General features: G+C 53.2%; 57 protein-coding genes and 3 riboswitches (2 of these 60 cut by a window edge). Of the genes, 6 read left to right on the top strand and 51 right to left on the bottom strand.

Going from position 1 to position 56,513, the window contains the following annotated elements:
- The 23 genes in view from BLW33_RS03590 to BLW33_RS03480 are tightly spaced (at most 52 nt apart) and all read right to left on the bottom strand, a layout consistent with a single transcriptional unit that may run on beyond the window.
- Positions 1 to 292: the 5' portion of an SEC-C metal-binding domain-containing protein gene (locus BLW33_RS03590; protein ID WP_090305178.1), read on the bottom strand. 215 nt of this gene lie to the left of the window's left edge; the window shows 292 of its 507 coding nt (coding positions 1–292); the start codon lies at positions 290 to 292; the stop codon falls past the left edge of the window.
- 24 nt (positions 293 to 316) lie between these two features.
- On the bottom strand, positions 317 to 877 hold the full coding sequence (gene cobU, locus BLW33_RS03585) for a bifunctional adenosylcobinamide kinase/adenosylcobinamide-phosphate guanylyltransferase (protein ID WP_090305175.1): 561 nt from the start codon (positions 875 to 877) through the stop codon (positions 317 to 319).
- Positions 878 to 879: 2 nt separating this feature from the next.
- The gene (locus BLW33_RS03580) at positions 880 to 1,932 is read right to left on the bottom strand and encodes a pyridoxal phosphate-dependent aminotransferase (RefSeq protein WP_090305172.1); all 1,053 of its coding nucleotides are present in this window, start codon (positions 1,930 to 1,932) and stop codon (positions 880 to 882) included.
- Between the two features lie 19 nt (positions 1,933 to 1,951).
- Positions 1,952 to 2,944 (bottom strand): adenosylcobinamide-phosphate synthase CbiB, encoded by a 993-nt coding sequence (gene cbiB / locus BLW33_RS03575; protein WP_242911586.1) that lies wholly within the window; start codon positions 2,942 to 2,944, stop codon positions 1,952 to 1,954.
- Positions 2,945 to 2,959: 15 nt separating this feature from the next.
- On the bottom strand, positions 2,960 to 4,450 hold the full coding sequence (locus tag BLW33_RS03570; RefSeq protein ID WP_090305165.1) for a cobyric acid synthase: 1,491 nt from the start codon (positions 4,448 to 4,450) through the stop codon (positions 2,960 to 2,962).
- On the bottom strand, positions 4,450 to 5,220 hold the full coding sequence (gene cobK / locus BLW33_RS03565; protein ID WP_090305162.1) for a precorrin-6A reductase: 771 nt from the start codon (positions 5,218 to 5,220) through the stop codon (positions 4,450 to 4,452). The genes BLW33_RS03570 and cobK overlap by 1 nt, the downstream gene beginning before the upstream one ends.
- Positions 5,217 to 5,957, bottom strand: a complete 741-nt coding sequence (gene cobJ, locus BLW33_RS03560; protein WP_090305159.1) for a precorrin-3B C(17)-methyltransferase — start codon at positions 5,955 to 5,957, stop codon at positions 5,217 to 5,219. Before cobJ ends, cobK begins: the two co-directional genes overlap by 4 nt.
- Positions 5,958 to 5,969: 12 nt before the next feature.
- Positions 5,970 to 7,031 carry a cobalt-precorrin 5A hydrolase gene (locus BLW33_RS03555; RefSeq protein WP_090305156.1) on the bottom strand — a complete coding sequence of 354 codons (1,062 nt, stop codon included), beginning with the start codon at positions 7,029 to 7,031 and terminating at the stop codon, positions 5,970 to 5,972.
- Between the two features lie 11 nt (positions 7,032 to 7,042).
- Complete coding sequence (gene cobM, locus BLW33_RS03550) at positions 7,043 to 7,807, bottom strand: precorrin-4 C(11)-methyltransferase (protein ID WP_090305153.1); 765 nt, start codon at positions 7,805 to 7,807, stop codon at positions 7,043 to 7,045.
- Positions 7,804 to 8,598 carry a sirohydrochlorin cobaltochelatase gene (locus BLW33_RS03545; protein ID WP_090305150.1) on the bottom strand — a complete coding sequence of 265 codons (795 nt, stop codon included), beginning with the start codon at positions 8,596 to 8,598 and terminating at the stop codon, positions 7,804 to 7,806. Before BLW33_RS03545 ends, cobM begins: the two co-directional genes overlap by 4 nt.
- Positions 8,591 to 9,886, bottom strand: a complete 1,296-nt coding sequence (hemL, locus tag BLW33_RS03540; RefSeq protein WP_090305147.1) for a glutamate-1-semialdehyde 2,1-aminomutase — start codon at positions 9,884 to 9,886, stop codon at positions 8,591 to 8,593. The genes BLW33_RS03545 and hemL overlap by 8 nt, the downstream gene beginning before the upstream one ends.
- Positions 9,887 to 10,852: a porphobilinogen synthase gene (gene hemB, locus BLW33_RS03535; protein WP_090305145.1), complete on the bottom strand. Its 966-nt coding sequence runs from the start codon at positions 10,850 to 10,852 to the stop codon at positions 9,887 to 9,889.
- Positions 10,839 to 12,365, bottom strand: a complete 1,527-nt coding sequence (gene cobA / locus BLW33_RS14215) for a uroporphyrinogen-III C-methyltransferase (RefSeq protein WP_090305142.1) — start codon at positions 12,363 to 12,365, stop codon at positions 10,839 to 10,841. The genes hemB and cobA overlap by 14 nt, the downstream gene beginning before the upstream one ends.
- Complete coding sequence (gene hemC / locus BLW33_RS14210) at positions 12,362 to 13,270, bottom strand: hydroxymethylbilane synthase (RefSeq protein ID WP_090305139.1); 909 nt, start codon at positions 13,268 to 13,270, stop codon at positions 12,362 to 12,364. Before hemC ends, cobA begins: the two co-directional genes overlap by 4 nt.
- The gene (locus BLW33_RS03520; protein ID WP_090305137.1) at positions 13,267 to 13,851 is read right to left on the bottom strand and encodes a precorrin-2 dehydrogenase/sirohydrochlorin ferrochelatase family protein; all 585 of its coding nucleotides are present in this window, start codon (positions 13,849 to 13,851) and stop codon (positions 13,267 to 13,269) included. The genes hemC and BLW33_RS03520 overlap by 4 nt, the downstream gene beginning before the upstream one ends.
- Complete coding sequence (gene hemA / locus BLW33_RS03515) at positions 13,851 to 15,092, bottom strand: glutamyl-tRNA reductase (protein WP_090305134.1); 1,242 nt, start codon at positions 15,090 to 15,092, stop codon at positions 13,851 to 13,853. The genes BLW33_RS03520 and hemA overlap by 1 nt, the downstream gene beginning before the upstream one ends.
- Before the next feature lies 1 nt (position 15,093).
- Positions 15,094 to 15,678: a precorrin-6Y C5,15-methyltransferase (decarboxylating) subunit CbiT gene (cbiT, locus tag BLW33_RS03510; protein WP_090305131.1), complete on the bottom strand. Its 585-nt coding sequence runs from the start codon at positions 15,676 to 15,678 to the stop codon at positions 15,094 to 15,096.
- Positions 15,671 to 16,297: a precorrin-6y C5,15-methyltransferase (decarboxylating) subunit CbiE gene (gene cbiE, locus BLW33_RS03505; protein WP_090305128.1), complete on the bottom strand. Its 627-nt coding sequence runs from the start codon at positions 16,295 to 16,297 to the stop codon at positions 15,671 to 15,673. The genes cbiT and cbiE overlap by 8 nt, the downstream gene beginning before the upstream one ends.
- Positions 16,285 to 17,412 (bottom strand): cobalt-precorrin-5B (C(1))-methyltransferase CbiD, encoded by a 1,128-nt coding sequence (gene cbiD / locus BLW33_RS03500; protein ID WP_207647799.1) that lies wholly within the window; start codon positions 17,410 to 17,412, stop codon positions 16,285 to 16,287. Before cbiD ends, cbiE begins: the two co-directional genes overlap by 13 nt.
- Before the next feature lie 2 nt (positions 17,413 to 17,414).
- Positions 17,415 to 18,134: a precorrin-2 C(20)-methyltransferase gene (gene cobI, locus BLW33_RS03495; RefSeq protein WP_090305119.1), complete on the bottom strand. Its 720-nt coding sequence runs from the start codon at positions 18,132 to 18,134 to the stop codon at positions 17,415 to 17,417.
- Position 18,135: 1 nt separating this feature from the next.
- Entirely contained in the window at positions 18,136 to 18,771 is a 636-nt protein-coding gene (locus BLW33_RS03490; protein ID WP_090305116.1) for a precorrin-8X methylmutase, read from the bottom strand.
- Positions 18,772 to 18,823: 52 nt separating this feature from the next.
- Positions 18,824 to 19,702 (bottom strand): GHMP family kinase ATP-binding protein, encoded by an 879-nt coding sequence (locus tag BLW33_RS03485; protein ID WP_090305113.1) that lies wholly within the window; start codon positions 19,700 to 19,702, stop codon positions 18,824 to 18,826.
- Positions 19,683 to 21,053, bottom strand: a complete 1,371-nt coding sequence (locus BLW33_RS03480; protein ID WP_090305110.1) for a cobyrinic acid a,c-diamide synthase CobB — start codon at positions 21,051 to 21,053, stop codon at positions 19,683 to 19,685. Before BLW33_RS03480 ends, BLW33_RS03485 begins: the two co-directional genes overlap by 20 nt.
- Positions 21,054 to 21,239: 186 nt before the next feature.
- Positions 21,240 to 21,408: riboswitch (cobalamin riboswitch) on the bottom strand.
- Positions 21,409 to 21,640: 232 nt separating this feature from the next.
- Here BLW33_RS03480 and BLW33_RS03475 point away from each other — a divergent pair.
- The gene (locus BLW33_RS03475; protein ID WP_090305107.1) at positions 21,641 to 22,015 is read left to right on the top strand and encodes a metal-dependent transcriptional regulator; all 375 of its coding nucleotides are present in this window, start codon (positions 21,641 to 21,643) and stop codon (positions 22,013 to 22,015) included.
- A gap of 6 nt (positions 22,016 to 22,021) precedes the next feature.
- Here the strand turns inward: BLW33_RS03475 and BLW33_RS03470 are convergent, their stop codons facing one another.
- From BLW33_RS03470 to BLW33_RS03415, 12 genes are all read right to left on the bottom strand, one after another.
- A complete protein-coding gene (locus BLW33_RS03470) occupies positions 22,022 to 22,855 on the bottom strand; it encodes an energy-coupling factor ABC transporter ATP-binding protein (protein WP_090305104.1) in 834 nt (277 codons plus the stop codon).
- A 5-nt stretch (positions 22,856 to 22,860) separates the two neighbouring features.
- Positions 22,861 to 23,769, bottom strand: a complete 909-nt coding sequence (cbiQ, locus tag BLW33_RS03465) for a cobalt ECF transporter T component CbiQ (protein ID WP_242911585.1) — start codon at positions 23,767 to 23,769, stop codon at positions 22,861 to 22,863.
- Between the two features lie 56 nt (positions 23,770 to 23,825).
- Positions 23,826 to 24,149, bottom strand: a complete 324-nt coding sequence (locus tag BLW33_RS03460) for an energy-coupling factor ABC transporter substrate-binding protein (protein ID WP_090305101.1) — start codon at positions 24,147 to 24,149, stop codon at positions 23,826 to 23,828.
- On the bottom strand, positions 24,149 to 24,898 hold the full coding sequence (locus BLW33_RS03455) for an energy-coupling factor ABC transporter permease (protein ID WP_090305098.1): 750 nt from the start codon (positions 24,896 to 24,898) through the stop codon (positions 24,149 to 24,151). The genes BLW33_RS03460 and BLW33_RS03455 overlap by 1 nt, the downstream gene beginning before the upstream one ends.
- 160 nt (positions 24,899 to 25,058) lie before the next feature.
- Positions 25,059 to 25,255: riboswitch (cobalamin riboswitch) on the bottom strand.
- Positions 25,253 to 26,518, bottom strand: coding sequence for an ABC transporter ATP-binding protein (locus tag BLW33_RS03450; RefSeq protein ID WP_090305094.1), 1,266 nt, complete (start codon positions 26,516 to 26,518; stop codon positions 25,253 to 25,255). (Overlaps the previous riboswitch by 3 nt.)
- 2 nt (positions 26,519 to 26,520) lie before the next feature.
- Positions 26,521 to 27,549, bottom strand: a complete 1,029-nt coding sequence (locus BLW33_RS03445; RefSeq protein WP_090305092.1) for a FecCD family ABC transporter permease — start codon at positions 27,547 to 27,549, stop codon at positions 26,521 to 26,523.
- On the bottom strand, positions 27,546 to 28,490 hold the full coding sequence (locus tag BLW33_RS03440; RefSeq protein ID WP_090305090.1) for an ABC transporter substrate-binding protein: 945 nt from the start codon (positions 28,488 to 28,490) through the stop codon (positions 27,546 to 27,548). The genes BLW33_RS03445 and BLW33_RS03440 overlap by 4 nt, the downstream gene beginning before the upstream one ends.
- A 137-nt stretch (positions 28,491 to 28,627) precedes the next feature.
- Positions 28,628 to 30,952 (bottom strand): heavy metal translocating P-type ATPase, encoded by a 2,325-nt coding sequence (locus tag BLW33_RS03435; RefSeq protein WP_090305087.1) that lies wholly within the window; start codon positions 30,950 to 30,952, stop codon positions 28,628 to 28,630.
- Positions 30,953 to 31,119: 167 nt separating this feature from the next.
- Entirely contained in the window at positions 31,120 to 31,299 is a 180-nt protein-coding gene (locus tag BLW33_RS03430) for a FeoB-associated Cys-rich membrane protein (RefSeq protein WP_090305084.1), read from the bottom strand.
- Between the two features lie 30 nt (positions 31,300 to 31,329).
- Entirely contained in the window at positions 31,330 to 33,477 is a 2,148-nt protein-coding gene (gene feoB, locus BLW33_RS03425; protein ID WP_090305082.1) for a ferrous iron transport protein B, read from the bottom strand.
- 61 nt (positions 33,478 to 33,538) lie between these two features.
- Entirely contained in the window at positions 33,539 to 33,760 is a 222-nt protein-coding gene (locus tag BLW33_RS03420; RefSeq protein WP_090305079.1) for a FeoA family protein, read from the bottom strand.
- Between the two features lie 11 nt (positions 33,761 to 33,771).
- Positions 33,772 to 33,984, bottom strand: coding sequence for a FeoA family protein (locus BLW33_RS03415; protein ID WP_090305077.1), 213 nt, complete (start codon positions 33,982 to 33,984; stop codon positions 33,772 to 33,774).
- A gap of 232 nt (positions 33,985 to 34,216) precedes the next feature.
- On the opposite strand from BLW33_RS03415, the gene BLW33_RS03410 reads away from it, so the two are divergent.
- Complete coding sequence (locus tag BLW33_RS03410) at positions 34,217 to 35,113, top strand: DMT family transporter (RefSeq protein WP_090305075.1); 897 nt, start codon at positions 34,217 to 34,219, stop codon at positions 35,111 to 35,113.
- A 52-nt stretch (positions 35,114 to 35,165) separates the two neighbouring features.
- Here BLW33_RS03410 and BLW33_RS03405 read toward each other — a convergent pair whose 3' ends face one another.
- A complete protein-coding gene (locus BLW33_RS03405) occupies positions 35,166 to 35,768 on the bottom strand; it encodes an HD-GYP domain-containing protein (protein WP_176966607.1) in 603 nt (200 codons plus the stop codon).
- A gap of 235 nt (positions 35,769 to 36,003) precedes the next feature.
- Positions 36,004 to 36,181, top strand: a riboswitch (cobalamin riboswitch).
- Positions 36,182 to 36,300: 119 nt separating this feature from the next.
- On the opposite strand from BLW33_RS03405, the gene nrdD reads away from it, so the two are divergent.
- On the top strand, positions 36,301 to 38,481 hold the full coding sequence (gene nrdD / locus BLW33_RS03400; protein ID WP_090305069.1) for an anaerobic ribonucleoside-triphosphate reductase: 2,181 nt from the start codon (positions 36,301 to 36,303) through the stop codon (positions 38,479 to 38,481).
- Positions 38,482 to 38,489: 8 nt separating this feature from the next.
- The gene (nrdG, locus tag BLW33_RS03395) at positions 38,490 to 38,999 is read left to right on the top strand and encodes an anaerobic ribonucleoside-triphosphate reductase activating protein (protein WP_090305066.1); all 510 of its coding nucleotides are present in this window, start codon (positions 38,490 to 38,492) and stop codon (positions 38,997 to 38,999) included.
- A gap of 215 nt (positions 39,000 to 39,214) precedes the next feature.
- Here nrdG and BLW33_RS03390 read toward each other — a convergent pair whose 3' ends face one another.
- From BLW33_RS03390 to yedE, 3 genes are read right to left on the bottom strand one after another with little or no spacing between them, the layout of a single operon-like run.
- A complete protein-coding gene (locus BLW33_RS03390; RefSeq protein WP_090305062.1) occupies positions 39,215 to 39,457 on the bottom strand; it encodes a putative Se/S carrier protein in 243 nt (80 codons plus the stop codon).
- Positions 39,454 to 39,672, bottom strand: a complete 219-nt coding sequence (locus BLW33_RS03385; RefSeq protein ID WP_323398036.1) for a sulfurtransferase TusA family protein — start codon at positions 39,670 to 39,672, stop codon at positions 39,454 to 39,456. The genes BLW33_RS03390 and BLW33_RS03385 overlap by 4 nt, the downstream gene beginning before the upstream one ends.
- 21 nt (positions 39,673 to 39,693) lie before the next feature.
- A complete protein-coding gene (gene yedE / locus BLW33_RS03380; RefSeq protein WP_090305059.1) occupies positions 39,694 to 40,743 on the bottom strand; it encodes a YedE family putative selenium transporter in 1,050 nt (349 codons plus the stop codon).
- An 83-nt stretch (positions 40,744 to 40,826) separates the two neighbouring features.
- Between yedE and BLW33_RS03375 the strand changes: the two genes are divergently transcribed.
- Positions 40,827 to 41,990, top strand: a complete 1,164-nt coding sequence (locus tag BLW33_RS03375; protein WP_090305056.1) for an aminotransferase class V-fold PLP-dependent enzyme — start codon at positions 40,827 to 40,829, stop codon at positions 41,988 to 41,990.
- Here the strand turns inward: BLW33_RS03375 and selD are convergent.
- Positions 41,987 to 43,036, bottom strand: coding sequence for a selenide, water dikinase SelD (gene selD, locus BLW33_RS03370; protein ID WP_090305053.1), 1,050 nt, complete (start codon positions 43,034 to 43,036; stop codon positions 41,987 to 41,989). The two genes, BLW33_RS03375 and selD, sit on opposite strands and share 4 nt — an antisense overlap.
- A gap of 35 nt (positions 43,037 to 43,071) precedes the next feature.
- Complete coding sequence (gene yqeB, locus BLW33_RS03365) at positions 43,072 to 43,875, bottom strand: selenium-dependent molybdenum cofactor biosynthesis protein YqeB (RefSeq protein WP_090305050.1); 804 nt, start codon at positions 43,873 to 43,875, stop codon at positions 43,072 to 43,074.
- A gap of 191 nt (positions 43,876 to 44,066) precedes the next feature.
- On the opposite strand from yqeB, the gene BLW33_RS03360 reads away from it, so the two are divergent.
- Positions 44,067 to 44,417, top strand: a complete 351-nt coding sequence (locus tag BLW33_RS03360; protein WP_090245155.1) for a winged helix-turn-helix domain-containing protein — start codon at positions 44,067 to 44,069, stop codon at positions 44,415 to 44,417.
- Positions 44,418 to 44,509: 92 nt separating this feature from the next.
- On the opposite strand, the gene BLW33_RS03355 is transcribed toward BLW33_RS03360, so the two are convergent.
- The 10 genes from BLW33_RS03355 to BLW33_RS03310 form a co-directional block, all read right to left on the bottom strand.
- Positions 44,510 to 45,130, bottom strand: a complete 621-nt coding sequence (locus BLW33_RS03355) for a Maf family protein (protein WP_090305047.1) — start codon at positions 45,128 to 45,130, stop codon at positions 44,510 to 44,512.
- Positions 45,127 to 45,465 (bottom strand): DUF3784 domain-containing protein, encoded by a 339-nt coding sequence (locus BLW33_RS03350; protein WP_176966606.1) that lies wholly within the window; start codon positions 45,463 to 45,465, stop codon positions 45,127 to 45,129. Before BLW33_RS03350 ends, BLW33_RS03355 begins: the two co-directional genes overlap by 4 nt.
- Before the next feature lie 250 nt (positions 45,466 to 45,715).
- Positions 45,716 to 46,972: a phosphoribosylamine--glycine ligase gene (purD, locus tag BLW33_RS03345; RefSeq protein ID WP_090305040.1), complete on the bottom strand. Its 1,257-nt coding sequence runs from the start codon at positions 46,970 to 46,972 to the stop codon at positions 45,716 to 45,718.
- 12 nt (positions 46,973 to 46,984) lie between these two features.
- On the bottom strand, positions 46,985 to 48,520 hold the full coding sequence (purH, locus tag BLW33_RS03340) for a bifunctional phosphoribosylaminoimidazolecarboxamide formyltransferase/IMP cyclohydrolase (RefSeq protein WP_090305037.1): 1,536 nt from the start codon (positions 48,518 to 48,520) through the stop codon (positions 46,985 to 46,987).
- A 51-nt stretch (positions 48,521 to 48,571) separates the two neighbouring features.
- Entirely contained in the window at positions 48,572 to 49,195 is a 624-nt protein-coding gene (gene purN, locus BLW33_RS03335; protein ID WP_090305034.1) for a phosphoribosylglycinamide formyltransferase, read from the bottom strand.
- Positions 49,189 to 50,220: a phosphoribosylformylglycinamidine cyclo-ligase gene (gene purM, locus BLW33_RS03330; RefSeq protein ID WP_090305031.1), complete on the bottom strand. Its 1,032-nt coding sequence runs from the start codon at positions 50,218 to 50,220 to the stop codon at positions 49,189 to 49,191. The genes purN and purM overlap by 7 nt, the downstream gene beginning before the upstream one ends.
- A 59-nt stretch (positions 50,221 to 50,279) precedes the next feature.
- On the bottom strand, positions 50,280 to 51,665 hold the full coding sequence (purF, locus tag BLW33_RS03325; RefSeq protein WP_090305028.1) for an amidophosphoribosyltransferase: 1,386 nt from the start codon (positions 51,663 to 51,665) through the stop codon (positions 50,280 to 50,282).
- 225 nt (positions 51,666 to 51,890) lie between these two features.
- A complete protein-coding gene (purC, locus tag BLW33_RS03320) occupies positions 51,891 to 52,598 on the bottom strand; it encodes a phosphoribosylaminoimidazolesuccinocarboxamide synthase (RefSeq protein ID WP_090305025.1) in 708 nt (235 codons plus the stop codon).
- 27 nt (positions 52,599 to 52,625) lie between these two features.
- Positions 52,626 to 53,114 (bottom strand): 5-(carboxyamino)imidazole ribonucleotide mutase, encoded by a 489-nt coding sequence (purE, locus tag BLW33_RS03315; RefSeq protein ID WP_090305022.1) that lies wholly within the window; start codon positions 53,112 to 53,114, stop codon positions 52,626 to 52,628.
- Between the two features lie 23 nt (positions 53,115 to 53,137).
- A protein-coding gene (locus BLW33_RS03310; protein WP_242911584.1) for a phosphoribosylformylglycinamidine synthase crosses the window boundary here: on the bottom strand, positions 53,138 to 56,513 show its 3' portion. The gene runs 341 nt beyond the window's last position; only the last 3,376 of its 3,717 coding nucleotides appear in the window; its start codon lies off the right edge, out of view — the gene reads right to left on this strand; it ends in the stop codon at positions 53,138 to 53,140.

Here is a 56,513-nt window from a genome sequence, read left to right as displayed (position 1 = left end):
AATCAATGGTAAAGCTAAACGTTGACTCTGGGGTCATGTCGTCCAGTACCGGGGCTTCGGTGGACAGGCTTGTGCTGATGCCGTCTAAGAATCCCATGATTTCAGCTTCAGTCATGCGGTACTGCTCTGCAAATCCGGCAACCGTTCCGGTGATGGCGGCCTCTTTCTTTCCTAAAAGATCTTCATAAATGCCCTGTTCCTTCTGACAAAATGCCTTCCAGAATGCTTCCTGGTCCTGCTGATCCTCGGAATGTGCTTCTATTTCCTGTTTCCATTGTTCAAATAAACTCATGTCACTCTCCTATCTCTTTTGTAATCACTTGATTTTCATGGGGATTCCCGAAACGGTAAAATAAACGGCATCCGCTTTAGCCGCAACCATTTGGTTCACCCGTCCGGCAATATCCCGAAAGAAATTGCCCATGCGGTAGGCTGGCACCAGGCCAAGGCCCACCTCGTTGGCCACGATAATGGTTTCCTTATCGCTGGCCACACAAATATCCACCACCGTCATGACCTGCTCTTGGATGGCCTTTTCAATGGCAGAAAATTCATCCATAGAAATGGTGTCGTAATCCACATTGAAGTCCATCATATTATTGGTAATGAGCACCGTCAGACAATCCAGAAGGATGACTTCCGCCGATTGAAAGGCTTCCATATCCCCCAGGTTTTCAAAATCCCGGTACTGCTCAATGGTGGGCCACTCTGCTGGACGCTGCTGCCTGTGATGGGCAATCCGGTCCTTCATCCCATCGTCAAAGGGAACGGCGGTGGCAATATAGGTCACTGCCCCGCCGTGTTCCTTGGCCAGCTTTTCTCCGAAGGAGCTTTTTCCACTCCGGGCTCCCCCGGTGATAAAGGTTAATTTTCCCATATTTACCCCACAATTTCAGTTAGTGCTGTCATAAGCGCATCGTTGTCCTCTGCTTTTTTTACGGCGATCCGGAAGTAGTCCGATCCCAGGCCTGTGAAATCCTCACAGGTTCTGATATTGATATTCCGGGTGTTCAGCCCCTCATTGAGGGCTGCCGCTGTCCCACATTTCAGCCGGCACAGGTGGAAATCCGCCGCACTTTGATACACCTTTAAGTTGTTCAACTTGGAAAGGGCCACATACACCCGGTGGCGTTCCTTCCTGATGTAGTTCTTGGTGGTTTCCATATAGCGCGTGTCCCGAAACACCGTATCCACAGCCTCTAAGGCCAGGGAATTAATGCTCCAGGGTTCCTTGTAGCGTTCCATGGCATGGATGATGGCCTCATGCCCGACGGCATAACCAATACGCAGGCCTGGAATCCCAAAAAATTTGGTCATGGACCGGAGGAGGATCACCGGGCGGCCTTCATCGGCCACCAGGGTCAGACTGGATTCCTTGGTGGAAAAATCGATGAAAGATTCATCGATGAACCATAGAATCCCGGGGTCACACTCATCCATCAGATCCCTGAGATAATCACAGGAATAAGCCATCCCCGTTGGATTATTGGGGTTGCAGATGAAGACGGCGTTGGGCTGCTCCTCCGCAATAGCTCTGGCCAACGCACCGGGATCAATGCGGAAATCCACATCGGCACCGGCCACCCATTCTGTTACCCCTTCCCAGCCATTCATGGTCAGGGCCCGGCGATATTCATTGAAGGTGGGGGATACAATCAGGGCCTTACTGTCCGAACGGCACAGACTGCGGGCAAAAAGGTAAATCAGCTCAATGGCTCCATTGCCAAGGATGACCTGGCCGGGGTAAACCCCCAGGTGGCCCGCCAAACGATCCCGTTGACTGGCACCGGCGATTTCCGGATATCGTCCTAAATCATCCATTGCTGCGATTAAATCGTATTTCAAGCGCGGTGGCATCCCCAAGGGATTGATGTTGACGCTGAAATCCAACATTTTCGCATTGCCGCCGTGATACCCACCATGAACATTCATACTCCATCTCCTATCCCGATCACCCTAAAGAATAAATTACCAAGAACGCCAAGCAAATAACCACCATCATGACGATTTCTGAACCCTTAGCAATGGCGGTTGTCTCTATAATATCGTCGGCAGTCAGGGCGTTATTACCCCTTCCGATGGTCGGCTTTTTGAGGACTTGACCAAAATAGACATTGTCTCCTCCCAGCTGGATGCCCAGTAATCCAGCAATCACCGATTCCGGATGGGCAGAATTTGGACTCTTGTGGTTTTTTCGATCCCCACAGAAAACATTCCACCCTTCTCGGGCATTATACCCCAAAAACCCTCCGGCAAAAAGCATAAATATACTTCCAACCCGGGCAATAATGAAATTAAACCCATCATCCAGTTTGGCGGGAAAGAACCCAAACTGGGTGTAGGGCTCCTGAATATACCCCACCATGGAGTCCATGGTATTAACCGCCTTGTAGACCATGGCCCACACTAAGGGGTTCAGCTCTGGGATATAACGCCAGGTCACACAGCCCAGGGTCATATAAAAAAGGGGGGCTAAAATCCCATCCACGGTATTTTCCGCGGTGGTTTCCACCACAGCCCGGATGATTTCATGCTCAGAGAGCTCGGTGGTATCCCGTCCCACCAGGTAACCGGTCTGTATCCGGGCCTGCTCCAGGTCTCCGGCTTTTAAGGCATCGTAAACCTTATGCACCTCATCCTTTAGGCAGCGCTCTGCCAGAGTTGTGGTCAAAAACCACAGGTTCACCAGATAGAAGAAGATAATGTTGATCTTACTGGCTGCCCATTGCACCAAAAGCACGCAGGCCACGGTGATGGCGATGACCATCACCCACATCAGAAGCCCCTTGGCCCGCCGTGCCCTTCCTCTATTGAGGCGCTTTTCAAAAAAACTGATGAGTTTCCCAATGAAGACGATGGGATGGGGAATCCACCGGGGATCCCCAATCATCCAGTCGATGACCATCGCCAACACCATGAGACAGACCCATATTCCTGTACTCATCCCTAATAGCATAATTTATCCTTCAATGATTTTTTCCAGCAAGTCCATATCCAGGCTGTCTGCCACGATGGCGGCCAGCTTATCGTATTGCTCTTCCTTAAACCGGGCAAAATCCAGGGCTTCTCCAGCCTCCAGATTCTTTTTCGCCTTAAGGGCGGCCAAAAGCCCTTCCCTAAAGGCATCATTATCGAAAATACCGTGGAGGTAGGTTCCCATGACCTGGCCATCCTGTGACACCGCACCGTCTAACCGTCCATCGGACAGCTTACAAAAGGCTTCGGCACCCGCTAAGGTTTTGGAAATCCCCATATGGATTTCATAGCCATGGACCCCCTTGCCGGTCATCCCCATTCCCAGGAAATCCTGGGTGATGGTGCCTTCCCGCTGGGTGGTGGTCTTTTCCGCCTCAATCACCGTATCGATATCCAATAGGCCCAGGCCCTCTACCACGCCGAGGCTGGATTCTACACCGCCTGGATCAGAGATGGTCTTGCCGAGGATCTGGTATCCGCCGCAGATGCCAACCACCGGTATTCCAGCCTCCCGCAGGCGGCAGATTTCCTCTGCCATTCGGCTTTCCTTGAGCTTCACCGCATCATCGATGGTATTTTTGCTCCCAGGGATCACCAATAAATCTGGATTGGCCCGGCTGAGCTGGCGCTGGTTCTCATAATATTCTACCCTAACATCCGGGTACATGTCAAAAACCGTACAATCCGTGAAGTTGGAAATGTGTCGCAGGCGCACCACTCCGATGGTGATCACCCCGTCCTTTTGTTCCTGCCAGCGCTCGGTAACGCTATCTTCGTCATCGATGACCAACCGGGCGTAGGGCACCACCCCCAGGCAGGGGATTCCCACCTTTTCTTCAATGGTCTTAATTCCCGGCAGCAGCAGAGACACATCCCCCCGGAATTTGTTGATGATGAAGCCCTTAATTCGAGCCTGCTCCTCGGGTTCTAACAGCTTGATGGTGCCGTAGATGGAGGCAAAGACGCCCCCCCGGTCGATATCCCCAATGAGGACCACCGGTGCGTCCACCATTTCAGCCAAGCCCATGTTGACCAGGTCGTTTTCCCGTAAGTTAATTTCCGCAGGGCTGCCAGCCCCTTCAATGACAATAATATCGGCATCCTCTGCCAGCTTGTTATAGGCATCCATGACCACCTGGCCTAAATGGGCCTTATGGGCGTGGTACTCCCGGGCATCCATATTGAATGCCGCGACCCCATTTAAAATGACTTGGCATCCCACATCGGAATTGGGTTTTAAGAGGATGGGGTTCATGGACACATCCGGCTCTACCCGGGCACATTCCGCCTGGGTGACCTGGGCCCGCCCCATTTCCTTACCGTCGGCGGTGATATAGGAATTAAGGGCCATATTCTGGGATTTGTAGGGCATGATCTTAAGCCCCTTGTTATTTAAAATCCGACACACCGCTGCCGTCAGCAGGCTTTTCCCCACCGATGAGCCTGTGCCCTGAAACATGATATTCTTTGCCATCAGACTGTTTCCTCTCCATTTATAATATAGTCCAGCACCTGCTCTGGGGTTTCACACACCCGGGGATAGTCAAGCCCAGGCCGGGCCACACAGAGGACCTCTGCCCCACACTCCAGGGCTGCATCCACCTTTTGGGCCACCCCCCCGAGGCTTCCGCTGTCCTTGGTGGTCAGATACCGGATATCAAACTGGCGCAGCATGGCCACATTCATTTCGAGGGTGAAGGGCCCTTGCATGGCGATGATTTGGGCGGCGGTGTATCCCAATTCTTCACACTTGGCCAAAACCCCACTGGTGGGCAACACCCGAAGGCGTAGGCGCTCCTTGGGAAGGGGGGCATAATGCCCAAGCTCCCGGCTTCCGGTGGTAGTCAGTATATTCCCGGGATGATCCTTTAAATACGCCACCATCTCGTCGTAATCTTTAAAAAAGCGAACATCCTCCCGGCGTTTGCACAGTCCCGGGCGCTCCAGGCGAAGGTAATCCACCCCCTGGTCCCCACAGGCCGCCATGGCCGTCTGGGAAACCGCCTTGGCGTAGGGATGGGTGGCATCCACGCACAGCCTGACGGCATGCTTTTCTAAGAGTGTGGCCATCTCCTGCCCATCCATGGCGCCCACCTGGTTGGTAAGCTGAGGCCAGTCCCCGGGGTCCGGGGCATTCATGCCGCTGACTGAGGAGTAAATGACCGCCTCCCCCCTGGCCAGCAGAGCATCCGTTACCGCCCGGCCATCGGCGGTTCCGCCGAGGACTAGGATGGGGCTGATCAAAGCTGATACCCCCGGGGTGTAATCATATGGAGGTTATCCTTCGTCACCATGGTTTTGGAATTCCCGATGATGACCATGGAGAACATATCGATTTCTGCGTCGCACATCTTCTCCAGGGTGGTGATGGTGGCCTGTTCATCGGTGCGCTTGGCATTGCGGACGATACCCACCGGAGTGCTGCCCGCCTTGTATTTTAGAAGGATTTCCTGGGCTTCCACGATGTTGTTGGGACGGCCCTTGCTCTTAGGATTGTACAGGGCGACGATGAAGTCCCCTTCTCCTGCGCAGTGAATTCGCTTTTTAATGACCTCCCAGTCCGTCATTAAGTCGCTCAGGCTGATGACGCAGTAGTCATGCATCAGCGGTGCCCCCAGGGTGGAGGCCGCGGCATTGGCGGCGGAAATCCCCGGGACCACGATGACTTCCACATCGCTGCCCTGTTTTTCCACCATTTCCATCATGATGCCTGCCATGCCATAAACGCCCGCATCCCCGGAACTCACCAGGGTGACGGTGTTGCCGGCTTCTGCCAGATCCAGACATTCCTGGCAGCGATCCACTTCTTTGCGCATCCCCGAGGAGCGGACATCCTTACCCTCCACCAAATCCGCGATAATATCGATGTAGGTCTTGTACCCGACGATGATATCCGCCACTTCCAGGGAGGTCTTGGCCGCCTCGGTCATATGTTCATACAGTCCCGGTCCTAAGCCCGTTACATAGATTTTTTTGCTCATCTTATCTCACTTTCACTTTTTCTTTTTCCAAAGGGAGAGGGTGATCCCCCCACATTTTACCACAGGTGCCACACAGTGGCCAAAGCCCGAAGCCACATAGCCGCAGGGCTCGGATACGCTTCGAAGACCCGTGGTTTTTTCCACAAAATCCGAACCCTCAAAACGGCTTTGGACCATCTTGACGAAATCATTGGAAATGATTTTGACATCTGCACCCAATCGCTCAGATGTCTCCCGGATTCCCGGCTCATCGGCCTTTAATGGGATGGTAGCCAGGGTCTTGACCGCCCCCTGGTGATAGCCCACCGCATTCAAAAGCTTCGTCAGCTCCTGTACTATACGCTCTCCCGGCGTATCCCGCCGACAGCCAACGCCCACAGTGATGCTCTTGGGCACCAACTGGACGCTGTGTCCTGGCAGCAACTTCTCCGGGGCTTGGGCATCGTCGATAACAATGCGCCACTGGGCCTCCGGGTGTCCCTCAGCTCCAGGGAGAAGGATATTGGCCGGGAGGACGATTCCCGTGAAGTCCACCCCCATCCGATCCTCAATGGCGACTATTTCATCATCCAGGATAGCGGCGGTGACGTCCTTGGCATCGGTGAAGTCCGCGATGGTACAGCCCAGCTTTTCGGCCAGAACATCCACCGCCAGGCTTCCCTTGACATCCGTTCCCGTGGTAATCACCGGGGAAGCATCCAGCCGGCCAGCCAGCATTACCGCGGCCTCATTGGCTCCCCCTAAATGCCCGGATACCAGGCTAATGACGTATTTTCCCGCTGCGTCCATAACCAGGATTGCCGGGTCCGTGGATTTGTGCCCCAAATGAGGGGCGATACTACGCACCACGATTCCTGTGGCCATAATGCACAAAATGGTGTCGTACTGTGCCATAATCGAACCAAAAAAATCCGCCATGGGTCCAGCAATGGCCTGGGTCTCATCGGTGCAGTACTTGGGGAGGGTGTACACGGTCGCTGGCCATTCCTCCAGAACCCCCTTGACCCGAAGGCCAAGGATTGTGGCATCCCGGCTGACGGCAACGATGGCCCAATGGCCAAAATTCGTCTTCATCCCGATGCCGCTTATTTCGTGGCGGTGCGATATTCGTGGGAGAAGCTGGGGTCGTAGAGCTTGGACAGGCTGTACTGATCCCCCAGGAAATCCCCCACTAAGATCTGAGCGGTCTTGGTGATCCCGGCTTCTGATACCTTATCTGCAATGGTGGAAAGGGTTCCCAGGACGACCTTCTGATCCGGCCAGGTGGCCCGCTGAACCACGGCAATGGGGGTATCCGGACGATAGTGCTTCATGAGACGGGCAGCCACCTCATCAATCATCTGGACGGAGAGGAAGATGGCCATGGAGGCCTGGTGGGCCGCCAGGGATTCCAGCTGTTCCTTTTCCGGTACCGGGGTCCGGCCCTCCAGCCGGGTACAAATAACGGTCTGGGAGACATCCGGCAGGGTGAATTCCTTTTTCAGCACGGAGGCGGAGGCAGTAAAGGAGCTCACCCCGGGTACTACCTCATAGGCGATGCCTTCGCCTTCCAGGCGGTCCATCTGTTCCCGGATGGCGCCGTAAATGGAGGGATCTCCGGTGTGTACCCGGACTACCCGTTTACCCTGGGCCACGCCGTCCTTAATGACGGTAATGACTTCATCCAGGGTCATGGAGGCTGAATTGTGGATTTGGGCATCGGCCTTATGGCCTTCAAGCACCCCGGGGTTCACCAGAGAACCGGCATAGATAATGACATCTGCTTCATCCACCAGGCGTTTGCCCTTTAGGGTGATCAACTCCGGATCCCCTGGTCCGGCTCCAATTAAATAGACTGTATTTGTACTCATAATATCTCCTTTACGTCTTTGGCCTCCCGGGCATGCTCGACGAACATTTCCTGGATAGCTTTATTTTCTCCAATTCCCACAAGATGGCACACCACCTCGTAGCCCTGGGCCATTAACTGGCTCTTCCAGGATTCCTCATCATCCCCGGCCATGTCATTTTGGGCATGGTCCCCGGCGACGATCATAAAAGGCATTAAATGGACCCGTTTATAGCCCCCGGCTTCTAGTTTCGGCAGGATATCCGAAAGCTCCGGAAACCCCTCAACGGTTCCCATAAACACCCCAGGATAACCGTGATGCTTAAAATAATAATCCATGGCAGGGTAGGCACTATTGGCGTGGTGATCCGTCCCATGCCCCATGAAGACACAGGCTTCATCCACCGACAGCTCTGGGACATCCCCAGCGAGGATTCGGGCCACTGCCTCAAAATCCTCCTGGGTAGTTAACAGCGGAACCCCCAGGGTCAGTGTTTTAAAATCATGGGCGTATTGTCTGAGCTCCGAGAGGGTCAAATCGTACTCGTAACCGTTAATAACATGAGTGGTTTGACAGACCACCTCCTCGTAGCCCGCCGTTTTCAGGCGTTCCAGGGCTTCCAAGGGCGTATCCACCACCTCACCATCCCGATTTTTAAGCTTTTTGATAATCATCCGGGCAGTGAAGGCCCGGTAAAAATCGTGGTCAGGATAGGCTGCCTGGAGGACCTTCTCAATGGCTCCAATGGTTTTCGCCCGAGTTTCGGGGTAGGAGGTTCCGAAGCTGATGACAAGGAGCGCTTTCTTACCCATGGGCCAGTTCCTCCAGGGCCGCCCGATGGTCGGCAATGGTCTGGGCCACATCCTCCTGGGTGTGGGCCGCAGAGAGGAAGATGGCTTCAAATTGGGAGGGGGCCAGCAAATTGCCAGCTTCCAGCATGGCCCGGAAATACCGGGCATACTTTTCAGTATCGCTGGTCATCACCGAAGCAAAGTCCACAATGGGGGTATCGGTGAAGAACTGACACATCATCCCTTTGAATCGGGTGATTTGTGCGGCAATGCCCGTGGCTTCAATATTGGCCTTGAAGCCTTCTTCCAATTGGATGGCTCGGGCTTCCATGGCATCATACACCTCGGGATGGGCCTTTAAATACCGCAGGGTATTGAGCCCCATGGCCATGGCGATAGGATTACCGGAAAGGGTGCCGGCCTGGTACACCGGCCCGGTTGGGGCCAGCTTTTCCATGATATCCCGGCGGCCGCCAAAGGCGCCCACGGGCATCCCGCCTCCAATGATCTTACCCAGGGTGGTTAAATCCGGGGTAATGCCCATGACTGCCTGGGCGCCGCCGTAAGCCACCCGGAATCCGGTGATGACCTCATCGAAGATAAGGAGGGCACCGTTGTCCTCGGTGATTTTTCGCAGGCCCTCCATAAAGGCCTGGGTTGGCGGGACCACCCCCATATTTCCAGCCACAGGCTCCACGATAATGGCGGCGATTTCCCCGGCATTTTCGGCAAAGAGGGCTTGAACGGAATCCAAATCGTTATAGGTGGCCACCAGGGTATCCTGGGCTGCCCCTTCGGTAACCCCGGCGCTGGTGGGAACCCCAAAGGTCAGGGTGCCGGATCCGGATTTAACCAGGAGGGCATCGCTGTGGCCGTGGTAACATCCCTCAAATTTAATGAATTTATTCCGACCGGTGTAACCCCGGGCCAGACGAAGGGCTGACATGGTGGCCTCGGTGCCGGAGTTGACCATACGCACCATATCCATGGAGGGATAGGCGTCGCAGATCAGCTCGGCCATTTCCACCTCAATTTCCGTAGGAGCACCGTAGGTGTTTCCCTTGGCCAGGGCAGCCTCGATCCCCTGGTAATAAACGGGGGAGCTGTGACCTAAAATCAAGGGACCCCAGGAGCAGATATAGTCGCGGTAGGTATTGCCATCGGCATCGGTGATGTGGGACCCCTGGGCGTGGTCCACAAAGACCGGGGGCATTCCCACGGAGCCAAAGGCCCGGACCGGGCTGTTGACCCCCCCGGGGATGGTTTTACAGGCCCGGGTGAAGAGTTGTTCAGACTGACTGTGTTCCATTTATTGGTACGCTCCAATCAAAGCCTTGAGTTCCTTGGCAAAATAGGTGATGATGATGCCGGCACCGGCACGTTTGATACACAGCAGGCTTTCATAAATGGCCCGCTCATCCAGGAGCCCGGCGTCCACGGCATTACGGATCATGGCGTATTCCCCGCTGACCTGGTAGGCTGCCATGGGCAGGAAGGAAAGCTCCTTGGCCTTGACGATGATATCCAGATAGGGCATGGCGGGCTTCACCATGACGATATCCACCCCTTCCTCCACATCCAGGGCCACTTCCTTCATGGCTTCCTCTACGTTGGCAGGGTCCATCTGATAGCTCTTCCGATCCCCGAAGGCCGGTGCAGAATTGGCGGCATCCCGGAAGGGGCCGTAGAAGGTAGAGGCGTATTTCGCCGAATACCCCATAATGGGAATACTTTCAAAACCAGCCTCATCCAGGGCATCCCGGAGGGCTTCAATATGGCCGTCCATCATATCCGAGGGGGCCACCATATCCGCCCCGGCTTTTGCCTGGCTCACGGCGACCTTACACAGGGTCTTCAGGGATTTATCCCGCTTGATATCCCCATTGTCATGGAAGAAGCAGCAGTGGCCGTCACTTTTGAATTCACACAGGCACACATCGCAAATGACGTACATTTCCGGGTCCACTGCCTTGATGGTGCGGACCGCCTTCTGGACGATGCCATCCTCCACAAAGGCTGGGGTGGCTTCGGCGTCCTTTTCATCCGGCACCCCAAAAAGGATGACGTAGCGGATGCCCAGCTCCCTGAGCTGCACCACCTCGGTCTTAAGCATATCCAGGGACAGATGGTACTGGCCCTTCATGGAGGGGATCTCCCGGCGAATGCCCTCCCCATCCACCACAAACAGAGGATACACCACATCCTCCATGGAGAGGGTGGTTTCCCGGATCAGGCTCCGGACAGCCGCATTCTTACGTAATCTAGTGGGTAACATTGTCTTTCTCCTTTTTCATTTTAAGCATTGCCTTTAACATTCCGTCGATGGTATATTCCACCGCTTCAATATCCACGGACAATCCCAAATCCGCCATTCGCTCTGAGGTTACCGGCCCGATGGAGACGCAGACCGCCGATTTTGTCAGGGCGATGTTTTCAGGACCGATTTTCTCCACAAAGAACTGGGCCGTGGTGGAACTGGTAAAGGTGATATAGTCGATGGCCCCCTCTTTAAGCAGAGCAAGGGCATCCACATCATCCCGGGTTTCCCGGATGGTTTCGTAAATGGGGATTTCCTCCACCGGGCAGATTTTAGCCAGCTCCTCAGCCACCAGAACCCGGGCGTTTTTAGACCGGGGCAGCAGCACCCGGCTGTCGGCGCTTAGCAAGGGGGCTAAGCCTGCCACCAGCTCCTCGCCCACATATTTTTGTGGAACGAAGTCCGGCACGATACCATGGGCCTTTAACAGATCTGCCGTGGCCTTTCCAATGGCGGTAACATGGAGACCCCCAAAGGCACGGCTGTCCATTCCTGCGGAGGCCAGGGCCGAGAAGAACAGCTCCACCCCATTGACACTGGTGAAGATAATGTGGGTGTAATCCGATAAAACCGGAAGCACCGCATCCAGATGCGCCATGGCCTCCGGTACCGGGCTGATTTTAATGGTGGGGTATTCGATGGTGGCAGCTCCTAAATCCTGGAGCTTTTTCACCATGGAGGAGGCCTGGGTCCGGGAACGGGTGACTAACACCGTCTTTCCAAAGAGGGGACGGTTGTCGAAGAAACGCAGCTTTTCCCGCTTACTGACCACATCCCCCACCACAATGAGGCTGGGGGCCGTAATCTTAGCGGCGGTGGCAATCTCACAAATGGTGGCTAAGGTCCCGGTGACCACCCGCTGTTTAGGCGTGGAGGCCCGATGGACCAGGGCCGCCGGACGGGTGGCTTCCATGCCGTTTTCCATGAGCTTTTCGGTAATCTTCCCCAGATTCTCCACCCCCATTAAAAAGACGATGGTCCCCTTGGATTTCCCTAAAACCGGCCAATCCAAATCGTTGTTGTCCGATTTTAGATGTCCCGTCACCACCTGGAAGGAGGAGGTGCAATCCCGATGGGTAATGGGAATCCCGGCATAGGCCAGTCCCCCGATGGCGGAGGTAATCCCCGGGATCACCTCGAAGGCGACCCCGGCATCGTAGAGGATTTCCCCTTCTTCACCGCCACGACCAAAGACGTAGGGATCGCCCCCCTTTAAGCGCACCACGGTTTTTCCGGCTTGTCCCAGCTCCACCAAAAGGGCATTGGTTTCATCCTGGGTCCGGTAATGGTTGGAGGACCGCTTACCCACGTAATATTTTTCGCAGTCAGGCTTCACATAATTTAAGAACTCTGGATTCACCAGGGCATCGTAGACCACAGCGTCACAGGTTTCCAGCTTTTCCCGGGCCTTGACCGTCAACAGTCCCGGGTCCCCACAGCCGCCCCCTGTTAGATATATCATTCCGCTCATCCGTCCACCTGACCTTTCATGGCAATTGCCAATTGATTTCCGATTTCTGCTGCCTGACGGGCATCCCCCGTGAGGATATCCGCCACCAGGCGGCTGCCATCCTCGGTACCGTACAGCCCGTGGAGGCAAATGCTGCCGTCCTCAGCCAGCTCACAATAGGCCCCGATGGGGATATGGCAGTCTCCGTTAAGCCCCACGAGGAATCCCCGTTCCGCTTCCATCTGAACCCGGGTCCGCTCATCACAAACCGTGGCCATGAGAGCCTTGACGTCTTCGTTATCCTCTCTAATTTCCACCGCCAGGATTCCCTGGGCCGGGGCACAGACAAAGGTGCTGGGGTTCAGGGGGACCACATGGTACTCTGGCGCATCGTACACGCCGATGCGGCGCATTCCTGCCGCCGCCAGAATAATCCCGTCTAATCCCTGCTCCTGCATCTTTCGGATACGGGTATCGATGTTCCCGCGAATCCCCACAATTTCTAAATCCGGACGCAGAGCCTTCAGCTGGTAGATCCGACGTTTACTCCCGGTGGCCACCACCGCCCCCTGGGGCAGATCTAAAATACTGGTGATGGCATGGGGGGTCACCAGGACGTCCGAAGGGTCCTCCCGCTTCGGAGGTACCGAAAGGGTCAGGCCCTCTGGCAGGGATGAAGGCATATCCTTCATGCTATGGACCGCCATCTGGATTTCTCCGGACAGCAGGGCATCCTCCAGCTCCTTGGTAAAGAGGCCCTTATCCCCAATGGCATCCAGTGCCTTATGTTGGATGGTATCCCCTTTGGTGGTGATGATTTTAAGCTCAAAATCCACCTGGGGATTGGCTTTTCGAAGGGTGTCCAGCAGCCAGTTGGTTTGCACCACTGCCAGCTTACTCCCCCGGGAACCGACTATAATTTTCATTGCTCCTTCTCCCACTCTTTCTGTAATTCTTCCACACTCATTGCTGCCTGGGCCTTTAAACGGGCCTGTTTTTCATCCTTATCCAGGGATGATGCCAGGGTTCTTTGCCGCAGCTTTTTCAAATAGGTCAGGCGCCGGGCGTAGCTTTCATCGTATCGCCCTTTCAGTTCTGACACAATGGCCTTGGTCAGGGTCGGGCTGGCCCCCTCGGTACACACCGACAGGGTCAGGTCTCCCCGGCGAACCACCGACGGAAAGATAAAATCCGAAGCCCCGGGATTATCCACACAATTCACCAGGATTCCCCGGGCCTTGCAGTCCGCCACAATTTTGGCATTGACCCGGACATCGTCCGTTGCCGCAACCACCAGAGCCATGCCCTCTAAGTGCTCCTGTCCATAGCTTGCCAGGCAGAGGGTAACGCCGGCCACCGCCTCGACGGGAAGGTCCGCCGTCACCAGGGTAAGGATACAGCCAGATTCAGCCAAGGTCCTTGCCCGACGACATCCCACTCTTCCGCCGCCAACCACCAAAGCTTTTCGTCCCTCTGTGGTAAAAAGCAACGGTAGGCGCCCGGCCATTACTGCCCCTCCTGGGTCAGGAAGGCAATGGTTTTTTCAAACCGCAGGATATCATCCTCGTTATCCAGGGTTTTCAACTGACGAATGGAAGGCATCACCATTTCCCGGAATTTCGACCGGACAATTTTGGACAGGAATTCTTCTTCCTTATCTGTCAGCTTTAGCCGGCCATTTAAAATCTCAATGGTTTCGTCCGCCAGCTCTCCGGCATGGTTATTAAAATGGGCCACCATATTATCCACCTTGGATTTGGTGATCCACACCATAAGCCCGTCGATTTCGCTGTCAATTTCTCCCTCGATCTTTGCGGCAATCTGCTCCCGGTAATGCATCTTTTCGTCGATGATATGCTTGAAATCATCCACGGTAATGAGCGCCACATCGGGCATCTCACCAATGGCTGGCTCCACATCACGGGGGAGGGCCATATCGATGATCATCAGAGGTTTTTTCCGCTGGGCCATCAGCTCCTCTTTCAGGACCACATGGGGGGAGGCAGTGGCGGAAATGACCACGTCCATCTCCTCAATGGCGGTGTACCGATCATCGTATTGGAGGACATTCACCCCTTTGTATATCCCCCGGTATTCGTCCCCTGGATGATAGGTCCGATTGGTCATATACACCGAGTGAAATCCCTCGGCCGCCATGTAGCGCAGGGCCAAAATCCCCATTTTTCCGGAACCGATGATGAGAACCCGTTTATCCGCATAATTCGCGTAGGTCCGCTTGATGTGCTTCACCGCCGTGGAGCTTAGCGATACCGGGGTCTCGGAAATTTTATACACCGTTTTTACCTTTTTGGCAAAGGTAACGGCCTCTCTGAATATTTTGGTGAGATATTTCCCGGCACCCCCAACGGACTGGGCTTTTTCCAGGGCATCTTTCACCTGGCCCAGGATCTGGTCCTCTCCTAAAATCATGGAGTCCAGCCCTGTGACCACCCGGTAAAGGTGAAGCATCGCCTCTCTTTCCCTGTAGCTAAACAGATAGTCCTCAAGCTCGGGTGATTTCGCCTTGAGGTAGTAATCTTTCAAGGCAGCCAGGGCCGCTTCCGGGTTCCGGGTCGCTGCATAAATTTCACTGCGGTTACAGGTGGAAAGGATGAGGACCTCGGCGATGGATTCCTCTTGTTTCAGGGCCTCAATCCCCTCCTTCAGGGTTCTGGTCATAAAGGAGCCCTTTTCCCGGATGTTTAAGGGCGTATTCTTATGGTTGATCCCCACGACGACGATCTTCATCCTACTCTTCCTTCTTTCCTGCGGTAATAATGAAAATGGGGTTAGCTGCCTTCAGCATGGTCAGGCCCCCTACCCGTTCTCCCCGGGTAATGCCCACCTGAATGATTTCCACATCCTCAAATCGGGCCTCCAAGGCTTCCTTTGCGGCACAGGCATTCTCCAGGGTTACAAAATTACAGACCAGCCGTCCATCGGGTTTTAAATGACACCGGCACCAGTCCAGTATCTCCGTCAGACAACCGCCGGTCCCCCCGACAATGACCTTGTCCACCTCATCCGGCGCCAGGGAAAATCCCTCGGGGGCAAAGTGGGGAATCAGGGTGACGTTTTGGGCGTCGAATTCCTCGGCGTTGCGTTCCACCAATTCCTGGGCGTCCTCCTTGCCCTCCAATGTAAAGACGTGTCCGGCATAGGCGGCATGGGCGGCCTCCATGGTGAGTCCCCCGGTTCCGGCCCCAATCTCCAGGACCACATCATCTTTGTCGATGCCCAATAGGGCGATGGTGAGGACGCGGATTTCCCGCTTCGTCATGGGGGCCTTCCCCCGGACGTACTCACTATCCTTATACGCTGCGATTTCACTCATCGGCAATCACCACCACGGACATCCCCTGCTCTTCAAAGGAGAGTGCCTCTTGAACACTGAGCCGGCAAATCCGCTCCTCAGGATAGGATAGGTTCTCGCCGACGTAAATCCATTTGCTATCGTATCCGGCATTCACCAGCATTTTTGCGATGGCCGCCGTGTTTTGCTCCGCATCCGTCAGAACCCCCAGGGTCCCCGTCAGTGCCAGGCGGGCGATGAGATCCTGCTTGCGGCCGTGAAGGCTCATAAGCTGGGCATCCTGCCAGGGCATCTTGATCTTCGCAAAAAGATACTGGAGGGATGAAATCCCCGGAATGGCCTCAATATCCGCCACAGGAATGACCTTCTTGGTATAGGAGAGCAGGCTGTAAAACCCACAGTCCCCGGAAACCACAATGGCAGTGCGCCGGTTCTTATATAAATACTTAGCCTGGGCCATAAGCTCCGACAGGGGCTTTCCGCCGCCAATGAGCAGGATTTCCTTGCCCTCACTGTCAAAACTCTCCAAATGGCGCTTGCCGCAGAGAATAACCTCAGCCTCTGCAATGGCGGCCTTTGCCACCGGCAGTATGTAATCGGGATGGCCTGGTCCCAGGCCAATCACCTTTATTGCTTGCATATGCGTCCTTCCATTTCCTTCGCGCCTGAGCTGGCTCCTAAAAATCCATGGGCTTTGGAGAAGAGGACCACCTCGATATGGATATTCCCATACACTTTACCCTCACAGCGTTTTTTAACGGCTTCGGCCAGATGGTCAAAATACCCGGTCAGCCCCGCCTCCAGCAAATAATCTGTGGCCTCATCGGTAGTGGTGCTCCCCATAATTTTCGCCACACAGACCTGATCTGCCCCCAACAGCGCCGCATGGGCCGCCAGGATTTCCATCCGCCCGTCGCACACCCCGCTGTGGGTATTGAAGAGGCCTCCAGCCACCTTTACCAGCTTTCCCAAGTGTCCCACAAAGAGGATTTCTGAGATATCAAAGTCCTCGGCCTCCTCTAACATAAATCCCACGTAATTACTGGTTTTAACCATACGGTTTTCCGGAAGCCCCTGTTCCAGGGCAAAGTCCTTGCCGTAATTCCCGGGAATAAAGATAATGGGGTCCATTTCCTGGGCCTTCAGCATGGAAATCTCCAGCTTCATGGAGGCCTTTAGGGCGTCCTCACTCATGGGCTCGACGATTCCCGATGTCCCCACAATGGATAATCCCCCCTGGATACCCAGCTTGGGGTTAAAGGTGCGCTTGGCCAATTCCACCCCATCGGGAATGGAAATTTCCACCTCAAAGCCCCCTTCGTAATCCTGTACCTGCATGATTTTCATCATTTCCCGGGTGATCATCTGGCGGGGTACCGGGTTGATGGCCGGCTCTCCCACCGGAACGGATAACCCTTTCAGGGTCACCATACCGACACCAACCCCTGCGGAAAAGCGAATGCCCGGTTCATTCTGGGTGCGGACCGTGACGTAAACCTTCACCCCACCCGTAATATCCGGATCGTCCCCGGCATCTTTAATGACGCTGCACCGGGCCCAATCCTCCCCCACCTCACAATCGTGGAGGGTTAAATCCAGGGGCCAGCCCTTGGGGGTGTCGATGGTCACGCTCTTCACCCGGGCTCCGGTTAAGAGCATCCGGGTGGCCCCGGCAGCGGCTGCCGTGGCACAGGAGCCGGTGGTATAGCCGTAGCGCAGGCGCTTTCCACCCTTCTCCACGTATTTTTCAAACACGGTCATTCCCCCAAATCGTAATCTTTTTTAATCAGCACCGTGGAAAGGTAGGGAATCTTCCCGGCGAGGACCTCGATATCCCGGACCACGCTCTGGGTATCCATACCAATATTGGACACCAGGATAAATTGTTTCTCTAAACCCCGGGTCTTTAGCTCCTCGGCCAGCTTGGCATTGTCTGCGGATACCTTCATGACAACGATATTTTTATGGGCATCCAGAATGGCCCGGATTTCTTCCATGGGCTGGGTCATGGCCACTACCCCCAGGGATTCTTCCCCCTGGGTCAGGGGAATCCCCACCTGGGCGGCCAGGTTACAGAAGGAGGGAATCCCTGAAAGGGTAACCACCTCAATGTCCCGTTCCACCAGGAATTCCATAATGTAGGAATAGGTGGAAAACACCATGGGATCTCCTAGAGTCAGGAACACCACATCCTTGCCATCCTTTAACATCACCTCAATGGCATCGGCATTTTCTGCCCATTGCTTCTGGAGGGTTTCCCGCTCCTCCGACAGGGAGATCATGGGGAAATTCATTTCAATGACTTCTGTCCCCTGGGGGATATGGCTCTCCACAATCCGATAGGCAATGCTGGGCTTTCCCATCTTCTTGGTGGGGGTCACAATGACATCCGCCCCTTGAAGAATCTTCAGAGACTTGACGGTAATGAGATCCGGGTCCCCTGGTCCGACGCCCAGGCCGTAAAACGTTCCTTTCATCTTACCACTCCCTTCCCAATTGATAGAGCATGGCATTGAGGATGGCTGCCACCACTGGGCTGCCGCCCTTTCGTCCGTTGATGCGGATATAGGGGACCTCCAGGGCGTCCAAGGCGTCCAGAGCTGCCTTGGATTCCGCCGCCCCCACAAAACCGATGGGTGCCCCGATAATCAAATCCGGCTTACCCTTCCCCTCCTGGATGGCCTCAATGAGGCGATACAGGGCTGTCGGGGCATTGCCGATGGCAAAGATACCCACCGCTTCATCCCCCAGGGCCTTTTCCATGGCCACGGTGGAGCGGGTGACGCCCCGTTTAGCGGCTTCTGCCCGAACGTCCTCATCGTGGACATAGTTGACGATTTCCACCCCCTGCATCTCTGCGGCCCGTTTATTGACAGCCACCTTGATCATACTGGTGTCCGCGTAGATTTTCTTTCCTTCAGACAGTGCTTTAATCCCCTTGGCCACGGCATCGTTTTTAAACTCTACTAAATCTGCATATTCAAAGTCTGCGGTGGTGTGGATGATGCGCTTAACAATTTCCGCTACCTCTTTCGGCAATGGCCGCCCCAGTTCTTCAGTGATGATTTCAAAGCTCCGCTTTTCAATTTCCTGAGGATTGTTGATATATTCCATGTCTCGTCTCCTTTATAATTGGTTCCTGAATCCATATTTCCCTGTATTGCCGTTACGCCTGAACACTGGTCTGCAATCCCCCGGAAATAATATTCTTTAAAAACAGGGCATCGTAATCCGCCTTGGGAATCAGCCGTAAGAAATCTCCCATGAAGCCCTGATAATCAAACTGGTTGTCGGTGTACATCACCCCGATGACCGTTCCGCTGTGGCCGGTGACCACGCCGTGTCCCCCATAGGCTTTAGATAAAGCGATAAGGGTCTCTAAATGGGGCTTGTGAATAATCTTTTGGTTGAGCCTGGCACTTTCAGTACAGGCTGCACCAATACGGTCCAAATCCCCGGCGGCAATCCCCTGGTTAAAGGCCTGTACCACCTGGGCGAAGGCTTCGATATCCCCGGCATCGTAACCCTCCATCTGTCCGTGGAAGCCCACGGTATTGACCCGGCCGCTAAACTCCACAATGAGGACTGGCGTCTCCAAATGGGTGTGATAATCCGCCAGAATCTGGCCCCCCACGTGGTTGAAAAGATTGAGCTCCGGATACATGATATTGTCCGTCGGCTCAATGGCGATGCACAGCTGTGCGATGCGGTCGGCATCCAGACCCAGGTCGTAATAGGCCCCCAGACCCTGGGCCACTGCTGCCAAATCTGCGGTGGAGCTGGCCATCCCTCGCTCCATGGGAATTTCCGAATTGAGGGCTATATTGATGTTGTGCTTCTCACTCCGGGGGAGACGGTACTCCCTGAAAATGAGGTCTAACATATCCGCCGCCTTATCATTCATCATGCGGGTAGCCGGTCCCTCGGCGATGGTCACCGTGGAGTATAAATCCACGGGGCAGGACACCAGGCAGGGATCTGGTCCCACCCGGCCCTGGATGAACTCGCCACAGCTTCCCGGGGCTTTAACCTCTACCTTTCGCATGCTTGACCTCCATGGCCCCATCCAGCAGAGCGATGAGGAATTGTGGATTACTGTAAAAATGGATATGGGGATACCCGGCGATGGTGTTGTTCTTCACATAACCGCAGTGCCACTGTTTATTCCCCTTCGAAACGGTGTAGGCTGTGGGCAATGCCTCCTCTACCTCCACCAGGCTGTGATGAAATTCATGGGCCCGGGTGGAGATGTGTTGTTCCCCAATTTTAGCCGATACCTCCACGTACCCAAAACGCTGGAGACGCTTGGTCATCACCGTGCGGGCTGGCAGAAATCCAATGCCCTTTGTGGGGTCTCCGGTTTTATCCGCCATGCACTGGGTCAGCACCATCAGTCCCCCACATTCTGCAAAGCAGGGCAGCCCTGCCTCCAGGGCCTGGCGGGCATTTTCCCGAAAGGCCTGGTTTTCTTCAAATTCCTTCCCAAATACCTCGGGGAAGCCCCCGCCGATATAGAGGCCATCCAGGTTATCCGGCAGGGCCCCATCGGCCAGGGGGCTAAAGAATACCAGCTCCACCCCCAGCACTTTCAGGGCGGATAAATTATCCTGGTAGTAAAAGTTAAAGGCCTGGTCCCTGGGGATGCCGATTCTCAGACCCTTATACTGACTGGCCCTTTCTTTAAAGGGGTCTGCCATCAATCCCTCGGGGCATATTGTCTCGGAAAGGGATAACATCTGGTCCAAATCGATATGGGCCTCTGCCAGGGCCGCCGCCTGATCCACCTTTTCCCGGATATCGGCTAACTCATCCACCGGAATCAACCCCAAATGCCGGCTGTTGACCGCAAGCTCCGGACATTCCGGCATCCAGCCCACACAGGGAACCCCTGCGTGGGTCTCAATCATTTCCTTTAACAAATGATAGTGGCTTTCCGAGGACAGGCGATTGACAATGACCCCAGCCACCCGGACCTCAGGATCGAAATCCACATAACCCTTCACCAGGGCCGCCGCGGATTTGGACATCCCCCGCCCATTGATGATGAGGAAAACCGGGATGCCCAGCACCTTGGAAAGATAGGCACTGCTTCCCACATCATCCTTCACGCCGTGTCCATCGTAGAGCCCCATTACACCTTCTACTACGCCCACAGCATCGTCCGTCATTTTGCCATAGTGCAGGAGGCGGACGGTTTCAGGGTCCAGCATCCAGGTATCCAGGTTAATGGATGACTGCCCGGTGACAAAGGTGTGGAACATGGGATCGATGTAATCCGGCCCGGTTTTAAAGGGGTGGACCGCCTCACCCCTGGCCCGCAGCGCCGCCATGATGCCCATGGTTACTGTGGTCTTCCCTACATTGCTGCTGACCCCGGCCAGCATGAAATCTTTCATGGTCTCCCTCCAATCGCAAGTACATTTTTGTTGGCTACGAAGTATAACACGCGCTCCGGTGCCTTGCTCTATCCACTTTCATACTTCTGTTAGCTAACGCGCAAAAAAAGTCTGTCATCCCTTTACAATTGGGAAGACAGACTAAAAAAGCGTTCAATTAACCCACTTCTCCCACCGAGATGATTCCTTGACTTTATCATCCTGCCCAGGTCTCCTGACTTTTGCTTCATCCTGACCCTCCCCTTCCCATCCCATTTTGGAACAGTGGTCTCGGAGGTTTCGTCGGCAATCACAGTAGCGGGGGCTGTAGCGGTTTTTACCGCTTTTCCTGCACAGCATGAACCTTATTCTTATTGATTACGTTTATGTTACCACAATTACGGCACACATTCAACGAAAAAACATCGCTAATTCGCCGAACGATTCGTCTTTTATACAAAAAAACGCCAAAGATTCTGGAACCCTCCCCCTAAAATAGATTCACTAACTTTTGCCCGCCAATCTGTAAGAAAAGATTGGTTTTTTTTCATGAATTTGCTATGATTAACTAAACGATGAATGGTATTGTGGAAGAGAGGGTTTTATCAATGCAAAAAACAGAATCAACTGAAAATTATTTAGAACGGATTTTAATGCTCCGACAGGAAAAGGGGAATGTACGGGCCATCGATGTGGCCAATGCCCTGAATTTTTCCAAGCCCAGCGTCAGCATTGCGGTGAAGCGGCTTCAGGAACAGGGTTATCTTATCGTAGACGATGGGCACTGCCTGAAGCTAACCCCCTCGGGGGAAGCCATTGCCCAGAAGATCTACCAGCGCCATTGTAATCTGGCAGCACTGTTTATGGCCGTTGGCGTTAGTGAAGAGCAGGCCAGCACTGATGCCTGTATGATTGAGCACGACATCAGTGAAGAAACCTATCAATGCCTTCTAAACCACTACAAATCACACTTTAAGGGCTAAGGGCTATTATTTTAGGAGGATTTTTCGAAAATCTCCCACGGTCTTGGGATAAGGACCGTCCTCGGGCCAACGCCCACTTTCAATCATCGCATCCCGGACATCCAATAAAATGGGTTTTTTCAAATTAGCCTTAATACGAATGTCCTCATTGGAGAAGATGGCCTCTGGAGTGCCATCGGCAATAATGTCCCCACCGGCAAAAACAATGACCCGCTTCGCCCAACGATAGGCAAAGTCCATATCGTGGGTAGAAATCAAGAGGGTCTTGCCCTGATCCACCAACTTGCTCAGGACTTCCTCCAGCATGACCGCATTCAGGGGGTCCAGAGAAGCAGTGGGTTCATCAAAAATAATAACCTCGGGGTGCATGGCGATGATATCCGCAATGGTGATGCGTTTCTTTTCCCCACCACTGCAATAATGGGGGGCCCGATCCCTGAATTCCATGAGATTCATATAGTCCAGGGCTTCGTCCACCCGACGGACCACCTCATCCCGGCTGAGCTTTAGGTTCATGGGCCCAAAGGATACCTCCCCCATGACGGTGGAGGCGATAATCTGATTATCCGCATCCTGGAAAACGATGCCCACCCCCTTGCGCAGGGTATTCAAATCCTTCTTATTGCGAGTAATCGTCTGGCCCTTGAAGCGGATCGTCCCCTCGTCGGGAATGAGTACCCCATTGATGTTTAAAAAGAAAGTGGATTTACCTGCGCCATTGGAGCCCACCACAGCAATCCGCTCCCCTTGCCGGATATCGACGGTGATTCCGTTGAGTGCCGCATTTTCCCCGGAGTAAGCATATTTCAAATCTGTGATTTCTAAAATCGATTCCTGCATTTCATTCACCTCGTCGTTGCAATCCAAACCACCACTAAGTAGATGACCACCAAAGCTGCCAGAATAACCTGTTTGGCCACTAGAGGTTTTTTATCCTCCAGAAACTTTAACTCGCCATCGTAACACCGAGCCTCCATGGCATCGTAAAATTGCCCTCCACGCTTCATGGAGACAATAAGGAGATTCCCTGCGGTATTCCCAAAGGAATAGATGGCACGCTTATAAGTGGTATACCCCAAACGGGATTCTGCAGAATTGCGCATTCGGGATTGAGTATCCATTAGGATGAAAATATAACGGTACATGATATTCATCAGTTCTACGATGAGCATGGGGACATGGAGACGTCGCAACACGCTGAAGATTTCACCAGACATGGTAGATAGTGACATCATGTACATGGCACTTACTGCGCCAAAGGCCTTTCCCCACAAATTAGTGGTAGTCCCCAGGCCTTCCCTCGTAACAAAGACCGTAAACCACCGACAGTCCAGGTTCACCAAAGACTCAGGGACTGGACCCCAGGAGAAATTCACCAGAATCACAATGCTTCCAATAATCAAAAAGGCGATGGGAATGGCAAGGAGCTCCAAATATTGCCTAAGATGAATCCCCCCCAGGATCACGGTCACAAAGGTGGTAATCAGAATAACGCTGATGGAAACGTAAAGATTATCCGCCACCACGCACATCAGCAGCAGGATGATGGCAAAGCCCACCTTGAATCCAGGATTCACCCCACCAAGCTTTGAGGTGTAGGCGTAAATATCAATGGAAAGGGTCGATTCTCCATGCTTATGTCCGAAGCCACGATGAGGATGGTGTCCATTACGGACACCATCCTTCATTTTGTATATTCCTCCAACGAACAGCACCAGGAGAGGGGGAACCAGCCACAATAATTTTACATCCATAGTGCCTCCAATCTGACACAACTTCCCTAAAAACCTTCAAAGAAAATTAAAGCGGGCTATAAATCCTGATCTTCCTTACCCAGCTTCTTCCGTTCCACAAACCGTCCGAGAAAAAAGGCCAATATTCCTACGCCAATCCCAGTTTGAACACAGAAAATCATGGATTCTACCTCTCCAGGCAGCTCCCCATTTAAAGCTTGCTCCAACACCGGAGTAAACCAAGGTTCATATTCCTGTCCCTGGATTTCACTAATCATCTCACTCCCGGCATCATCCGATCCGCCAAATTCTGCCCCCTGAAGCATAAACAGAGGAACTAAGGCAATGAGCACTACTGCGACTAAAATGATAATAACGGTTCTCTTATTGCTTGCAGTCATTATTTTACCTCCTCAATAAATCCAATGGCTTTCAATTCTGGACTGGCGTAGGATTCCAGTGCAATAACGATGACCACAGACAGCAGCCCCTCAATAATGGCCAGAGGCACTTGAGTTGGGGCAAACACCCCCAGGAATTTAATAGCCGATGCCATCACACCCCCAGATTCCGAAGGATAGGCCATAGCCAACTGGAATGCCGTCACACAATAGGTAAACAAATCGCCCAGGGCACAGGCCACAAACACACTGATTTTTCGGTTCCATCCCAGCTTTTTCCCCAGGGCGTAGAGACCGAAGGACACAAAGGGCCCTGCAACAGCCATGGAAAAGGTGTTCGCCCCCAGGGTAGTCAGTCCCCCATGAGCTAAAAGGATGGCCTGAAACAAGAGCACAATAATCCCCAGGATACTGACAGCCGCCGGTCCAAAGAGAATGGCACCCAAGCCTGTCCCCGTCATATGGGAGCAGCTGCCGGTTACTGATGGAATCTTTAGCGACGAGATAACAAAGATAAAAGCCCCTGCCATAGCCAACAAGGTAATGGACTTCCGATTCTCTGATACCGTCTTTTTGATGGAAAAGAATCCCCAAACCAAGAAGGGAATGGAAATGACCCCCCAGAGCACACAATACCCTACCGGCAAATACCCCTCCATGATGTGCATGGCACCCGCCACTGGCATAATACCGAAGCACAGAGAAAAGGCTGCGGATGCAGCAACAATCCACTTTTGTTTCTTATTCATAAGAAACCTCCTGAAATAGATTTATAATAATTGCTGCAGTCTTGTATGCGTATGACTTATTTTGCGTTTTTGTCACCTTTCGCGAAAAAGCCTCCCCAGCACACTGAGGAGGCTTTGAAATACAAAACGTCGTATCTCTAAAACAAACTAAATCGGAGTGCTTTTAGAAAGCCGCCGTGGTGATATTCTGGCTAATCAATATCATCTGACTTCGCCTTCCCATCCTTTGACAGTGGCAATGAAGACAGCATTTTGAAACACAGATGCGATTACAGCAGAGGATTCCAACCTCTTTCCCAACACACGGAAGCAATTATTATATTAGCTTAATTGTATCCCTTGGGCCTTTTGGTGTCAAGAGAAACCGTTTTTTATTGTGCCGATCATCGCCAAAAAATCGTCATGGTCATCAATCATAACCACCGCTCGTTGAAGGCGGATATCCTCCAGAGCCTCAGCTACCAATCCTCCAGTAAAATCTCCCGACAACACACTCCGATGCATCACAATGGTTCCCTTAAAATCGGACAATCCCCGAAGATTTTCGATATTTCCGGTTCCAAAGGGGACATCTGCCACTAAGAGCACATCCGCCCCTGCCATCAGGGCCAGATTCTTTCGTTGATCCTCTGGGGACACCGCCATAAAGGGTGGAATCGCCACCATTTCGAGGCCCAGATACTCTGCCATCCGCCAGTCATCGCTGCCCTCATTCACCACCCCCAGGGTGACACGGTGCCCCATTTCAGACAACTCATCCAAAATCCGAACTGCACCGCCTCCACCGCAAATCACATGAATGGACAAAGGGTTTTCCACTTGCTGGGGCTTGAGCACCCGGATCGGAATCACCTCGGGCTTTTCAAAGAGGGTATTCTCCCGAATCAGCATCCGCATATTGTACAACAGACGCATATTATCATCCACAATAACAGCCTCCGGCGGGCCATCTGCCACCACCTGGCCGTCATTAATCATAATGAGGCGCCCACAGTACCGGGAGGCTAGATTCAGATCATGGAGCACTGCCACCACTGTCATGCCCGATTCCGTATTGAGGCGGACGATCATTTCCATGACCTCAATCTGGTGATGGACATCCAGAGCAGAGGTGGGTTCGTCCAGGAGGATGATCTCCGGCTCCTGGGCGATGGCCCGTGCGATGACCACCCGCTGCTTTTCCCCGCCGGAAAGCTCATTAAAGAGCCGTCCTCTAAATTTCTCCGTCCCCGTCACTGCCATAGCCCGGGCCACGATATCCCGGTCCCGGTGCCCCTCCCGATCCCGAAAGCCCAGATAGGGGTTGCGGCCCATCATTACAATATCCTCCACATAAAAATCGTAGTCGATGGCAAAGTGCTGGGGAACGACAGCCATTCGCCTGGCCCGTTCCCTCTGGGAAAGGCTGGCATTATCCTCTCCCTGGACCCAAATCTGCCCTGCGGTAATGGGCAATAGACCCGACACCCCCTTGAGCAGCGTCGATTTCCCCGTTCCATTGGAGCCGATCAGTCCAACGAATTCCCCCTCATGGATGGTCGCTGTAAATCCCTTGATAATTTCCCGTTCCCCATACCCCGTATGGACGCCGTCGAAGCGCAGTATTTCCTTGGTGTCCATGGCTATACCCCCTTCCTGGTTTTACGCAGGAGATAAATAAAAAAGGGACCACCAAAGGCTGCGGTGATAATCCCCACAGGAATCTCCTGGCTGGCCACACTTCGGGCCAAAGTGTCGCAGCATACCAGAAAGGCTCCGCCCAAAACCATGGATAAGGGCAAAAGCACCCGATGCTTGGGACCAGTGAGCATCCGTACCACATGGGGAACCACCAGGCCCACGAAACCAATAATCCCCGTCACTGAAACCACCGCCGCCACGACGATGGATGAGGCAATCAGGACCTTCTTTTTAAGACGCTCTGTGTCCACTCCCAGCTGGGTAGCCGTGTCCTCTCCTAAAAGCATAATATCCAGTTCCCGAACCGTTGTTGCCAACACCACGCACCCCAAAAGCACAAAAGGCAGGACAATAAAGACCTGGTCCCAACCCGTTCCATTGAAGCTGCCCATGGTCCAAAACATAATGGCATTCATACTCTGGACATTGAAAATCATAAGAAGGGACATAAAAGCAGAGAGGCTCTGACCCACTGCGATACCGGAAAGAAGCAGGCTTCCCACGGGCACCCGCCGTCCTACCCTGGAAATTCGATAAACCAAAAAAATGGTAACAAAGGCCCCAATAAAGGCCAAAATGGCCGTCCCCCCCATCCCCATGAAGCTGGTATCAAAATGCAGGACAATGCCGATAGCTGCCCCCAGGGCTGCCCCAGAGGACACTCCCAGGATATAGGGATCGGCCATGGGATTCTTGAAGATGCCCTGATATGCCCCACCACAAACAGCCAGTGCCCCTCCTGTCAAAAACCCCAGAATAACCCGGGGCAGACGTACATCCCAGATAATGGCCCCGTGGCCCGCGCTGGCACTGCTTCCTCCTATGTCGATGTGAAGCAATTGGTACAACAGAATCCGGTTGGCTTCTCCAAAGGGAATGGACGTAATCCCCATAAGGGTGCAGATATAAATCAGAAGTAAACACCCCACCACCAGCAGGGGCAGGGCGTATTTTTTTAAGTGCTTCTTCATTTAATGATATCCGGGTAGATATCCTGAACAAAGAGCCGTAAGCCCTCCACAATCCGTGGGCCCGGGCGCTGCATGAGATCCGCCTCAGGGGAAGTCATCCCATAGGCATAAACCTGCCCCTTTGCAATGGCCGTCACCTGGTTAAAGCCCGGTACTGCGGCAATGGATTCTGCCGTAGTCAGAAAAGAGATGTACACATCGGGATTATCGGCAATAATCTGCTCCACGGACAACTGGGGCCAGGCTGTATTCCCCGTAGCTGCAATATTCTTCACATTCATTTCATCCATCATGGATCCCAATAGGGAGCCACTTCCCGCACTGTAATAATCCCCTAAATCGATGAACACTGACTTCTGGACACTGACCCCAGCACAAGCATCGGCCAGCTTCTTCTGCTCTGCTTCCATTCCTTCTACCAGGGTCTTAGCAGAATCGTTGGCGTTGATCAGCTTGCCAGTGATGACAATATCCCCCATCACCCCGTCAATGCTCGTCGCTGAAAACACCACAACCTTGGCCCCGGTATTTTCAAGCTGCTTTCGGACATTGTCATCGATAAAATCTGTCGCCAACACCAGATCCGGGCTTAGTCCGACAATTTTTTCCACATTGGGGGCATTGTAATCCCCAATACTAGCCACAGCAGCAGCCTCTGCCGGGTAGTTACAATAGTCCGTACGACCGACTAGCCGATCCTCTGCCCCCAGGGCAAATACAATCTCAGTATTGGCCGGCGAGAGGGAAACAATCCGCTCTGGCTGGGCATCCAGGGTCACCTCTGTCCCCAAATCATCAGTAATGGTCAAGGGATAGCCCGTCTGCCCCGATACCCCCTCAACCTTTCCAGATGCTCCACTGTTGCTTTGGCATCCGGACACTGCCAATACAAGCCCTGCCATCACCAATACACACCATAGCACATTCCAATATTTTTTCATAACGCCCTCCTTCTTGATTGCAAACCCAATCGACTCTTTCGATTAACTTATTTTTATTTTAGAGCATCCCCCATAAAAATACAAGCGCAATTAAAAAACCGGGACCCAAAGCATTCGACTTCGGTCCCCGGCAAATATTACTTACTATATAAGATACGAATGGAATTGAGAATACACAGGAAGGCAACCCCGGTATCTGCAAAGACTGCCAGCCACATATTGGCGTAAATCCCCGTTAAACCCAGAATCATCACGATAATTTTAATGGTTAGAGCAAAAACAACGTTCTGCCAGGAAATCCCTAAGGTCTTCTTTGCAATTTCGATGGCGGCTGGAATGGCATCTAAATTTGAATTCATAAACACCACATCCGCAGCCTCGATGGCGGCATCGGCACCGCTGCCCATGGCGGCTCCCACATCGGCCCCGGCTAACACCGGCGCATCGTTAATGCCGTCGCCGACGAACATGACGGACCCGATTTTATCCCGAATCCGTCCCAATTCAGCCAGCTTATCCTGGGGTAGTAGCCGGGCGTGGACTTCTTCCACACCCGCCTCTGCCGCCACGGCATCTGCACTGTCCTGGGCATCCCCGGTGAGCATGGCCGTTAGGATATGGTTGTCCTTAATCCGGGAGATGGCCGATCTGGCCTCAGGCTTAAGGGTATCCGCCACGATAATCTGTCCGGCGTAAACGCCGTCCACCGCCAGGAGCACCTCAGAACCCCGCTGTGCCTTAACACGACCAGCCAGGTCAATGCCCTTGAATTCCATGAGCTTGACATTACCGCACAAAACCGTCCGGTCTCCCTGGGTAGCCACGATCCCCTTACCGGACAGCTCCTCAACGGCCTCGGGGGCATTTAAGGTCAGGCCACGGGCCTCCGCCGCCGCCACGATGCTTGTGGCGATGGGATGGGTGGACACCTGTTCACAGGATGCGGCCAGGGCCAGAAGCTCTGTCTCCCCAAAATTTCCTGTGGGAATGACCTGCTGCACCACAAAATTTCCCTGGGTAATGGTCCCGGTTTTATCCATGACCACCGCCTTAATGTTAGCCAAAACTTCCATGACAACGCCGCCCTTAAACAGAATGCCTTTTTTTGATCCGGCGCCAATGCCGCAGAAGAAGGCCAGGGGCACCGACAGCACCAGGGCACAGGGGCAGCTCATCACTAAAAAGCTCAGGGCTGTATAAATCCAGGGGTAGAAGGCCTGTCCAGTAATCAGAGGAATGCCCACTGCGGTAAACAGGGCAATAACCACCACCACCGGGGTGTATACCCGGGCGAACCGGGTAATAAAATTGTCAATTCTCGGCTTGCTGGCGGCGGCATTTTCCACGGAGTCCAGTATCCGGGTGACCATGGATTCCTCCAATCCCTTTTCTACCCGGATTTTAAGGGCCCCGGAGGTATTGACACAGCCTGAGATGACTTCATCCCCAGTGCTGACTCCAACGGGTACCGGCTCTCCGGTGATCGCAGCGGTATCAATGCGGCTTTCCCCATCAATGACGATGCCATCCAGGGGAATGCGGTCCCCTGGTCGCACCAGAAGGATATCCCCCACCTGAGCTTCCTCAGCACCGATAATTTTGACCGACTCACCCACCAATAAGTTGACCGTTTCTGGTCGAAGGTCCACCGCCTCCATAATCTGGCTTCGGCTGCGCTCCACAGCATAATGCTCGAAGGTTATCCCAATTCGAAAGAAGAGCATAACACCTACGGCTTCGGGGTATTGGGCGATGGCAAAGGCCCCCAGTGTGGCGACACTCATCAAGAAGTTTTCATCGAACACCTGTCCCTTGAAGAGATTTTTAACCGCAGTTAAAACAATGTTTCCCCCTAGTACAAGATAGGCCACCACAAAGGCAATGATCAGAGGCATAGAGTAGGTCTCGATTCCGCTGATTTCATGGTATATTTCGACACCAATGAAGAATATACCGCCTAAAATGAGGGAAATGAGATTCAATCGATCCTTTGTGAAAAATCTTTTAGATCTTTGGATTTCTTTCTTTCGGCCACCTTCTTTTGCCACCAGATGGACCCCATTTTCAATTTTTTGACAGATGGCCTCTATTTCCGGCAGCAGGCGGTCCTGATTTGCTGCTGTTAAGCGCAGTTCCTTGGTGGCAAAGGTTATGGAGGCACTGGACACCTCCGGGAGGGCGCTAATGCGTTTTTCCATCTTCGCCGCACAATTGGCGCAACCCAGGTTTTCGATGGTGTAGACCCTGGCCTCATGGCCCTCGGTCACCTTCCCGCCATCCTGAGTCTCCGGTTCTTTGGTATGATGATGACCATGGTGGTCGTGGCCGCAGTTACAGCCTTCATGCTTTTCGTTTTTGGATTCATGGTCGTGATCATGATAGTCATGACCGCAGCCGCAGGCTTCACCATGGGTATGGTCGTGCCCTTGGGTATGCTCTTGTTCTTTATGATGGTTGGACATCGCAATCTCCTTATGATTTTATATTAATATATGAACAATCATTCATATATTGATATTATGTCACTTTTTTTCAAAAGTCAAGGCTTTTAGAATTTTTTTTAATGTAAATTGCTCAAAAAAACACCCTCCAGGACGAAGGGTCCTAGAGGGTGTCTGTCAATATTAATTTACTCTTCCTTATCAGTATCTGTATCCGATGTTTTTTTATCACCGCCACAGCTGCTGGCATGGGGGCAGGAGGTACAGCCGCAACCACAGCCACCGCCTTTCTTTTTATCCCGTACCAATTTAATGACAATGGCAGCGACTATCGCCAACAGTACTCCGCCGACAATAAAGGTTCCCATAGAGTGTCCTCCTTCCTATTTTTACAATGATTATAATTCAACAGTCTTAGGATTACCCACAGCGTCCACCTTTTTTTCGGGCCGGAAGAGAAGGTATAAAAAGCCGATGATCAGCAGAATGGCCACCACCGTCCCCAGGGTAAAGGCCCCAGTTGAAATAAAGGTCCCGATTTGATAGACACACAGGGCAACCGCATAGGCTAAGCCACATTGATAACCAATGGCAAACCAAAACCATTTTGCACTTTGCATTTCACCCTTAATGGCGCCCATGGCTGCAAAGCAAGGGGCACACAGCAGATTGAATACCAGGAAGGAATAGGCAGAAAACACAGTAAAGCTGGCGGCCAGGGTACCCCAGACCTCTGCGCCATCTTCAGCCACCTCAGAGAAGCCATAGAGCACCCCAAAGGTTCCCACCACGTTTTCCTTGGCCACAAGACCGGTGATGGCCGCCACCGCGGCCTGCCAATTCCCCCATCCCAGGGGTGTGAATATCCAGGCAAAGGCCGAACCGATGGCTGCTAAAAAGCTCTCGTTCATATCCTCCACCATACCAATGCCTCCGTCCACCATGCCAAAGCTTTGGAGAGACCAGACGATGATGGTCGATAACAGGATGATGGTGCCCGCCCGTTTGATAAAGGCCCAGCCCCGTTCCCAGGTGCTTCTCAGCACATCCGATACCCTTGGCCAGTGATAGGCCGGCAGCTCCATGACGAAAGGCGCGGGGTCCCCGGTGAACATCCGGGTTTTCTTTAAAACAATCCCAGAACAAACAATGGCAAAAATTCCCACGAAATAAGCACTGGGTGCTACCCACCAGGCGCCACCAAATAAGGCTCCTGCAATGAGGGCAATAATGGGCAGCTTTGCCGAACAGGGGATAAAGGTCGTCGTCATAATGGTCATCCGGCGATCCCTGACATTCTCAATGGTTCGGGAGGCCATAATCCCGGGGACACCACATCCCGATCCAATTAACATGGGGATAAAGGATTTACCCGACAACCCAAATTTTCTAAAAATCCGGTCCATGATAAAGGCAACCCGGGCCATGTAGCCGCAGGATTCCAGAAAGGCAAGGAACAGGAAGAGCACCAGCATCTGGGGTACAAATCCCAATACCGCACCCACACCGCTCAGAACGCCATCCACTAAAAGTCCGGAGAGCCAATCGGCACAGCCAATGGCCTCTAGCCCTGCTGACGCACTGGGAATAATCCAGGCCCCAAAGAGGGTATCATTAGTCCAGTCCGTTAAAAAGGTCCCCACGGTGGTCACTGAAACATAATAGACCAGAACCATCACCGCCGCAAAAATAGGCATGGCCGCAAATCGATTGGTGACCACCCGGTCGATTTTATCGGAGATACTCAGCTGCCCCCGGGTCTTTTGGGAATGACATTTTCCGATGACGCCCTCAATATAATCGTAGCGTTCCCCGGTGATAATGCTTTCTGCATCATCATCCAGTTCCTTTTCACAATCGATAATATCCTTAGCGATATGCTGGATTGCCGGGGCATCAAGGCCCAGGGATTCATGGATTTTTTCATCCCGTTCGAAGCACTTGATGGCGTAAAAACGCTGCTGCTCTTCTGGAAGATGATGGAGCACCGCCTCCTCAATATGGGCCAGGGCGTGCTCCACACAGCCACTGTATCGATGCTTTGGAACGACGGGAGTCCCAGCAGCAGCTTTTTTCGCCGCTGCAATGAGTTCCGTAAGGCCTTCTCCTTTCATGGCAGAGATTTCCACCACCGGGCAGCCCAGAGCCTTTTCCATGGCCTGAATATCCACGGTATCCCCATTTTTACGGACCAAATCCATCATATTGACCGCTACAACCACCGGCAATCCCATTTCCAGGATCTGGGTGGTCAAATACAGATTTCTTTCCAGATTGGTTCCATCCACGATATCAATGACCACCTCAGGGCGTTCCCCCACCAGGTATTCCCGGGCAACCACTTCTTCTAAAGTGTAGGGGGATAAAGAATAAATTCCAGGAAGGTCGATGATGGCAATCTCCTTATCCTTCCGGTACTTTCCTTCCTTTTTTTCCACAGTGACCCCAGGCCAATTCCCAACGAATTGGTTGGATCCCGTTAATGCATTAAACAGCGTCGTCTTCCCACAATTGGGATTCCCCGCCAGGGCAAGATGTATTCCCATTGATTCCTCCTAAATTAGTTTCGCTAACTCTTTCACCAAAAATAATCGCGCATCAGCGCGTTTATTCAACCTCGATCAGCTCGGCATCCGCTTTCCTCAGGGACAATTCATAGCCTCGAACCGTTACCTCGACCGGATCGCCTAAGGGAGCGACCTTTCGTACAGAAATTGAAGTTCCTTTGGTAATCCCCATATCCATAATACGTCGCTTAACCGGACCAATCCCATGAAGCTTGGTGACTTTGACCGTCTCCCCGACCTTTGTTTCTTTTAAGGTTATCAATACACTTCCTCCTAAATCATGATTTTCTTTGCCATTTCGTGGCTGATGGCCACCCGGGCATCTCGAACACTAACGATGACATTGCCATTCATACGATTGACCACCGTAATCGTACTCCCCGGAATAAAACCCAGATTATTTAAAAATTTCTTGACATCATCAGATCCTCCAATCCGTTTTATCTCACCGGATTCCCCCGTGTTTATAAATGATAAAGGCATCATTTTGTCCTCCTTAAATCGAAATTGATTGTTAAAGCTGACATTGTTTGTCAGTACTACCATTCGTACATAAAGTTTATATCAACTAACTTTGTGCGTCAACACTTAAAATACATTAGAATTATTTCAAAATAACTTCATTCTTGACTTAATCGTCAAAAAGCTGTACGCTGTAAATAACCCCCTGGGGGGGTCTTTTAGAATACTCAACACCAAATTCAATTGGAGGTATGCCATGAATTCCATTGACCATCGTCTCTCCGCTACCAACTCCAAGGCCTTGGGCTTCGCCCTTCTGGCGGCCTTTCTTTATGCCATCAGCACACCTGTTTCCAAAATACTGCTGAATACCATCAGCCCTACGATGCTGGCTGCCTTCCTTTACCTTGGCGCCGGTATGGGCATGGTGGTTTTAGGTTCTATCCGGAAATTAGCCTGTCCCGAGCATCAAGCGGAAGGGCTAACCCGTGAGCAGATGCCCGCCATCCTGGCCATGATCGGGCTCGATATTGCGGCACCCATTCTTTTAATGCTTGGTCTGAATCTTACCAACGCCGCCACCGTCGCCCCCCTTAATAATTTTGAAATCGTAGCAACCGCTGTCCTGGCATTGGTGTTCTTCCATGAGCGTATTCCCAGGGGCTTATGGGCTGGCATTGGGCTCATCACCCTGGCCAGCCTCCTGTTATCTGCTGAGGATACGGGTACGATTTGCCTGAATCCCGGGGCACTCCTCGTCCTTTTGGCCTGCTGCTGCTGGGGCCTGGAAAACAATTGTACCCGAGTCCTCTCCCGGAAGGACCCCCTCCAAATCGTCATGGTCAAGGGCTTTGGATCAGGTACCGGGGCCTTCGTTATTGCTTTAGCCATCGGAGAATCCCTTCCCACCCTTTCCCTTATCCCCCTGGTGCTACTTCTGGGCTTTGTAGCCTACGGTCTGAGCATCTTCTGTTATGTCAGCGCCCAGCGGGATTTAGGTGCCGCCCGCACCAGTGCCTGCTACGCCATTGCCCCCTTTGTCAGTACCGGGCTTTCCCTCATCCTATTTTCAAATGTTCCAGGACCGTCATTTTTCATCGCCCTGGGGCTTATGATCCTCGGTACCTTTTTGGCAACAAAAAAGACCTCCTGATCAGTGGCTGAAATACTACCGCTGCCACTTCCACAAAAGGTCTTTTTTTCGTTCATCGTTTTTCAAAATCTACCGTCCGTCCGGTAATCGCCTCACCCTTAATGACATAATCCACAAAGCAGCCGACAATTTCAGGATCGAACCAGCTTCCTCCTCCGGAAAGCAGTTCCTGCAGGGCGATATCCACAGGATGTCCCGGCCGCTGTGTGCCCCCCTCCAAAGTCCCCGTATAGGCATTGGCAATGGCACACACCCGTGCCAAAAATGGAATTTCCTCACCGGAGCGTCCGTCTGGATACCCCGTCCCATCCCAGCATTCATGATGGAAAAGGGCAATATCCTCACCCGCCTTACAAAAATCCGCCGCCTCTGGAAATTCTGCTCCAATACTGCAAAAAATCTGCTGGCCATAATCCACATGACCCATCATCCGCAGACTTTCCTCCACAGTGTAAGACCCCGCCTGCTCCATTAAGCTTTCTGGCAGGAGAATCTTTCCAATATCATGGTAGTCAAAGGGTGAAAGTCCCCGCCACAGCAGGGCCCTTTCCAAAGCGCCTAAATCCATGGCCATCAGGACCATGCGCATATATTGACCAGTACGCTGGCAATGCCGCTGCATCCCCTGGGGCAGCCGATTAAAATAATTGTTCATTTTTGTCTGTCCTCGATGCATACTCCACCTCATTATTCGTATAACAATTTTATCAGATTCTTAATTGCCGCACAAGGTACCCTTTAGTTTTTACTTACATTTGTCAAAAAATACCGTTTTTCTTATCTTTAAACCAAATTTTCTTAAACAATCCTTTGATATGTAATAGCTATCATATCACAATATATTGTGATATCCTCTTGACTTTTCAGTCGTAAGCCACTATACTTAGTTCAAGTAAATAATATCATCAAGTGATCGATTCAAAATCGATAAAAGGAAAATCGGGTGGAATCCCCGTACGAACAGGTCGCTGTAATCAAGGAGTACGCCGCAGATGCCATTGCGCAAGCGAGAAGGCGCGGTATACGATGAGATGGAGTCAGAAAGCCTGCTTGATGATATCGGAAACCATTCCCTGCTCAGATGGCGTTTCTGGATGGCGGTTATTGCTGTGCGCAATGCCCCATCACATAATGGAGTCCCAGGGAGTACTCCATTTTTTAATGTCTTATAATCCTAAGGAGATTCTATGAAAATCATCAAGCGCAACGGCACAGAAATGACCTTTGATATTACGAAAATCATCGCTGCGGTGGGCCGGGCCAACGCGGTCGTCCCGGAAACCCAACGTCTCACCCGGGACCAAATCACTCAGGTAGCAGACGCCGTGGAGCAGGTCTGCGTGGCCCGTCCCCATGCCATGAATGTGGAGGAAATCCAAGATCTGGTTGAGAATGAAATCATGGCCCAGGAGGCTTATGAGGTCGCCAGACAGTATATCACCTACCGTTATGTGCGGACCCTTAAGCGCTCCAGCAACACCACCGACGATAAAATCCTCAGCCTGATCGAATGCAATAATGAGGATGTCAAACAGGAAAATTCCAACAAGAACCCCCGGGTCAACAGTGTCCAGCGGGATTATATGGCCGGTGAGGTCAGCAAGGATCTGACCATGCGGATGCTCCTGCCCACCGCCATCTCCGAGGCCCATGAGCAGGGAATCATCCACTTCCACGATTCCGATTATTTCGCCCAGCATATGCACAACTGCGATTTGGTGAACCTGGAGGATATGCTCCAAAATGGGACGGTCATCAGCGGCACCCGCATCGATAAGCCCCACAGCTTTTCCACGGCCTGCAACATTGCCACCCAGATCATTGCCCAGGTCGCCAGCAGCCAATACGGGGGGCAGAGCATCAGCCTGACCCATCTGGCACCCTTTGTGGACGTCAGCCGTCAAAAAATCCGCCGCAGCGTTACTGAGGAGATGGCCGATTTAGGCATCACCCCCACCGAAGCACAAATGGATGCCATCACCGAAAAACGTCTTCGGGATGAAATTAAGCGGGGAGTCCAGACCATCCAGTATCAAGTGGTCACTTTAATGACCACCAATGGCCAGGCCCCCTTTGTGACGGTGTTTATGTATCTTGGAGAGGCCCGGAATCCCCAGGAAAAAACGGACCTGGCCATGATTATTGAGGAAACCCTCCTCCAACGTATCCAGGGCGTGAAGAACGAAACCGGGGTCTGGGTGACCCCCGCCTTTCCCAAGCTCATTTACGTCCTGGAGGAGGACAACCTGAAGGAAGGAACGCCCTTCTTCTACCTCACCCAACTTTCTGCAGAGTGTACGGCTAAGCGCATGGTCCCGGATTATATCAGCGAAAAGGTGATGCTGGAGAGCAAGGTGGATGCCAATGGTGAGGGACACTGCTATACCTGCATGGGCTGCCGCAGCTTTTTAACCCCCTATGTAGACCCCGAAAGCGGAGCCCCCAAATATTATGGCCGATTTAATCAAGGGGTGGTCACCCTGAATCTGGTGGATGTGGCCCTATCCAGCGGTGGAGATCTGGATCGTTTTTGGCAGATCTTTGAGGAACGTTTGGAGCTCTGCCATGAAGCCCTGCTGTGCCGCCACAACCGCCTGAAGGGTACCCTTTCCGATGCGGCCCCCATCCTCTGGCAATACGGTGCCCTGGCCCGTCTGCCCAAGGGTGCCCCCATCGACCCTTTGCTTTACGATGGCTACTCCACCATCAGCCTGGGTTATGCCGGACTTTACGAATGCTGCAAATATATGACCGGAAAATCCCACACCGATGCCGCCGCTACGCCCTTTGCCATGGCGGTCATGACCCGGATGAACGATGCCTGCGCCACCTGGAAGGCGGCCCACCGCATCGATTTCAGCCTTTACGGCACCCCCCTGGAATCCACCACCTACAAGTTTGCCCGTTGCCTGCAAAAACGCTTTGGCATCATCGAGGGCATTACCGATAAGGGCTATATCACCAATAGCTACCATGTCCATGTCTCCGAGCCCATCAATGCCTTTGCGAAGCTGAAATTTGAAAGCCAGTTCCAGAAGCTTTCCCCAGGCGGTGCCATCAGCTATGTAGAGGTTCCAGATATGCAAGGCAATATTCCGGCAGTCCTCAGCGTCCTCCAGTTCATCTACGATAATATTATGTATGCAGAACTGAATACCAAGTCGGACTACTGCCAGGTCTGCGGCTTTAGCGGGGAGGTGGTCATCGTTGAAGATCAGGACGGCAAGCTGGTTTGGGAATGCCCCAACTGCGGTAACCGTGAAGAGGACAAACTCAATGTCACGCGTCGGACCTGCGGCTACATCGGCACCCAGTTCTGGAACCAGGGCCGTACCGAGGAAATCAGAGACCGGGTCCTGCACCTTTAGGAGCCTCCATGAACTACGCAACCATCAAATACTATGATATCGCCAACGGCCCCGGGGTGCGCACCAGCCTTTTTGTCTCGGGCTGTACCCACCGCTGTCCCGGTTGTTTCAACGAAATAGCCTGGGATTTTGACTACGGCACCCCCTTCACCGAGGCCGTAGCGGCGGAAATTATCCATAGCCTGGCCCCGGATTACATCACCGGGCTCACCATCCTCGGGGGCGAGCCCCTGGACCCCCGAAACCAACCGGCCTTGTTGGACCTGGTTACTGCCCTGGGTAACGCCGCGCCCCATAAGGATATCTGGTGCTACACCGGCTACGTCTACGAAAAGGACCTCCTTCCGGGAGGACGGGCCCACAGCGATGTAACGGATGTCCTGTTAAGCCACATCGACGTGCTGGTGGATGGTCCCTTCATTAAAGAACAGGCCGACATCAGCCTTCGGTTTCGGGGATCGGCCAACCAACGGATTTTACAGCTCTCCCAGGGAAGGATCGCCCATAATTGTGCTTAACGGCGGTGCAATATCTTTGCAGCACCCATTAAAGGGACTGTAATAAGGGTATCGAGTCCCGCCATGCGTAAACCTAACGATTATGCAACGATTATTGTACGCCAAAGCCGAGGCCGATTTAAATTAAAACCAAAATAATAATAGGGACTCCTGCAGGGGGGCGAAATCGCCAACTGCAGGAGTCCCTTTTTATTGCCATTATTTGCATGCAATCCCTAGGCATTATCCATCAAGCAGGTATAGCCACCATCCTTTTCGACTTGGTACAGGCACTCGTACTCTCCGTCCAGGCATTCCCGCATATCCCGGTCTGCCCGGAAGGCCACACAGGTACCGCAGCTGGAGGACAAGGCCCGGAGGGTGGGCATCATCACTGCCTCTACCCCCGCAGCCCCTAGGCTTCGGTGGGTTTTGACCGCTGAAAAGTGGGTGTGAAAGGTGGCGATATAGTCCATCATTTTTTTAGATCCAGGTGATACTCCCCGGAAGCCTCGGTAACCACCACGGTATAGCCCTGGTGCTCGGCAAATCGAGTGACATTCTCCATGGCTACGGGGTTGTCCACTAAAACCGATACCGCCGCTGGCTCGCCCGCCATTGCTTTTTTCACCATCACCACCGGAATGGGGCAGGACAGCCCCCGTGCATCCACTGTATTATCCATTGTATTCATCCTTTCAAACCTCCCAAAATCCTAAGCTTGTTCCCGGGAGTACATCACCGCGACAATGGCGACAATGACAAACCCCACAGCTACTGCAATCTGTCCATTAAAAGTGGGACCCTTTCCCGAAGCTGCTAACCCAAAATTATGGGCGAAGGCTGCTCCGGCAATGAGTCCCAGAACCACCATAGCAGAATCAGAATTCCCTTCTCCCGTTAAAATCAGCTGGCGCAGAGGGCAGCCCCCAAGGAGGGTAAAGCATAAGCCAGACAGGGCCATTCCCAGGAAATTCCACAATCCATCGGTATGGGCGATGGGCTGGTCCGCAAAGCCTAGATTAAAGGTCCCCAGAATTAAATTGCCCACCAAAACCGTGGCAATAATGGTCAGAAAGACCCACAGCATCCGAAATTCCTTAAACATAACGGCATCCCGAATGCCAGCCACGGTACACACCCGCTGGCGCTGACAGACAGCCCCTACCAGAATGCCCCCAAGGAGGGCTGCCCAAATGGGCGCATACATGGATCCCGGCCCCTCGGTACTAAGTTTAAACAAAGAGGGAATCGCCAGAGATAGGACGAAAAGCCCCACCAGGACTACGGTAAATCCAATGCCTTCCACCTTGCCCATCTTATAGGCCCGGCGCAGATTAAAACCCTTATTGAGGGCAAAAATTCCCCCTAAGATCCCAACGACAAAGCCTGCCAATCCCACGATGGCATTTAAATCGCCACCACCGATGCGTAACATCATCCGCAGGGGGCAGCCTAAAAACATCAGGGCCCCGATCATGGCCACCATTCCCAGTAAAAACCGGGTAAAGGGTGCCGATCCCCCTTTGGGATTAAATTCCTTACTGAATACCGCCATCACGAAGGCCCCAATGAGAAGCCCCACAATTTCCGGTCTGAAGTTCTGCACGATCCCTGCGCTGTGCAGGGAGCACGAACCGGCAATATCCCGGAGGAAGCAGGCAATACAGAACCCCATATTCCCAGGATTCCCTAGAGCCGCCAGGGCAATGGCCACACCGCCGATGAGCACTCCGCTCAAAATAAACACCCCATTCTTTTTCATGCTAAAAATTACCTCTTTCTTTTATTATTTCTCTCATCTATGTTAAACTGTCCTTATCGATATACTACTTACAGGAGAACGATATGGATAGATTATATTTTGATAATGGTGCCACCAGTTTCCCTAAGGCCCCAGGCCTCGGCGCTGCCGTCGGCCACTATCTGGAGGATATTGGTACAAATATCAACCGCTCCAGCTACGCCGCATCCACCACCGCGGCTTTAACCGCCCTGGAAACCCGGGAACAGCTGGCCCGGCTTTTCCATTTTGGAGACCCCTCCCACGTGATTTTCACTTCAGGGGTCACCATGAGCCTGAATCTGGTCATTAAGGGGCTGCTGAGGCCCGGAGACCACGCCATCGTCAGCAGTATGGAGCACAACGCAACCATGCGCCCCTTAGTCCAGCTGGCTGCCCAAGGCGTCACCTTCGACCGGATTCCCGGGGATGAGCGGGGCCAGGTGGATGCCCTGGCCATCATCCCCCTTATTCGTCCCAACACCCGACTGATTGCCTGCCTCCACGCCTCCAATGTGTGCGGCACCCTCCTGCCCATTGCTGAAATCGGGCGGATTGCCCAGAGCTATGGTATTCCTTTTTTACTGGATACCGCCCAAACCGCCGGACACATCGATATCGACTTTAAGACCCTGGGGCTTTCAGCCCTGGGATTCACCGGACACAAGGGCCTCTTGGGACCCCAGGGTATTGGCGGCTTACTCCTAACTCCGGAGCTGGCCCAATCCCTCACGCCCCTTATTGCCGGGGGGACTGGCAGCGCCTCAGATTCCGAAGAGCTGCCAACCTATATGCCCGATCGTTTTGAAAGCGGAACCCTGAACCTGCCGGGCATCTACGGCCTCCATCATTCATTATGTTTTTTAGAGAATAACGATTGGCAAAAAATGCACACCATCGAGATGGAATGGACCAGGCAATTCCTCGACGGTGTGTCTGAGCTCCCCCATGTCCGCAGGGTGGGTCTTCCCGGGACCTCCGGCCGGATGGCTGTCGTCTCCCTGGACTTCACAGACCGGGACAATGCTGTGGTGGCCCATCGCCTCAGCAGCGAATACGGCATTATGACCCGGTGCGGTCTCCACTGTGCCCCCAGTGCCCATCAAACCCTGGGGACCTATCCCCAGGGCAGCGTCCGCTTTTCCTTTTCGGCCTTTAATACTGCCTGGGAAATCCATCAGGCCATCACTGCCCTGGATCAGATTCTCCAGGGCGATTCATGCCGTTAACGGCATGGGTGAATTTTAATTTTACATCCCGGGATGGCATCCCTAACCTCACCGATCCACTGAGCCCCCGGGACCTGGCCCTGAAGCTCACGGTAGAGAGCCTCGGCATCTTCCGGGTCCACGGCCATAAGCAGACCACCGGAGGTCTGGGGATCGAAGAGGACATCCACCATGGCCCGGCTGATTCCCTCATCCACGGCAACCTCTCCTTCACAGAAGCTGCGGTTGCGGTACATACCCGCCGGAAGAATGCCCATTTCAGCCAACTCCAGGGCCTGGGGCAGCACCTTGATGCTATCCATCCATATCGCCAGAGACGCATCGCTGCCTTCGGCCATTTCATAACCGTGGCCCATGAGGGAAAAGCCCGTCACATCGGTGCAGCTGTGGACCCGGTATTTGACCATGACATCCCGGGCGGCCTTATTAAGGGTGGTCATTTGGGTCATGACCCGATCCAGATTTTCAGGCTCGACCATATCCACCTTGGCTCCGGTGGTGAGGATTCCCACTCCCAGGGGCTTGGTGAGGATCAGCTGGTCCCCCACCTTGGCACCACTATTGCTTAACACCTTATCCGGATGGACAAAGCCTGTGACGGATAGGCCGTACTTGGGCTCCTCATCGATGATGCTGTGGCCTCCGGTAATGATGGCTCCGGCCTCATACACCTTATCATACCCACCCCGGAGCACCTCGTGGACTGCCTCCCGGGGCATGGATTCCGTTACGCAGAGAATGTTCATGGCCAATTTAGGCTCTCCGCCCATGGCATAGACATCGCTTAGAGCGTTGGTCGCTGCAATCTGCCCGAAGAGGTAGGGATCATCAGCAATGGGTGGAAAGAAGTCCAGGGTCTGGACCAATGCCAATTCGTCACTGATTTTATAAACCGAGGCATCATCACTTTTATCAAATCCCACAATGAGGTTGTCGTCCTGATGGACCTTTAAATCCCCCAATAGTTCCGACAGGGTCCCTGCCCCTACCTTTGCACCACACCCCGCGCATTTTGCCAATTTCGTCAGTTTAATGGTTTCTTCCATGCTTTTCTCTCCATCTGAATTAATCCATTTTGCCATCACTTATTGTATTTCACACCTTGTTTATTCCGCAGATGCAGGATTGCTTCCAAAACAGCCCCGCCCACTGCCCGGGCCTCCGCCGAAATGGTAAAACAATCCTCGGGCTGGCAGTCCGGGTCAATTTCTCCAGCCTTCATGCCATGGTGCACCGGCGTTCCCTTGGGAAGGATACCCCTTAGAATGCCGGACACCCGGGCCGCTACGGGGAGATCCCCGGTTTGGGCGATGATTTCCCCCTCCTCTACCCGCTGTCCGATTTCCTTCAGTGGATAAAAGAGCCCGCTGCCAGGAGCCCGGAGCATCCGCAGCTCCCGGGGTCCGTTATTCCGCTCCGGCAGTTCCGGGGGTGCCAGGGCACATCCCTGATAGTACACCTTCCCAAGATGATGTCCCCGGAAGGCCTCCACCACCGCATGGCAGTCCTTTAAGACCTCAAATCCCGGTCCAAGGGCAATAACCAGGTCTCCATCAGTGATGGCCGTCCCGGTATTGTATTTCGCCATGACGGCATCCACCAGAATGCATCCCTGGCCGCTGCCGTACCAACTGCCGTCCCGGGAAGGTACCACCGCAATATCGCCATTTTCTAAAACCGCCCCAATCTCATCGCTGCTGGTTCGGCGGGCCACGACACCTTCAATCTCCGCTCTGCCTTCATCGATGGCCCGGGAGAAGGCCACCCTTCGGCGAATGGTGGTCGGCTGGGTAAGGTCAGTCATTATGATTTCAAATCCCGATTGATGGAGCCGATGGGCCACACCCGTGGCCATTTCTCCCGCACCCTTTATAATGACCCGCATAAGTCCCTCCCCATATCTTTGTACTAAATCCGCAATTGACGATGCACTCTCCCAAGTGATATACTTTTTTTAAAGAGCTACTGGATTATTTAAGTCGTTATTCACCAAAGAGAATAACACTTGATGACAAATCTGTCAAGAATCTTATCTTATCAGCAGTAAAAATTTCTCAGTCATTAGAAAGGCAGAGCATGATGCAAGACCTCCATTATTCGATTCAAATCCGATTATTTCGGGATGAAAAATTTTTCGGCCCCGGCATTGTGGAGCTGCTCCAGCGCGTGGACCAGCGTCACTCCCTTCGCGCCGCCGCCATCGAAATGGGAATGGCTTATTCCAAAGCCTGGCGGCTCATTAAAACAGCCGAAGAAAACCTGGAGTGTAAGCTCCTCAATTCCACTACCGGCGGAAAGGGTGGCGGCGGTGCAGAACTCACCCAGGAATGTCGTGCTTTCATGGAAAAATACCTGCGCTTTGAAGCCCAGGTTCGGGCCTATTCCGAAAAGGCCTTCGCCCATGTTTTCCAGAACGAAACCACTTAAAGCGCTGTCGTAAAGATATTCCCTACTGATCTTTGTATAATATTGCCCAGGTATCCATACAAATGAACAATGCTCCGGTTAATGTGGCGGTATTACTCCACTACCATTTCCATCAATTCCCGGTGCAGCCGGGCCATTGGCAGGCCAACCACGTTATTGTAATCTCCGTTAATCCCTTGGATGAAATGGCCCCCCAGACCTTGGATGCCGTAGGCCCCTGCCTTATCCATTGGCTCTCCAGTAGCCACATAGTCTGCGATTTCTGCCGCCGTCATGGAATGAAAAGTGACGGTGGTGCTTTCATAAAAGCCATGTTTATAAAGAGTATCCCCCGCCCGGGCAATGAGGCTTACCCCTGTAATCACCCGATGGCTATGGCCTGACAGCCGGGCTAGCATTCTTTTGGCATCCGCAGCATCCACTGGCTTTCCCAGAATATCCGTCTCACAAACTACCATGGTGTCCGCACCAATCACCAGGGTATCTGGCGCGCGCCCCTCTGCCCACACCAACTGGGCCACCTCCTGGGTCTTTGCCTCGGCCAGGTTCATGGCCACTGTTTCCGGTGTCTCTCCCCTTTGCACCTCCGGACCACAGGCCGGGATGATTTCAAAGGGCAGGCCCAACGGTTCAAAGAGTGCCTTGCGTCGGGGAGATGCTGACGCCAGGATAATTCGCCAATTTGCCCATTTTTCTAGAAGAAGCCGCCTCATCTCCGACACCGCCGATTCGTATAAAACATCGTGGCCACTACCGCCAGTACCACCACCAGGATGAAAAAGATGGAAAAGGGAAGCATGGCCTGCTCTGCCATGAGTCCTGCTTCCAACCGATAGCCCAAATAAGCCATGGCGCAGAGCAGCAGCGTGAGTAAGAGACAGAAAATCCCCATGGCCCGGCACATTTTTTTCTCATCGTATTTGGCTTTTTCCTCTGGCGATGCGGTGTTGTAGCCCGCAATGAGCCAGCTCCCCTTCCCAGCCAGCAAGGTAATGCTGATGGCAAACATCAGAGCTGCCATCACTAAAATAAAGTAAACGCCTCCCATGATCTCTCTCCTCCTGTTTATATGACCCATCAAATTGGGTCCTCTTTATAATATACCCATTTACCACTTATTGTATCTCAATGGATCGGACATATCATGCATTGTACCCCCTGTTAATTGACAATACAAGGATAGAAATGTGTTTTTATGAATTAATTTCTTCCTGTATACTTCTGTTAGCTTACGCGCAAAAAAACTGCCCCACCAACTATCAGTGGAGCAGCCTTGATTGATTGCAGCTTCTATTCCATTAAATTCCCTTGGCGATATCCCCCCGGTGGAAGGCACCGTCAAATTGTATTTTATCTACCTGGGCGTACACCTTCTGCCGGGCTTCTTCCACGGTGGCGCCTAATGCGGTAACGCAGAGGACCCGGCCGCCGTTAGTGAGAAGTTTACCGTCCGACAGTTTGGTGCCGGCATGAAAGACAGTACAGCCTTCAACGGTGTCGATTCCGGTGATGACCTTGCCTTTTTCGTAGGCATCGGGGTAACCGCCGGAGGCGACGACGACGGTGACAGCGGAGTCATCCTTCCACTGAATGTCGCAATCCGTCAGGCGTCCGTCGATGCAGGCTTCCATAATATCGATGATGTCGGAATCCATTCGGGGGATGACCACCTGGGCTTCAGGGTCTCCAAAGCGAACATTGAACTCCAGAACCTTAGGCACGCCATCTTTGATCATGAGGCCAATAAAGAGGATCCCCACAAAATCCATGCCGTCGGCAATAAAGCCGTCAATGATGGGGGTGAGGATTTCCTTCTCAATCCGTGCATTGAGGTCTGCATCGGCAAAGAGGGCATTGGGGGAGTAATTCCCCATTCCCCCGGTATTGGTGCCTTTGTCCCCGTCGTAGGCCCGTTTGTAATCCCGAGCACTTTCCATGGGTACAATGGTTTTGCCGTCCACAAAGCAGAGAATAGAGGCTTCAGTACCGGTGAGGAATTCCTCGATGACCACCTTGTCCCCGGCTTCGCCGAAGGCTTTGTCTTCCATCATCATCTTCATGGCGGCCCGGGCGTCTTCCTCGGTTTCGGGGATAACGACACCTTTACCAGCGGCTAGGCCATCGGCTTTGATGACCATGGGGTAGCCGTAGATTCCCAGATCCTTGATAATATCCTCGTAGGCGGTATACTCTTTATACAGGGCCGTGGGGATATTGTGGCGGAAGAGGAATTCTTTGGTGAAGGCCTTACTGCCTTCAAATTGGGCACATTTCGCGTTGGGGCCAAAGACCTTGATGCCGGCCTTTGCCATGGCGTCGGACATGCCGAGGACTAAGGGAACCTCGGGTCCCACGACCACCAGATCGATGCCCTTTTCCTGGGCGAAGGCGACGCAGCCGTCGATGTCCTCCACGGAAAGATCAACGCAGGTGGCAATTTGTGCCATGCCGCCATTCCCTGGGGCACAGTAGATTTGATCTACCCGGGGACTTTGGGCGATTTTCCAGGTGAGGACGTGTTCCCGTCCCCCGGAGCCAATTACCATTATTTTCATAAGATTCTCCTTCTAGCTATGTTTAAAATGCCGCATCCCCGTAAATACCATGGCGATGTTATGCGCGTTACACACCTTTATGGAGTCGGCATCCCGGCCGGCACCTCCGGGCTGGATGATGGCGGTAATGCCCGCAGCAGCGGCGGCTTTACAGACATCGTCAAAGGGGAAGAAGGCATCGGAAGCCATCACGGCCCCTTTACAGCGGTCCCCGCCGTGTTCCACACAGCTTTCCATGGGCCAGATACGATTGACCTGTCCGGGGCCGTTGGCCACCAGGCATTTGTCCTTGGCCAGGGTGATGGCGTTGGATTTGGTGTTTTTAACGGCCTTCCAGGCGAAGAGGAGGTCTGCCATTTCGGCATCGCTGGGGGCCCGGTCGGTAACCACTTCCAGCTTTTCATAATCCCTGGTATCCCGTTCCTGGACCAGCAGTCCCCCCATGACCTTCTTGGTTTCGTAGCCGGGTTCGTTGTGGAGGATATCCTCTAACACCAGCAGGCGCAGGTTTTCCTTGGCGGAGAGAATGGCCTTGGCTTCATCTGTAAAGCCCGGTGCCACAATGACTTCCAGGAAGATTTCCACCATTTGCCGGGCGGTATCCCCATCGATTTCCCCATTGGAGGCGATGATCCCCCCGAAGATGGAGGTGGGATCGGCTTCGTAGGCTTTTTTATAGGCAGCGGCAATGGTGTCTGCACTGGCTACACCACAGGGATTAGCGTGCTTCACCGCAACGATGGTGGGTTCATCCCGGTATTCCTTGAGGATTTCCAGGGAGCCGTTGGTATCGTTGATGTTATTGTAGGACAGTTCCTTGCCCTGGAGCTGAACCGCAGAGGTCAGGGTCCCCACATTTTTGCCAATTTCCTTGTAGAAGGCGGCTTTTTGGTGGGGATTCTCGCCGTAGCGCAGATCCTGGACCTTTTCATAGGTAAAGGTCACCTTATCCTCTGCCAGCAGGTCCTTTTCCACATGGCCCCGGAGATAGTCGGAGATCATGGTATCGTAGGCGGCGGTGGTTTCAAAGACCTTCAGGGCCAAGTTATACCGGGTCTGGTAGGTGGTGTAGCCCTCGTCCTCAATTTCTTCTAGAACAGTGGCGTAATCCGCGGGGTCCACCACGACGGTGACATCATTGAAATTCTTGGCGGCAGAGCGCAGCATGGTCGGACCGCCGATATCGATGTTTTCAATACAATCCTCGAAGGCGACGCCGTCCTTCATCATGGTGTTTTTAAAGGGGTAAAGGTTGATGACCAGCAGATCGATGTTTTCAATGCCCAGCTCGGCACATTGCTTTTGGTGTTCCTCATTGCTTCGGATATTCAAAATCCCACCGTGGACCAGGGGATGCAGGGTCTTGACCCGGCCGTCCAGACACTCTGGGAATCCGGTGATTTCCGAGACGTCCCGAACCGGGACCTCAGCCTCCCGAAGGGCACGGGCGGTGCCGCCGGTGGACAGGATGTCCCAACCCTGGGCCACCAGCTTTTGTGCGAATTCTACAATGCCAGTCTTGTCCGATACAGAAATTAACGCTCTCATGGTTTTTGGTTTCCTCCAATTTTCAGGCGATTGCCTGATTTCATACTCATTCTAACCGATTGATCCATCGATGCGGACATGGCGTCCATCCACACTCACCCGACCCAAACAGAATTGTTCCACGACCCAGGGTAATAGCTCATGCTCCACTGCCAGCACTCGTTTTTGGATGCTCTCCGGGGTGTCGTCGTCTAATATCTCCACCACCCGCTGGGCGATGATGGGACCGCCGTCGGCTTCCTCATTGACAAAGTGAACGGTGGCACCGGTAACCTTTACCCCATAATCGTACACGGCATTATGGACGTGCATCCCATAAAAGCCCTCACCGCAAAAGGCGGGAATGAGGGCTGGGTGAATATTGATGATGGCCTGGGGATAGGCTGCCACAAAGTTTGGGGTAATGATGCGCATAAAGCCTGCCAAAACCACCAGCTCCACGCCGGCAGCCTGTAAAGCTTCCACCATCTTCCCGTTGAAATCCACCACACCGTCGCAGTCGGCCTCCACCACCACAGCGGTGGGGATGCTGGCCGACCGGGCCCGGGTCAGGCCATAGGCCTCAGGATTATTGGACAGCACCAGGGCGATTTCCCCGGTTTTGCCATGGACCCCGTCAATCACGGATTGGAGGTCCGTCCCCCCGCCGGATACTAACACACCAATTTTTAGCATAGTCTGATTTTGTCCTCACCCACAACAATATCCCCCAGGATTACAGGCTTTTCACCCTTCTTCCGGAGGTGGGCCACAAAGGCGTCTGCCTGATCTGCGGGCAGGGCCACCACCAGGCCGATACCCATGTTAAAGGTGGAATACATGGCCGCATCCTCTACCTTCCCCGCTTCCTTTAAGAAGGAGAAAATGGGCAGGGGCTCAATCCCCGCGGTGCTCACCCGGGCGCACAGGCCCTCAGGGATCATCCGGGGGATGTTTTCGTAGAAGCCGCCGCCGGTGACATGGCTCATGCCCTTCACCTTAAAGGGGAGGATGGCGTCCTCCATGGCCTTGACGTAAATCCGGGTGGGTGTAATGAGGGCTTCCCCCAGGGTCCCCCCTAAATCCTCGATATAGGTGTCCACACTGAGTCCCAGGTCCTTAAAGCAAAGCTTACGCACCAGGGAAAATCCGTTGGAGTGGACCCCGGAGGAGGGCAGCCCCACCAGAACATCCCCTTCAGCGATTTCCTGGCCCGTGACGATGTCGTCCTTATCCACCACACCCACGGCAAAGCCTGCCAAATCATAGTCCTCATCACTGTACATATCCGGCATCTCGGCGGTTTCCCCACCGATTAAGGCCATCCCGCCCTGGACGCAGCCCTCGGCTACCCCAGAAACGATTTGGGCTATTTTTTCCGGATGATTCTTTCCACAGGCAATGTAGTCCAAGAAGAACAGGGGTTTTGCCCCCTGGCACAGAATATCATTGACGCACATGGCCACGGCGTCAATGCCGATGGTGTCGTGCTTGTCCATCATAAAGGCGATCATGAGCTTGGTGCCCACGCCGTCTGTACCGGAAACCAGCACCGGTTTTTTGTACCCCTCGGGAAGCTCGATAAGTCCCCCGAAGCCCCCCAGATGGGATAGCACATACTCATTAAAGGTCCGCTTGACGTCGTCCTTCATCAGTCGTACGGATTCGTAACCGGCCTCGACATCGACACCGGCGGCTTTATAAGCACTATTATTTGGCATTTTCTCTCCTTCTCATACCTTTTTTTAGATGATTAAAATAACTGTGTTGAGCGCTATCGCTACTCAGATAAAACGGGGACCTCCATGGGGTAGTCCCCGTCGAAGCAGGCCCGGCAGTATTCGGTACCGCCGCCCACGGAATTATTGAGTCCCTCCAGGGAAATATAGGCCAGGGAATCCGCTCCCAGGATTTCCCGGATTTCCTCCACGGATTTTTTGGCCCCAATTAAATACTTCCGTCTTGGAGTATCGATGCCGAAGTGGCAGGTGTGGGCCACCGGCGGGCTGGTCACCCGGAAGTGGACCTCTTTGGCCCCGCCTTCCCTGAGGATTTCCACCAGGCGCTTGCTGGTGGTCCCCCGAACGATGGAGTCATCAATGATGATAACCCGCTTGCCCTCAATAACCTCTTTTAAAGGATTGAGCTTCATGCGTACCCCTTGCTCCCGCTGCTGCTGATTGGGGGAAATGAAGGTCCGTCCGCTGTATTTGTTCTTAATCAGGCCCATGCCGTAGGGAATCCCCGAGGCAGTGGAATAGCCAATGGCCGCAGGAATGCCAGAGTCCGGCACCCCAATGACCACATCGGCTTCCACTGGGGCCTCCTTGGCAAGGATCATCCCTGCCTGATGTCTGGCATGGTACACGCTGCTCCCCTCCATGATGGAATCTGGGCGCGCGAAATAAATTTGTTCAAAGATGCAGGAGCGCTTGCCCACCCAGTTATTTTGGCCGTAAGACTGAATACCATTTTCGTCGATCACGACGATTTCACCAGGGTTTAAGTCCCGGATCAGCTCTCCGCCGATGGCATCAATGGCGCAGCTTTCGGAGGCTAGAATGAACATATCATCCTTTTTTCCAAGACAAATGGGCCGCAGACCGTAGGGGTCCCGGACACCGATGAGTTTATCCCCCAGGGTGATGACCAGGGCGTAGGCCCCTTTGATGATTTCTACCATGCGCTGGATGGATTCGATGATGCCATGACGCAGGCCCCGGGCGATGAAGTCCACCATCACCTCGGTATCGATGGTGGTCTGGAAGACCACCCCGTTATCCTCCAGCATTTCCCGGAGGGCCTTGTCGTTAATCAGATTACCGTTATGGGCCAAGGCAATCTGCCCACTGGTCAGATTGACGGACAGGGGCTGGGCGTTAATCACACCCCCTTCACCGGAGGTGGAGTAGCGCACATGGCCAATGCCGATATTTCCTTTGAGATTTTTCAGGACATTGCCTTTAAAGACATCGCTGACTAATCCCACATCCTTATGGGTATTGATCTTTCCCCCGCGGTTGACGGAAATGCCAGCACTTTCCTGACCTCGATGCTGAAGGGCAAAAAGACCATAGTATAACAGTGGGGATACGTTCATATCGGCCTTTGGGGTGTATACCCCGAGAACACCGCACTCATCATGAAATTTATCGATACTGCTCATAATTTTCTAGTTTATTCCTTCTCGTTTTATGAATTCCCCCAAACACAAAAAATCAGGCGGCCTGCTTCCTTTAGTGGCCTAAGATCAAACTCTCTGCAATGCCCCGGAGTGCTGGACATATGCTTTCGTTCCGTCTACTTGCGGATTCGGACTTACACGAAAGATATGTCCATCCCTCCTTTGTTTCTTAATAGCAATTGCAGCCGTTAACTCATTTTCTGTGAATCAACCGTTGACCCGTTTCATCATTTCCTGGTAGGCTTCCTCAATGCCGCCCATATCCCGTCTAAAACGGTCCTTATCCAACTTTTCGCCGGTTTTCACATCCCAGAACCGGCAGGTATCCGGTGAGATTTCATCGGCTAAGACGATGGTGCCATCGTTGGTTTTACCATATTCGACCTTGAAATCAATGAGGTTGACGCCCCGTTCCAGGAAGAATGCCTTTAGAATGGCATTGAGCTTTAAGGTGTATTCCCGGATTGTGGCGATTTCTTCCCGGGTGGCCAGCTTAAGGGCCACGGCATAGTCATCATTGATGAAGGGATCACCGTAATCGTCATTTTTGTAGCTGAATTCAAAGATGGGTTCTTCAAAGACAGTTCCTTCCGTCACGCCTAAACGCTTGCTGAAGGAGCCGGCGGCGGTGTTACGGACGATGACTTCCAGGGGGAAGATGGTAACGGCCTTAACCAACTGTTCAGTGTCTGAAAGCTGTTCGATAAAGTGGGTGGGGATGCCCTGGGCTTCCAGCATGGGGAAGAGGACAGCGGTCATTTTGTTATTGATGACACCCTTCCCGCTGATGGTCCCTTTTTTGGCGCCGTTGCCTGCGGTGGCATCGTCCTTATACTCAATGATGAACTGATTTTCATCATCGGTTTTAAATACTTTTTTGGCCTTACCTTCGTACAATTGTTCTAGTTTTTCCATGGTTATTTTCTCCTTCACGAATACTCTTTACAGCATCTTCTGCAGATTAGCGTTCTTTTCAATGACCTGGTCGTTGAGGGCGACCTTGTAAGCCTTCATCTTCTCCCGGATTTGGGGATATTTGATGGAGAGCATCTGGGCGGCCAGGATTCCAGCGTTTTCGGCGCCGTTGACGGCGACGGTGGCTACCGGGACGCCTGAGGGCATTTGAACGATGGATAACAGGGAATCCAGGCCTCCCTGGAAGGAGGTTTGGATGGGGATTCCGATGACTGGCAGGGGGGTCATCCCGGCGATGACCCCTGGGAGATGGGCGGCCTTTCCGGCGGCTCCAATAATCAGCTCGATGCCGTTGGCTTCAGCGTTTCGGGCGTAATCGAAAATTTTATCGGGGTTTCTGTGAGCGGAAATAACCTGGGCATCGTATTCGATATCGAATTTTTCCAGGGCAATGAGGCATTTTTTGACGATATCAAAATCGCTATCGCTCCCCATAATAACGGCTACTTTAGGCATGTGCTTCCTCTTTCTATTGACTCTTATTTAAAATACTTCACACCGGATTCAAAGATCTTCTGATCCTTTTCTCCGGGGATATTCTGATACAAACCAGTTCCCACCCGTTCAGAGTGGCCCATCTTACCGAGGATACGGCCATCAGCGCTGGTGATACCTTCCACGGCATAGGTGGAGCCGTTTAAGTTATAGCGTCCATCCATGGTGGCGTTACCCTGGGCATCCACGTATTGGGTGGCAATCTGGCCCTTCTGAATCAGCTCTGCCATGACGGCGTCACTGGCGATAAATCGGCCTTCACCATGGGATACAGGCACCCGATAGGTCGCCCCTACTTCGGTGCCGCTCAGCCAAGGTGACAGGTTGGAGACCACCTTGGTCATGGGAATAGCGGAGATATGGCGGCCGATGGTGTTGTAGGTCAGGGTCGGCATTTCGGGCTTAATATCCACAATTTCACCATAGGGCACCAGTCCCAGCTTGATTAACGCCTGGAAGCCGTTGCAGATCCCCAGCATGAGACCATCACGATTTTTGATAAGGTCCATGACGGCATCCTGCATGGCTTGGTTTCTAAAGACGGCGGCAATAAATTTACCGGAGCCATCGGGCTGATCCCCGGCGGAGAAGCCCCCGGGAATCATAATCATCTGGGCATTCTTAATGGCCCGGACCATATCGGCTATGGAACTTTCGATATCCTGGGCGGTGCGATTGCGGAAGATGACGGTTTCCGGAATGGCACCGGCCTTTTCAAAGGCCTTGGCCGAGTCGTACTCGCAGTTGGTTCCGGGGAACACTGGGATAAATACCCGAGGCGCAGCAATGGTCTTTGTCGAGCTAATCACAGGGCCAGCGGTGTAAGAAACATTTTCCACGGGTCCTTCCACGGAGACGTTCTCCGGATAAACCCCAGCCATGGTTCCCTGCCAGGCTTCGATAACGGCATCCAAATCGATGCGAATATCCCCCAGGGTGATGGCGGGATCTGCAGTGGTTTCCCCCAATAGGAGGGCGTGGTCTAAATCCTCGGTGGCCTCCACGATGATAGCTCCGCAATTGGAGCTGAAGAGGAAGGCTTCGTCCAGTCCATCAGACAGGCGGATACCCACCTTATTACCCATGGCCATTTTAGCCAGGGCCTCCATGACCCCCTTCTGGCCCACGGCCTTGGCGGCCACTACCCGTGCGGATTTGGTCATTTCATGGACACCGTCTAACATCCGGGCAACGGAGTCGTAATCCACCAGGCCTTTATCGTCCCTGGCGATGCCGCAGAGGTAGAGCTTGTGCCCCGGTTTCTTCAGTTCCCCTGTGACGATGCGGTCCACCCGTCCGGCGGTGACCGCAAAGGAAATGATGGTGGGGGGCACAGTGAGGTCCTCAAAGGTGCCGGACATACTGTCCTTCCCACCGATGGCCGGAATCCCCAGGGCCTGCTGGGCTTCGAAGGCTCCCAACAGAGCGGCAAAGGGGCGTCCCCATTTTTCCGGATCGTCCCCCAGGCGTTCGAAATATTCCTGGAAGCTCAGGCGGGTCTTTCTGAAGTCTCCACCCATGGCCACCACCTTCGCCAAGGATTCCACCACGGCACTAATACCGCCATGGAAGGGGCTCCATTTAGCGACCTCCGGATTATACCCGTAGGTCATGATGCTGCAGGTATTGGTATCCCCGTGCTCCACAGGGATTTTAGCCGCCATCCCATCCTGGGGGGTGAGGGCGTATTCGCCACCGAAGGGCATGGTCACGGTGCCGGCCCCAATGGTAGCATCGAACATTTCTGAGAGACCCTTTTGGCTGGCCACATTGAGATCCGCCATCATCTCAAGGGTCCGTCCGACAATATCGCCGGTGGTTTCAAAGCTCGGTTTTTCCTCGGGTTCCCGAACGACGACATCCGTATACTGGGCCGCTCCATTGGTGTCCAGGAAGGCCCTGGAGAGATCCAGAATGGTATCCCCCCGCCACTTCATGACGAGACGGCCCGTATCGGTCACCACGGCCACTGGGGTAACTTCGAGGTTTTCCGCATTGCCCATGGCAATAAAAGCATCGACATCGCTTTCTGCGACGACCACAGCCATCCGTTCCTGGGATTCGGAGATGGCCAATTCCGTGCCGTCTAACCCCTCGTATTTCTTAGGCACCTTGTCCAAATCGATGTCCAGGCTTTCCGCCAGCTCTCCAATGGCCACGGAAACCCCGCCGGCACCAAAGTCGTTACACCGCAGGATCATCCGGGCCAGTTCCGGGTTGCGGAACAGGCGCTGAATCTTCCGTTCTTCAACGGGATTCCCCTTCTGGACCTCAGCCCCACTTTCGTGGATGGATTCCTCGGTGTGAGCTTTGGAGGAACCAGTGGCCCCGCCACAGCCGTCCCGGCCAGTTTTTCCGCCCACCAGAAGGATGATATCCCCAGGTTGGGGGCGTTCCCGACGGACGTTTTCTTTAGGAACTGCCGCGATGACGGCACCCACCTCCATACGCTTAGCCAGGAAGCCTGGATCATAGACCTCCACCACCTGTCCGGTGGCCAGACCGATCTGGTTCCCATAGGAGCTGTAGCCATGGGCCGCTTCCTGGGAGATTTTCCGTTGGGGCAGCTTTCCTGGGAGGGTATCCTCAATGGCTGCCCGTGGGTCCCAAGCTCCAGTCAAGCGCATGGCCTGGTACACGTAGCTGCGCCCGGAAAGGGGATCTCGAATGGCCCCTCCCAAGCAGGTGGCAGCCCCCCCAAAGGGTTCAATTTCCGTGGGGTGGTTATGGGTCTCATTCTTGAACATGAGGAGCCAGTCCTCATCCTCACCATCGTGATCCACGGAGATGTTCACGCTGCAGGCGTTAATTTCCTCGGACTCATCCAAGTCTGGAATTAATCCCCTCGCTTTGATGTCCTTCGTCCCAATAACCGCCAGGTCCATAAGGGTGACGGGGCGCTTTGTATCCGCACCGTAAAGCACGTCCCGGGTGCCGTCATATTTTTCAAAGGCCTCTGCCACTGCGACATTCACCGGTCCCTTTTCAAAGCTGATGGCTTCGAGACACGTTGAGAAGGTGGTGTGCCGACAATGATCAGACCAATAGGTATCAATAACCTTAAGCTCCGTGAGGGAAGGTTCCCGTTTTTCTTCATCCCGGAAATAGGTCTGGACGAAGGCAATATCCGCCGGGCTCATGGCAAAGCCCATTTTGACCCGGTAGGTCTCCAACGCTTCTGGGGAATAATGACAAAAACCCTCTATCCGCTCGATGGGTGCCGGTTCTTTGGTGGCATCACTGAGGGTCTGGCGTGTTTCCAGGGACGCCTCTCGAGAGTCTACAGGGTTAATCATATATTCTTTAATTCGATCACATTGGGTATCGTCGATATCCCCATCGACAACGACCAGTTTAGCG

Origin of the sequence: Eubacterium aggregans (assembly GCF_900107815.1) — a bacterium.
Taxonomy (GTDB): Bacteria; Bacillota; Clostridia; order Eubacteriales; family Eubacteriaceae; genus Eubacterium_O; species Eubacterium_O aggregans.
The sequence above is the reverse complement of the archived record's forward strand: the minus strand, read 5'-3'. Positions and strand labels throughout refer to the sequence as shown.

Excerpts from the sequence above, each read along its gene's own strand:
- cobU (WP_090305175.1), bottom strand. The coding sequence starts at position 877 with ATGGGAAAATTAACCTTTATCACCGGGGGAGCCCGGAGTGGAAAAAGC.
- BLW33_RS03580 (WP_090305172.1), bottom strand. The coding sequence starts at position 1,932 with ATGAATGTTCATGGTGGGTATCACGGCGGCAATGCGAAAATGTTGGAT.
- cbiB (WP_242911586.1), bottom strand. The coding sequence starts at position 2,944 with ATGAGTACAGGAATATGGGTCTGTCTCATGGTGTTGGCGATGGTCATC.
- BLW33_RS03570 (WP_090305165.1), bottom strand. The coding sequence starts at position 4,450 with ATGGCAAAGAATATCATGTTTCAGGGCACAGGCTCATCGGTGGGGAAA.
- cobJ (WP_090305159.1), bottom strand. The coding sequence starts at position 5,957 with ATGAGCAAAAAAATCTATGTAACGGGCTTAGGACCGGGACTGTATGAA.
- BLW33_RS03555 (WP_090305156.1), bottom strand. The coding sequence starts at position 7,031 with ATGAAGACGAATTTTGGCCATTGGGCCATCGTTGCCGTCAGCCGGGAT.
- cobM (WP_090305153.1), bottom strand. The coding sequence starts at position 7,807 with ATGAGTACAAATACAGTCTATTTAATTGGAGCCGGACCAGGGGATCCG.
- BLW33_RS03545 (WP_090305150.1), bottom strand. The coding sequence starts at position 8,598 with ATGGGTAAGAAAGCGCTCCTTGTCATCAGCTTCGGAACCTCCTACCCC.
- hemL (WP_090305147.1), bottom strand. The coding sequence starts at position 9,886 with ATGGAACACAGTCAGTCTGAACAACTCTTCACCCGGGCCTGTAAAACC.
- hemB (WP_090305145.1), bottom strand. The coding sequence starts at position 10,852 with ATGTTACCCACTAGATTACGTAAGAATGCGGCTGTCCGGAGCCTGATC.
- cobA (WP_090305142.1), bottom strand. The coding sequence starts at position 12,365 with ATGAGCGGAATGATATATCTAACAGGGGGCGGCTGTGGGGACCCGGGA.
- hemC (WP_090305139.1), bottom strand. The coding sequence starts at position 13,270 with ATGAAAATTATAGTCGGTTCCCGGGGGAGTAAGCTGGCAGTGGTGCAA.
- BLW33_RS03520 (WP_090305137.1), bottom strand. The coding sequence starts at position 13,851 with ATGGCCGGGCGCCTACCGTTGCTTTTTACCACAGAGGGACGAAAAGCT.
- hemA (WP_090305134.1), bottom strand. The coding sequence starts at position 15,092 with ATGAAGATCGTCGTCGTGGGGATCAACCATAAGAATACGCCCTTAAAC.
- cbiT (WP_090305131.1), bottom strand. The coding sequence starts at position 15,678 with ATGAGTGAAATCGCAGCGTATAAGGATAGTGAGTACGTCCGGGGGAAG.
- cbiE (WP_090305128.1), bottom strand. The coding sequence starts at position 16,297 with ATGCAAGCAATAAAGGTGATTGGCCTGGGACCAGGCCATCCCGATTAC.
- cobI (WP_090305119.1), bottom strand. The coding sequence starts at position 18,134 with ATGAAAGGAACGTTTTACGGCCTGGGCGTCGGACCAGGGGACCCGGAT.
- BLW33_RS03490 (WP_090305116.1), bottom strand. The coding sequence starts at position 18,771 with ATGGAATATATCAACAATCCTCAGGAAATTGAAAAGCGGAGCTTTGAA.
- BLW33_RS03485 (WP_090305113.1), bottom strand. The coding sequence starts at position 19,702 with ATGCGAAAGGTAGAGGTTAAAGCCCCGGGAAGCTGTGGCGAGTTCATC.
- BLW33_RS03480 (WP_090305110.1), bottom strand. The coding sequence starts at position 21,053 with ATGAAAGATTTCATGCTGGCCGGGGTCAGCAGCAATGTAGGGAAGACC.
- BLW33_RS03475 (WP_090305107.1), top strand. The coding sequence starts at position 21,641 with ATGCAAAAAACAGAATCAACTGAAAATTATTTAGAACGGATTTTAATG.
- BLW33_RS03470 (WP_090305104.1), bottom strand. The coding sequence starts at position 22,855 with ATGCAGGAATCGATTTTAGAAATCACAGATTTGAAATATGCTTACTCC.
- cbiQ (WP_242911585.1), bottom strand. The coding sequence starts at position 23,769 with ATGGATGTAAAATTATTGTGGCTGGTTCCCCCTCTCCTGGTGCTGTTC.
- BLW33_RS03460 (WP_090305101.1), bottom strand. The coding sequence starts at position 24,149 with ATGACTGCAAGCAATAAGAGAACCGTTATTATCATTTTAGTCGCAGTA.
- BLW33_RS03455 (WP_090305098.1), bottom strand. The coding sequence starts at position 24,898 with ATGAATAAGAAACAAAAGTGGATTGTTGCTGCATCCGCAGCCTTTTCT.
- BLW33_RS03450 (WP_090305094.1), bottom strand. The coding sequence starts at position 26,518 with ATGGACACCAAGGAAATACTGCGCTTCGACGGCGTCCATACGGGGTAT.
- BLW33_RS03445 (WP_090305092.1), bottom strand. The coding sequence starts at position 27,549 with ATGAAGAAGCACTTAAAAAAATACGCCCTGCCCCTGCTGGTGGTGGGG.
- BLW33_RS03440 (WP_090305090.1), bottom strand. The coding sequence starts at position 28,490 with ATGAAAAAATATTGGAATGTGCTATGGTGTGTATTGGTGATGGCAGGG.
- BLW33_RS03435 (WP_090305087.1), bottom strand. The coding sequence starts at position 30,952 with ATGTCCAACCATCATAAAGAACAAGAGCATACCCAAGGGCACGACCAT.
- BLW33_RS03430 (WP_090305084.1), bottom strand. The coding sequence starts at position 31,299 with ATGGGAACCTTTATTGTCGGCGGAGTACTGTTGGCGATAGTCGCTGCC.
- feoB (WP_090305082.1), bottom strand. The coding sequence starts at position 33,477 with ATGGGAATACATCTTGCCCTGGCGGGGAATCCCAATTGTGGGAAGACG.
- BLW33_RS03415 (WP_090305077.1), bottom strand. The coding sequence starts at position 33,984 with ATGATGCCTTTATCATTTATAAACACGGGGGAATCCGGTGAGATAAAA.
- BLW33_RS03410 (WP_090305075.1), top strand. The coding sequence starts at position 34,217 with ATGAATTCCATTGACCATCGTCTCTCCGCTACCAACTCCAAGGCCTTG.
- BLW33_RS03405 (WP_176966607.1), bottom strand. The coding sequence starts at position 35,768 with ATGAACAATTATTTTAATCGGCTGCCCCAGGGGATGCAGCGGCATTGC.
- nrdD (WP_090305069.1), top strand. The coding sequence starts at position 36,301 with ATGAAAATCATCAAGCGCAACGGCACAGAAATGACCTTTGATATTACG.
- nrdG (WP_090305066.1), top strand. The coding sequence starts at position 38,490 with ATGAACTACGCAACCATCAAATACTATGATATCGCCAACGGCCCCGGG.
- BLW33_RS03390 (WP_090305062.1), bottom strand. The coding sequence starts at position 39,457 with ATGATGGACTATATCGCCACCTTTCACACCCACTTTTCAGCGGTCAAA.
- BLW33_RS03385 (WP_323398036.1), bottom strand. The coding sequence starts at position 39,672 with ATGAATACAATGGATAATACAGTGGATGCACGGGGGCTGTCCTGCCCC.
- yedE (WP_090305059.1), bottom strand. The coding sequence starts at position 40,743 with ATGAAAAAGAATGGGGTGTTTATTTTGAGCGGAGTGCTCATCGGCGGT.
- BLW33_RS03375 (WP_090305056.1), top strand. The coding sequence starts at position 40,827 with ATGGATAGATTATATTTTGATAATGGTGCCACCAGTTTCCCTAAGGCC.
- selD (WP_090305053.1), bottom strand. The coding sequence starts at position 43,036 with ATGGAAGAAACCATTAAACTGACGAAATTGGCAAAATGCGCGGGGTGT.
- yqeB (WP_090305050.1), bottom strand. The coding sequence starts at position 43,875 with ATGCGGGTCATTATAAAGGGTGCGGGAGAAATGGCCACGGGTGTGGCC.
- BLW33_RS03360 (WP_090245155.1), top strand. The coding sequence starts at position 44,067 with ATGATGCAAGACCTCCATTATTCGATTCAAATCCGATTATTTCGGGAT.
- BLW33_RS03355 (WP_090305047.1), bottom strand. The coding sequence starts at position 45,130 with ATGAGGCGGCTTCTTCTAGAAAAATGGGCAAATTGGCGAATTATCCTG.
- BLW33_RS03350 (WP_176966606.1), bottom strand. The coding sequence starts at position 45,465 with ATGGGAGGCGTTTACTTTATTTTAGTGATGGCAGCTCTGATGTTTGCC.
- purD (WP_090305040.1), bottom strand. The coding sequence starts at position 46,972 with ATGAAAATAATGGTAATTGGCTCCGGGGGACGGGAACACGTCCTCACC.
- purH (WP_090305037.1), bottom strand. The coding sequence starts at position 48,520 with ATGAGAGCGTTAATTTCTGTATCGGACAAGACTGGCATTGTAGAATTC.
- purN (WP_090305034.1), bottom strand. The coding sequence starts at position 49,195 with ATGCTAAAAATTGGTGTGTTAGTATCCGGCGGGGGGACGGACCTCCAA.
- purM (WP_090305031.1), bottom strand. The coding sequence starts at position 50,220 with ATGCCAAATAATAGTGCTTATAAAGCCGCCGGTGTCGATGTCGAGGCC.
- purF (WP_090305028.1), bottom strand. The coding sequence starts at position 51,665 with ATGAGCAGTATCGATAAATTTCATGATGAGTGCGGTGTTCTCGGGGTA.
- purC (WP_090305025.1), bottom strand. The coding sequence starts at position 52,598 with ATGGAAAAACTAGAACAATTGTACGAAGGTAAGGCCAAAAAAGTATTT.
- purE (WP_090305022.1), bottom strand. The coding sequence starts at position 53,114 with ATGCCTAAAGTAGCCGTTATTATGGGGAGCGATAGCGATTTTGATATC.